Annotated in this window: 56 protein-coding genes and 1 tRNA gene (2 of these 57 only partly in view); 28 read left to right on the forward strand and 29 right to left on the reverse strand. The window is 66.0% G+C overall.

What is annotated here, in order from left to right; translation table 11 throughout:
• On the forward strand, positions 1–465 hold the 3' portion of the coding sequence (locus K7711_RS05885) for a Fic family protein (RefSeq protein WP_222965500.1). The gene continues 717 nt to the left of window position 1, outside the view; the window shows 465 of its 1,182 coding nt (coding positions 718–1,182); its start codon lies beyond the left edge, outside the window; its stop codon occupies positions 463–465.
• Positions 466–527: 62 nt separating this feature from the next.
• Here the strand turns inward: K7711_RS05885 and tgt are convergent, their stop codons facing one another.
• The 5 genes from tgt to K7711_RS05910 all read right to left on the reverse strand — a co-directional run bounded on the left by tgt (position 528) and on the right by K7711_RS05910 (position 6,987).
• The gene (gene tgt, locus K7711_RS05890) at positions 528–1,778 is read right to left on the reverse strand and encodes a tRNA guanosine(34) transglycosylase Tgt (RefSeq protein ID WP_222965502.1); all 1,251 of its coding nucleotides are present in this window, start codon (positions 1,776–1,778) and stop codon (positions 528–530) included.
• 116 nt (positions 1,779–1,894) lie between these two features.
• On the reverse strand, positions 1,895–3,835 hold the full coding sequence (locus K7711_RS05895) for an ABC transporter ATP-binding protein (protein ID WP_222965504.1): 1,941 nt from the start codon (positions 3,833–3,835) through the stop codon (positions 1,895–1,897).
• Entirely contained in the window at positions 3,832–5,568 is a 1,737-nt protein-coding gene (locus K7711_RS05900) for an ABC transporter ATP-binding protein (protein WP_222965507.1), read from the reverse strand. Before K7711_RS05900 ends, K7711_RS05895 begins: the two co-directional genes overlap by 4 nt.
• Positions 5,569–5,856: 288 nt before the next feature.
• Complete coding sequence (locus tag K7711_RS05905) at positions 5,857–6,399, reverse strand: RrF2 family transcriptional regulator (protein WP_222965509.1); 543 nt, start codon at positions 6,397–6,399, stop codon at positions 5,857–5,859.
• Positions 6,400–6,402: 3 nt separating this feature from the next.
• On the reverse strand, positions 6,403–6,987 hold the full coding sequence (locus K7711_RS05910; protein ID WP_222965511.1) for a TetR/AcrR family transcriptional regulator: 585 nt from the start codon (positions 6,985–6,987) through the stop codon (positions 6,403–6,405).
• A gap of 200 nt (positions 6,988–7,187) precedes the next feature.
• Here K7711_RS05910 and K7711_RS05915 point away from each other — a divergent pair, with 200 nt between their 5' ends.
• On the forward strand, positions 7,188–9,572 hold the full coding sequence (locus tag K7711_RS05915) for an MMPL family transporter (protein WP_222965513.1): 2,385 nt from the start codon (positions 7,188–7,190) through the stop codon (positions 9,570–9,572).
• A gap of 69 nt (positions 9,573–9,641) precedes the next feature.
• Here the strand turns inward: K7711_RS05915 and K7711_RS05920 are convergent, their stop codons facing one another.
• The gene (locus K7711_RS05920) at positions 9,642–10,577 is read right to left on the reverse strand and encodes an LLM class F420-dependent oxidoreductase (protein ID WP_222965515.1); all 936 of its coding nucleotides are present in this window, start codon (positions 10,575–10,577) and stop codon (positions 9,642–9,644) included.
• A 119-nt stretch (positions 10,578–10,696) separates the two neighbouring features.
• On the opposite strand from K7711_RS05920, the gene K7711_RS05925 reads away from it, so the two are divergent.
• Both K7711_RS05925 and rox read left to right on the forward strand, forming a co-directional pair.
• Positions 10,697–11,098 carry a VOC family protein gene (locus K7711_RS05925; protein ID WP_222965517.1) on the forward strand — a complete coding sequence of 134 codons (402 nt, stop codon included), beginning with the start codon at positions 10,697–10,699 and terminating at the stop codon, positions 11,096–11,098.
• A gap of 183 nt (positions 11,099–11,281) precedes the next feature.
• Positions 11,282–12,706 carry a rifampin monooxygenase gene (gene rox, locus K7711_RS05930; RefSeq protein ID WP_222965519.1) on the forward strand — a complete coding sequence of 475 codons (1,425 nt, stop codon included), beginning with the start codon at positions 11,282–11,284 and terminating at the stop codon, positions 12,704–12,706.
• 221 nt (positions 12,707–12,927) lie between these two features.
• Here rox and K7711_RS05935 read toward each other — a convergent pair whose 3' ends face one another.
• Both K7711_RS05935 and K7711_RS05940 read right to left on the reverse strand, forming a co-directional pair.
• On the reverse strand, positions 12,928–13,347 hold the full coding sequence (locus K7711_RS05935; protein WP_222965520.1) for a Rid family hydrolase: 420 nt from the start codon (positions 13,345–13,347) through the stop codon (positions 12,928–12,930).
• A 20-nt stretch (positions 13,348–13,367) separates the two neighbouring features.
• Positions 13,368–14,051 carry an HD domain-containing protein gene (locus tag K7711_RS05940; RefSeq protein WP_235746577.1) on the reverse strand — a complete coding sequence of 228 codons (684 nt, stop codon included), beginning with the start codon at positions 14,049–14,051 and terminating at the stop codon, positions 13,368–13,370.
• A 51-nt stretch (positions 14,052–14,102) separates the two neighbouring features.
• Here K7711_RS05940 and K7711_RS05945 point away from each other — a divergent pair, with 51 nt between their 5' ends.
• Positions 14,103–15,035 carry a GlxA family transcriptional regulator gene (locus tag K7711_RS05945; protein WP_222965523.1) on the forward strand — a complete coding sequence of 311 codons (933 nt, stop codon included), beginning with the start codon at positions 14,103–14,105 and terminating at the stop codon, positions 15,033–15,035.
• Positions 15,036–15,207: 172 nt separating this feature from the next.
• Here the strand turns inward: K7711_RS05945 and K7711_RS05950 are convergent, their stop codons facing one another.
• Positions 15,208–16,131, reverse strand: coding sequence for an RNA polymerase sigma-70 factor (locus K7711_RS05950; protein WP_222965525.1), 924 nt, complete (start codon positions 16,129–16,131; stop codon positions 15,208–15,210).
• Between the two features lie 163 nt (positions 16,132–16,294).
• On the opposite strand from K7711_RS05950, the gene K7711_RS05955 reads away from it, so the two are divergent.
• From K7711_RS05955 to K7711_RS05970, 4 genes are all read left to right on the forward strand, one after another.
• Positions 16,295–16,780: a carboxymuconolactone decarboxylase family protein gene (locus K7711_RS05955; RefSeq protein WP_222965526.1), complete on the forward strand. Its 486-nt coding sequence runs from the start codon at positions 16,295–16,297 to the stop codon at positions 16,778–16,780.
• 82 nt (positions 16,781–16,862) lie between these two features.
• A complete protein-coding gene (locus tag K7711_RS05960) occupies positions 16,863–17,498 on the forward strand; it encodes a LysE family translocator (RefSeq protein WP_222965529.1) in 636 nt (211 codons plus the stop codon).
• 183 nt (positions 17,499–17,681) lie between these two features.
• The gene (locus K7711_RS05965; protein ID WP_222965531.1) at positions 17,682–18,098 is read left to right on the forward strand and encodes a hypothetical protein; all 417 of its coding nucleotides are present in this window, start codon (positions 17,682–17,684) and stop codon (positions 18,096–18,098) included.
• 48 nt (positions 18,099–18,146) lie between these two features.
• Positions 18,147–19,349: a cytochrome P450 gene (locus K7711_RS05970; RefSeq protein ID WP_222965533.1), complete on the forward strand. Its 1,203-nt coding sequence runs from the start codon at positions 18,147–18,149 to the stop codon at positions 19,347–19,349.
• A gap of 24 nt (positions 19,350–19,373) precedes the next feature.
• Here the strand turns inward: K7711_RS05970 and K7711_RS05975 are convergent, their stop codons facing one another.
• Positions 19,374–19,598: a hypothetical protein gene (locus tag K7711_RS05975; RefSeq protein WP_235746578.1), complete on the reverse strand. Its 225-nt coding sequence runs from the start codon at positions 19,596–19,598 to the stop codon at positions 19,374–19,376.
• Between K7711_RS05975 and K7711_RS05980 the strand changes: the two genes are divergently transcribed.
• Both K7711_RS05980 and K7711_RS05985 read left to right on the forward strand, forming a co-directional pair.
• The gene (locus K7711_RS05980; protein WP_235746579.1) at positions 19,588–19,956 is read left to right on the forward strand and encodes a hypothetical protein; all 369 of its coding nucleotides are present in this window, start codon (positions 19,588–19,590) and stop codon (positions 19,954–19,956) included. The two genes, K7711_RS05975 and K7711_RS05980, sit on opposite strands and share 11 nt — an antisense overlap.
• 26 nt (positions 19,957–19,982) lie before the next feature.
• Complete coding sequence (locus K7711_RS05985; protein ID WP_222965537.1) at positions 19,983–20,183, forward strand: DUF6374 family protein; 201 nt, start codon at positions 19,983–19,985, stop codon at positions 20,181–20,183.
• A gap of 50 nt (positions 20,184–20,233) precedes the next feature.
• On the opposite strand, the gene K7711_RS05990 is transcribed toward K7711_RS05985, so the two are convergent.
• From K7711_RS05990 to K7711_RS06000, 3 genes are all read right to left on the reverse strand, one after another.
• Positions 20,234–20,324: transfer RNA gene (locus tag K7711_RS05990), tRNA-Ser, on the reverse strand.
• A 78-nt stretch (positions 20,325–20,402) separates the two neighbouring features.
• Positions 20,403–20,855, reverse strand: a complete 453-nt coding sequence (locus tag K7711_RS05995) for a nucleoside deaminase (RefSeq protein WP_040829780.1) — start codon at positions 20,853–20,855, stop codon at positions 20,403–20,405.
• Positions 20,856–20,872: 17 nt separating this feature from the next.
• Positions 20,873–21,412: a tRNA adenosine deaminase-associated protein gene (locus K7711_RS06000; RefSeq protein ID WP_040829762.1), complete on the reverse strand. Its 540-nt coding sequence runs from the start codon at positions 21,410–21,412 to the stop codon at positions 20,873–20,875.
• Between the two features lie 58 nt (positions 21,413–21,470).
• Here K7711_RS06000 and K7711_RS06005 point away from each other — a divergent pair, with 58 nt between their 5' ends.
• The gene (locus K7711_RS06005; protein ID WP_308014486.1) at positions 21,471–22,421 is read left to right on the forward strand and encodes a prephenate dehydrogenase; all 951 of its coding nucleotides are present in this window, start codon (positions 21,471–21,473) and stop codon (positions 22,419–22,421) included.
• A 23-nt stretch (positions 22,422–22,444) separates the two neighbouring features.
• Here K7711_RS06005 and K7711_RS06010 read toward each other — a convergent pair whose 3' ends face one another.
• The 6 genes from K7711_RS06010 to K7711_RS06035 all read right to left on the reverse strand — a co-directional run bounded on the left by K7711_RS06010 (position 22,445) and on the right by K7711_RS06035 (position 30,065).
• Positions 22,445–23,083 (reverse strand): putative glycolipid-binding domain-containing protein, encoded by a 639-nt coding sequence (locus K7711_RS06010; protein ID WP_222965541.1) that lies wholly within the window; start codon positions 23,081–23,083, stop codon positions 22,445–22,447.
• A 108-nt stretch (positions 23,084–23,191) separates the two neighbouring features.
• Positions 23,192–25,162, reverse strand: coding sequence for an ABC transporter ATP-binding protein (locus K7711_RS06015; protein WP_222965543.1), 1,971 nt, complete (start codon positions 25,160–25,162; stop codon positions 23,192–23,194).
• 183 nt (positions 25,163–25,345) lie between these two features.
• A complete protein-coding gene (locus K7711_RS06020; protein ID WP_235746580.1) occupies positions 25,346–27,193 on the reverse strand; it encodes an ABC transporter ATP-binding protein in 1,848 nt (615 codons plus the stop codon).
• A gap of 271 nt (positions 27,194–27,464) precedes the next feature.
• Entirely contained in the window at positions 27,465–28,418 is a 954-nt protein-coding gene (locus K7711_RS06025; RefSeq protein ID WP_308014487.1) for a DUF998 domain-containing protein, read from the reverse strand.
• 69 nt (positions 28,419–28,487) lie between these two features.
• Complete coding sequence (locus tag K7711_RS06030) at positions 28,488–28,904, reverse strand: very short patch repair endonuclease (protein WP_222965547.1); 417 nt, start codon at positions 28,902–28,904, stop codon at positions 28,488–28,490.
• A gap of 18 nt (positions 28,905–28,922) precedes the next feature.
• A complete protein-coding gene (locus K7711_RS06035) occupies positions 28,923–30,065 on the reverse strand; it encodes a DNA cytosine methyltransferase (protein ID WP_222966742.1) in 1,143 nt (380 codons plus the stop codon).
• A 1,010-nt stretch (positions 30,066–31,075) separates the two neighbouring features.
• Here K7711_RS06035 and K7711_RS06040 point away from each other — a divergent pair.
• The 4 genes from K7711_RS06040 (at position 31,076) to K7711_RS06055 (ending at position 36,715) form a co-directional block, all read left to right on the forward strand.
• A complete protein-coding gene (locus K7711_RS06040; RefSeq protein ID WP_222965549.1) occupies positions 31,076–32,992 on the forward strand; it encodes an alkyl/aryl-sulfatase in 1,917 nt (638 codons plus the stop codon).
• A 9-nt stretch (positions 32,993–33,001) separates the two neighbouring features.
• On the forward strand, positions 33,002–34,756 hold the full coding sequence (locus K7711_RS06045) for a SulP family inorganic anion transporter (RefSeq protein WP_308014488.1): 1,755 nt from the start codon (positions 33,002–33,004) through the stop codon (positions 34,754–34,756).
• A 12-nt stretch (positions 34,757–34,768) separates the two neighbouring features.
• The gene (locus tag K7711_RS06050) at positions 34,769–35,446 is read left to right on the forward strand and encodes a GAP family protein (protein ID WP_222965551.1); all 678 of its coding nucleotides are present in this window, start codon (positions 34,769–34,771) and stop codon (positions 35,444–35,446) included.
• A 429-nt stretch (positions 35,447–35,875) separates the two neighbouring features.
• Entirely contained in the window at positions 35,876–36,715 is an 840-nt protein-coding gene (locus tag K7711_RS06055) for a hypothetical protein (RefSeq protein WP_222965553.1), read from the forward strand.
• Here the strand turns inward: K7711_RS06055 and K7711_RS06060 are convergent.
• The gene (locus K7711_RS06060; protein ID WP_222965555.1) at positions 36,712–37,863 is read right to left on the reverse strand and encodes a tetratricopeptide repeat protein; all 1,152 of its coding nucleotides are present in this window, start codon (positions 37,861–37,863) and stop codon (positions 36,712–36,714) included. The genes K7711_RS06055 and K7711_RS06060 overlap by 4 nt on opposite strands.
• Positions 37,864–38,148: 285 nt before the next feature.
• Between K7711_RS06060 and K7711_RS06065 the strand changes: the two genes are divergently transcribed.
• On the forward strand, positions 38,149–38,370 hold the full coding sequence (locus tag K7711_RS06065) for a hypothetical protein (RefSeq protein ID WP_222965557.1): 222 nt from the start codon (positions 38,149–38,151) through the stop codon (positions 38,368–38,370).
• Between the two features lie 70 nt (positions 38,371–38,440).
• Here the strand turns inward: K7711_RS06065 and yczR are convergent, their stop codons facing one another.
• Positions 38,441–39,832, reverse strand: a complete 1,392-nt coding sequence (gene yczR, locus K7711_RS06070; RefSeq protein WP_222965559.1) for a MocR-like transcription factor YczR — start codon at positions 39,830–39,832, stop codon at positions 38,441–38,443.
• Between the two features lie 61 nt (positions 39,833–39,893).
• Between yczR and yczE the strand changes: the two genes are divergently transcribed.
• On the forward strand, positions 39,894–40,793 hold the full coding sequence (gene yczE / locus K7711_RS06075) for a membrane protein YczE (protein WP_222965561.1): 900 nt from the start codon (positions 39,894–39,896) through the stop codon (positions 40,791–40,793).
• Between the two features lie 252 nt (positions 40,794–41,045).
• A complete protein-coding gene (locus K7711_RS06080) occupies positions 41,046–42,413 on the forward strand; it encodes a glucose-6-phosphate dehydrogenase (RefSeq protein ID WP_222965563.1) in 1,368 nt (455 codons plus the stop codon).
• A gap of 19 nt (positions 42,414–42,432) precedes the next feature.
• On the opposite strand, the gene K7711_RS06085 is transcribed toward K7711_RS06080, so the two are convergent.
• A complete protein-coding gene (locus tag K7711_RS06085; RefSeq protein ID WP_222965565.1) occupies positions 42,433–43,245 on the reverse strand; it encodes a class I SAM-dependent methyltransferase in 813 nt (270 codons plus the stop codon).
• Between the two features lie 36 nt (positions 43,246–43,281).
• A complete protein-coding gene (locus tag K7711_RS06090) occupies positions 43,282–44,847 on the reverse strand; it encodes an MFS transporter (protein WP_222965567.1) in 1,566 nt (521 codons plus the stop codon).
• Positions 44,848–44,927: 80 nt separating this feature from the next.
• On the opposite strand from K7711_RS06090, the gene K7711_RS06095 reads away from it, so the two are divergent.
• The 7 genes from K7711_RS06095 (at position 44,928) to K7711_RS06125 (ending at position 49,772) form a co-directional block, all read left to right on the forward strand.
• Complete coding sequence (locus K7711_RS06095) at positions 44,928–45,590, forward strand: winged helix-turn-helix transcriptional regulator (protein WP_222965569.1); 663 nt, start codon at positions 44,928–44,930, stop codon at positions 45,588–45,590.
• An 87-nt stretch (positions 45,591–45,677) separates the two neighbouring features.
• Positions 45,678–46,199: a hypothetical protein gene (locus K7711_RS06100; protein ID WP_222965571.1), complete on the forward strand. Its 522-nt coding sequence runs from the start codon at positions 45,678–45,680 to the stop codon at positions 46,197–46,199.
• Positions 46,186–46,521, forward strand: coding sequence for a winged helix-turn-helix domain-containing protein (locus K7711_RS06105; RefSeq protein WP_222965573.1), 336 nt, complete (start codon positions 46,186–46,188; stop codon positions 46,519–46,521). Before K7711_RS06100 ends, K7711_RS06105 begins: the two co-directional genes overlap by 14 nt.
• Before the next feature lie 778 nt (positions 46,522–47,299).
• Positions 47,300–47,563, forward strand: a complete 264-nt coding sequence (locus K7711_RS06110) for a transglycosylase family protein (RefSeq protein WP_222966746.1) — start codon at positions 47,300–47,302, stop codon at positions 47,561–47,563.
• 153 nt (positions 47,564–47,716) lie between these two features.
• Positions 47,717–48,622, forward strand: a complete 906-nt coding sequence (locus K7711_RS06115; RefSeq protein ID WP_222965575.1) for an alpha/beta fold hydrolase — start codon at positions 47,717–47,719, stop codon at positions 48,620–48,622.
• A gap of 59 nt (positions 48,623–48,681) precedes the next feature.
• Complete coding sequence (locus tag K7711_RS06120) at positions 48,682–49,260, forward strand: DUF308 domain-containing protein (RefSeq protein ID WP_222965577.1); 579 nt, start codon at positions 48,682–48,684, stop codon at positions 49,258–49,260.
• Positions 49,260–49,772 carry a DUF6130 family protein gene (locus K7711_RS06125; RefSeq protein WP_222965580.1) on the forward strand — a complete coding sequence of 171 codons (513 nt, stop codon included), beginning with the start codon at positions 49,260–49,262 and terminating at the stop codon, positions 49,770–49,772. Before K7711_RS06120 ends, K7711_RS06125 begins: the two co-directional genes overlap by 1 nt.
• Before the next feature lie 15 nt (positions 49,773–49,787).
• Here K7711_RS06125 and K7711_RS06130 read toward each other — a convergent pair whose 3' ends face one another.
• Positions 49,788–50,216 (reverse strand): winged helix-turn-helix transcriptional regulator, encoded by a 429-nt coding sequence (locus tag K7711_RS06130; protein WP_222965582.1) that lies wholly within the window; start codon positions 50,214–50,216, stop codon positions 49,788–49,790.
• 137 nt (positions 50,217–50,353) lie between these two features.
• On the opposite strand from K7711_RS06130, the gene K7711_RS06135 reads away from it, so the two are divergent.
• Positions 50,354–51,220: an aldo/keto reductase family oxidoreductase gene (locus K7711_RS06135; protein ID WP_222965584.1), complete on the forward strand. Its 867-nt coding sequence runs from the start codon at positions 50,354–50,356 to the stop codon at positions 51,218–51,220.
• A gap of 522 nt (positions 51,221–51,742) precedes the next feature.
• Here the strand turns inward: K7711_RS06135 and K7711_RS06140 are convergent.
• Entirely contained in the window at positions 51,743–52,426 is a 684-nt protein-coding gene (locus K7711_RS06140) for a hypothetical protein (protein WP_222965586.1), read from the reverse strand.
• Positions 52,427–53,080: 654 nt separating this feature from the next.
• Here K7711_RS06140 and K7711_RS06145 point away from each other — a divergent pair.
• Positions 53,081–53,794, forward strand: coding sequence for a hypothetical protein (locus tag K7711_RS06145; RefSeq protein ID WP_222965588.1), 714 nt, complete (start codon positions 53,081–53,083; stop codon positions 53,792–53,794).
• Between the two features lie 430 nt (positions 53,795–54,224).
• Here K7711_RS06145 and K7711_RS06150 read toward each other — a convergent pair whose 3' ends face one another.
• From K7711_RS06150 to K7711_RS06165, 4 genes are all read right to left on the reverse strand, one after another.
• Complete coding sequence (locus K7711_RS06150; RefSeq protein ID WP_222965590.1) at positions 54,225–54,851, reverse strand: Rv1289 family protein; 627 nt, start codon at positions 54,849–54,851, stop codon at positions 54,225–54,227.
• Between the two features lie 936 nt (positions 54,852–55,787).
• Positions 55,788–56,135, reverse strand: a complete 348-nt coding sequence (locus K7711_RS06155) for a hypothetical protein (protein WP_222965592.1) — start codon at positions 56,133–56,135, stop codon at positions 55,788–55,790.
• 228 nt (positions 56,136–56,363) lie between these two features.
• The gene (locus K7711_RS06160; RefSeq protein WP_222965594.1) at positions 56,364–56,867 is read right to left on the reverse strand and encodes a hypothetical protein; all 504 of its coding nucleotides are present in this window, start codon (positions 56,865–56,867) and stop codon (positions 56,364–56,366) included.
• 18 nt (positions 56,868–56,885) lie between these two features.
• A protein-coding gene (locus tag K7711_RS06165; RefSeq protein ID WP_222965596.1) for a hypothetical protein crosses the window boundary here: on the reverse strand, positions 56,886–57,246 show its 3' portion. It continues 83 nt past the right edge of the window; 361 of the gene's 444 nt are visible here — the last part of the coding sequence; the start codon falls outside the window, past its right edge; the stop codon is at positions 56,886–56,888.

Consider the following 57,246-nt stretch of genomic DNA (forward strand, 5'->3'; position numbering starts at 1 on the left):
CTCATCGTGCTGCAGTTGCACCTGTCGGGCGTGCTGTCGGAACCGACGCTCACGGTTTCCCCCTGGTTCGAAGCCCGCCGCGCCGAGTACTACGACCGCCTGCTAGCGGTCAGCACGAAGGGCGATTGGGATGGATGGATCAGATTCTTCACAACGGGTGTGGGCGCGGCGGCGAATTCCACCGCGAGGCAACTCACGGATCTGATGCGGATGCAGCACGAACTGAAGACCAGGGTGCGCAAGGCCGGTTTGCGCGCGGAAAACGCCGTGCGACTGGTTGATTACGCACTCGCCCAACCGATCTTCACCATTCGCAACGTGAGTCAACACCTCGACGTGACCCCAGCCCGCGCCAGGACCCTGGTCGCCCAACTGGTCGCCGCCGATGTCCTTCGCCAGTACGATGACAGCTCCTACGGCCGACGCTTCACCGCACCCGACGTACTCGCCATCCTGCTGCGATGAGCTGAGATGCGCTCACCTGGAAACACCGACCCGACTTCGAAGATGCTGGACGAGTCGACGACTCACATCGTGGGCGTCGTGATACGGCCCTGCCAGCGGCCGAGGGCCTCGGCTTTGAATTCGTCGTAGTAGCCGCCCTCGATACTGGCGCGGATATCGTCGACCAGGCGAATTGTGAAGCGTTCGTTGTGGATTGTGCAGAGGGTGGCGGCGAGCATTTCCTTCGCCTTGAACAGGTGGTGGATGTAGGCGCGGGTGTAGTGGGCGCAGGTGTAGCAATCGCAGGTTTCGTCGATGGGGGTGAAATCTCGGCGGAAACGGCTGGTGTTGATGTTGAAGCGGCCCTCGGGGACATAGATGGCGGCGTTGCGGGCTACGCGGGAGGGGTTCACGCAGTCGAAGGTATCCGCGCCGTTCTCGATGGCGACGAAGAAATCCTCCGGTTCGCTGATGCCTAGCAGATGACGTGGTTTGTCCTCGGGCAGTTCGTCACAGCACCAGCCGACGATCGTGCCGAGATTGTGTTTCTCCAGCGCGCCGCCGATCCCGTAGCCATCGAATCCCGTTCCGGCACTTCCCCGCAACGCCTCCAGATCGCGACATGCCTTGCGGCGCAGGTCCTCGTACTGCGCGCCCTGGATCACCGCGAACAACGCCTGATACGGCCGGTGGGTGCGTTCGGCGGTGAGACGCTCGTGCTCATCGATGCAGCGCTGCGCCCATTCGTGCGTGCGCGCCAGCGACTTCTCCTGGTAGCCACGGGTATTGAACAATGTGGTGAGCTCGTCGAAGGCGAACATTATGTCCGCACCCAGTCGGTGTTGAATACCCATCGACACCTCCGGGGTGAAACGATGTTTCGACCCGTCCAGATGCGATCGGAAAGTGACCCCGTCGTCGTCCACGACCGCGAGACGTTCTTTCCCCTTCGCGATCACATCGTCGCTCTGCACGCCGACGGCTTCCATCGCGAGCACCTTCTTGAAGCCGACCCCCAGCGACATCACCTGAAATCCGCCGCTGTCGGTGAACGTGGGCCCCGGCCAGTTCATGAACCGGCTCAATCCACCCGCCTCGTCCACGATGTCCGACCCCGGCTGCAGATACAGGTGATAGGCATTGGCGAGCAGCGCCTGCGCCCCGATCTCCCGCATCGTCTCCGGCAACACCGCCTTCACGGTCGCCTTCGTCCCCACAGGAATGAACGCCGGAGTGGAAATATCCCCGTGCGGCGTCCGCAATACCCCCGACCGCCCGTGCCGCCCCTCCAGACGTGCATTGATGGAGAACGAGAAATCAGCGGGATCGGCCACCCCGCAATACTGCCAGGCAGGCAGAACACATTCGCCGCCCGGTGCGCATCGAGGTGCGCCGCTGTTCGATGACGCGGAGCGGCTGTGGCCGTCACGGCTCGGACACCGGCGGAGCACTACACCGCGTCGAGCGAATCCTCGAGATCCTGATCGGTTGCGGCGCCGGCGAACTGGGCGCTGTAGAGCTTGTGATAGTGCCCGCGGGCGGCGAGCAGTTGGGTGTGGGTGCCCTGTTCCACGATGCGGCCGGACTCCATGACGATGATCAGGTCGGCATCGCGAATCGTCGAAAGACGGTGGGCGATAACGAAACTGGTGCGATCTCGACGCAGCGCCGCCATCGCCTGCTGGACGAGCAGTTCGGTGCGGGTGTCGACCGAGCTGGTGGCCTCGTCCAGGATCAGGATCGACGGTTTGGCCAGGAAGGCGCGGGCGATGGTGATGAGCTGCTTCTCCCCGGCGCTGACGCCCGAACCCTCATCATCGATCACCGTGTCGTAGCCGTTGGGCAGTGAGTGCACGAACCGGTCGACGAAGGCGTCGCGGGCGGCCTCCAGCATCTCCTGCTCACTCGCCGCGGGATTGCCGTAGGCGATGTTCTCCCGGATCGTGCCGCCGAACAGCCAGGTGTCCTGCAACACCATGCCGATCCTGGACCGCAGATGATCGCGGGTCAGGCGGGTGATGTCGACGCCGTCGATGGTGATGACGCCCTCGTCCACCTCGTAGAACCGCTCCAGCAGATTCACCAGTGTGGTCTTGCCCGCACCGGTCGGGCCGACGATGGCCACCACATGTCCGGGCTCGGCGACCAGCGACAGGTCTTCGATGATCGGCTTTTCGGCCTCGTACCGGAACGAGACGTCCTCGAACGCCACCCGCCCGCGCTCCACCGGGCGCGAATCCTCCTGCGCCGGATCGGGGATCTGCTCGGGCGCGTCGAGGATCTCGAAGATCCGCTCGGCCGAGGCCACCCCGGACTGCAGCAGATTGATCATCGAACCGATCTGCGTGAGCGGCTGACTGAAACCGCGCGAGTACTGGATGAACGCCTGCACCTCCCCCAGGGACAGACTGCCCGAGGCCACCCGCAACCCGCCGACCACGGCGATCAGCACATAGTTGAGGTTCCCGACGAACATCATCACCGGCATGATCAGCCCGGAGATGAACTGCGCCCGGAAACTCGCCTCGTAGAGTTTGCCGTTGCGCTGGTCGAAATCCCGGCCGACCTCGTTCATCCGGCCGAACGCCGTGACCACCTCGTGCCCGGTGTACGCCTCCTCGACCTGGGCGTTGACCAGACCGGTGTACTTCCACTGATCGATGAAATGCGGTTTGGACCGTTTGGCGATCTGCGCGGTCACCACCACCGCGACCGGCACGGTGAGCAGCGCGATCAACGCCAGCAGCGGCGAGATCCAGAACATCATGATCAGGATGCCGATCACCGTCAGCACCGAGGTCACCATCTGGCTCAGCGTCTGCTGCAGGCTCTGCGACATGTTGTCCACGTCGTTGGTGACGCGACTGAGCAGGTCACCGCGCGGATTGTTGTCGAAGTAGCTCAGCGGCAACCGGTGGATCTTGTCCTCGACATCGGCGCGCAGCCGTTTGATCACGCGGTTGATCACGGTGGTGAGCAGATATCCCTGCAACCACCCGAACACTCCGGCGCAGATGTACAGCGCCAGTACCACCAGCAGCACCCGGCCGACCGCGCCGAAATCCACCCCGACGCCGGGGACGACGTCCATTCCGGCCAGCATGTCGGCCATGCGGCTCTGGCCGTGCTCGCGCAGCCCGGCGATCGCCTGATCCTTGGTCTGGCCCGCGTGGAACTGCTTGCCGATCACCCCGTCGAAGATCAGGTTGGTGGCCCGGCCGAGGATCTGCGGGCCGAGCGTGTTGAGCACGACCGCGATCACGGCCAGCACCAGGATCACCGTGACCAGCACACGATCCGGCGCGAGCCGCCGCAGCAGCCGCTTCAGCGAGGGGCCGAAGGATTTCGCCTTGGTTCCGGGAGCGCCCGGTCCGGGCATACCGGGTCTCATCGCGCGGCCTCCTCCGGGCTGTACTGCGATTCCACGATCTCGCGGTACTCACCGCACTCGCGCAGCAGTTCGTCGTGGGTTCCCTGCCCGACCACCGCGCCGTCCTCCAGCACGATGATCCGATCGGCGTCGCGGACCGTGGAAATCCGTTGCGCCACAGTGATCACCGCCGCGTCGGCGGTCTCCGGACGCAACGCCTCGCGCACCCGGGCGTCGGTGGCGACGTCGAGTGCGGAGAAGCAGTCGTCGAACAGGTAGATCCGGGGTCTGCGCACCAGCGCGCGGGCGATCGCGAGCCGCTGTCGCTGACCACCCGATACCGTGGTGCCGCCCTGCGCCATCGGCGTCTGCAGTTCCTGCGGCATGGCTCGCACGAAATCCGCGGCCTGGGCGATCTCCAGGGCGTGCCACAGTTCCTCGTCGGTGGCCTCGGGTTTTCCGTAGCGCAGATTGTCCGCGACCGTGCCGGTGAACAGATACGCCTTCTGCGGTACCAGGCCGATCTGCGCGCGCAGCACCTCCAGGTCGACCTGGCGCACATCGACGCCGCCGACGCGGATCTCCCCGCCGGTCACGTCGATCAGGCGCGGCACGAGATTGATCAGCGTGGTCTTGCCCGCACCGGTCGAACCGACGATCGCGGTGGTCTCGCCCGGCTCGACGCGGAACCGCACATCGCGCACCACCGGTTTCTCCGCACCGGGGAAGGTGAATTCGGCCGCGGCGAATTCCACCGATCCGGGATCGCGGGTGAACGCCTGCGGCTGTCGCGGCGGGACCACCGAGGATTCGGTCTCCAGCACCGTGGAGATGCGTTCGGCCGAGACCGCCGCGCGCGGGGCCATCATCGCCAGGAACGAGGCCATCATCACGGCCATCAGAATCTGCATGATGTAGGCCAGCATCGCGGTCAACGATCCGACCTGCATGGTTCCGTCGTCGATGGCGTGCCCGCCGAACCACAGCACCGCCACCGTGGTCACGTTGCTGATCAGCATGACCGCGGGGAACATCAGCGCGCTCAGGCGCCCGACGTACAGCGACGCCTTGGTCAGATCGGTGTTGGCCAGGTCGAACCGCGCGGTCTCGTGCCGTTCGCGCACGAAGGCCCGGACCACCCGGATACCCGTGATCTGTTCGCGCAGAACACGATTCACCCCGTCGATGCGGGACTGCACGGCCCGGAAGCCGGGCACCATCCGGGAGATGATCACCGCCATGGTCAACGCCAGCACCGGCACCGCGACCAGCAGGATCCAGGACAACCCGAGCGCCTGCTTCAACGCCATGACGATGCCGCCGATGCACATGATCGGCGCCATCACCAGGATGGTCACACTCATCACGACCAGCAGCTGCACCTGCTGCACATCGTTCGTGTTGCGGGTGATCAGCGAGGGCGCGCCGAACATCCCGACCTCCCGCGCGGAGAAAGCGCCCACCCGGTGCAGCAGCGCCGCGCGCATATCGCGCCCGGCCCCCATCGCGGCCTGTGCGCCGAGATACACCGAGGTCGCCGAGGCGAGGATCTGCACGCCCGAGACGAGCAGCATCCACAGCCCGGTGCGCCAGATGTAGCCGATATCGCCCTTGGTGACACCGTTATCGATGATGTCGGCGTTCAGCGTCGGTAGATAGAGCATCGCGATCACCGCGACGAGCTGCAGTACGACGACACCCGCCAGCTGGGCACGATACGGTGCGGCGAAGGTGCGAAGCAGTCGGATCAACATGGTGCCTGAAGGCTACCGTCAACCGATGACACGCTCGCCGGGATTCCGCCCTGGGCGGACAGCGTGTGGCGCACCTGCGTCACCGGCCGGTTCGGAAACACCGCACAACACCCGACGCACCGGATCCGGCCTGTTCCCACGCCGGATCGCGCACCCCGTTCTCCCACATCGGATTCGGTCTCCGAACCGGATCAGCTCTCCGCGCGCCGCCGATCGTGGTACCGGAAGCACCCCGGCCCGAGTTCCGAATCCGCCCCGCACCACCGGGTATTCGGTCCGGCGCCGGCTTCACATCGGGTTCGACCGCGCGTCGGATTCGCGCTCTGCAGTTGCGCCTGCGGGCCCCTCGAGGGCGGGGCGCCGGGCCCACGCACCCGGATCGGCGGTCAGCGCGTCGACGAATTCCGGCAGCTGCCCCGTGGCGATCTGCGCGATGGACACCTCTTCCAGTACCGCACGGATGTTGACCCGCAACGCGATCCACACCTGTTGCAGCGGTTCGGCCACACCGGAGTACCGGACGTCCTCGGGACGTCGCCCGCGTACCGAGGCCAGCGGCCCCTCGACCGCGCGGATGACGTCGGCGATGCTGATCCGCTCGGCCGGGCGCGCGAGCCGATAACCGCCCTCGGGTCCGCGCCGACTGGTCAGCAGGCCCGCCCGGCGCAGCTGCGCGGCGGTCGCCTCGAGGATCTTCGGCGGTATCTCCTGCGCCGCGGCGATGGTTTCCGCCTTCACCGAATCATGTTGTGCGTCAACGGAATCGGACTGCGTTCGGGCGATCTCCAGGAGTATCCGAACGGCGTTGTCGACCCGCGGCGAGATGTGCACGGCCTACTCCCCGGTGAGGGCGCCGAGCGCCGCGTTCAGCAGGACCCGTTCGATCAGTTCGTCGCCCGCGCCGGGTGCGAGTTCGCGCGACCAGAACACCGAGGTGAGCATCTCCAGCGCGGCACTGGCCCGCAGCATCGCCGCGTCGTCCGCGCCGGGACCGGCCAGCCAGGTACACAGCCGCCGGTTGTTATCGATGATGTCCGGGTAGAGGTCGCTGATCGCGTTGAGGATCGTGACGCTGTCCCGCACACACATCGCCCCCGCGGTGCGATTGCGCAACAGCACCCCCAACTGGGCCGAGAGCACCTCGCGAACGGTCGACGAATTGTGCTCGAGCCCCTCGGCGACATCGACGTTGGCCCGCAGTTCGTCGAATATCGGCCGGATGACCGCAAGGAGTAGATCGAGCTTCGAAGCGTAGTGATAGTAGAGCGACGCCTTTGTGATTCCTACCGCATCTGCGACCTCGCGCAGGCTCGTCTGATCGAATCCCTTGGCGGAGAACAGGCGGATCGCAGCGTCCCGAATCGCATCCTTGGTGCTTCTACCTGCGGCGACCGATCCGGCAGAACTGCGCGTTGCCATTGTGCGATCCTCTCATCCCCCTACGCGGCGCGGGCGAACGTGGCCAAGTCGAGGTTGTTGCTCCGTTTACGGCTCGGTAGTCTACCTACCGCACGGTAGGCAGGAAAAACTCGTGGAGGCGGTACGCACGGCGGCCGCACAAAGGCTGCCTGCACATCTCGCCCAGCACACGACCCAGCGATCGCTAGGAGAAACCGCTCGTGTCCGTATACCTCTACCGGTGGGGCAAGTTCGCCTATCGCCGGAAATGGATCGTGTTACCGGTCTGGCTACTGATCTTCCTGATCATCGGCGGGCTCGGTCTCGGGCTGAAGAAGCCGGTGAAGGATGATTTCAACATCCCGAACCTGCCGTCCCAGCGGGCGACGGACATCCTCGACAAACAGTTCCCCGGCATGTCGGCGCAGTTCAGCTTCGACGCGGTGACCGGCACCTATGTGATCGGCGCACCGGCCGGACAGAAGCTCACCGATCCCGCGAACCGTGCCGCGGTCACCGAACTGGTGCAGAAGCTGGGCGATCTGAACATCGTCGCGCACACCACGACGCCGATGAATCCGACCGGCGCCGTGATGAATCCGATCGACGCCGCGGACAAGATGGGCTGCCTCACCGGCGATCGCGCCGACGCGGCGTTCGTCGCGCGCTGCGGCCTGGCCCCGCTGAACGTCCTGGGCAAGGGCGACGGTTCCACCGCACCCGCGGATACCGTTGCGTACCTGCAGGTTCCGTTCAATATCAAGAAGTTCTCCGATATCACCGCCGCCGACCGCAAGGCCGCCTACGACGTGGCCGACGTCGCCCGCAGCGCCGGGCTGACCGTCGAGATGGACGGCACCATCGCGCAGAACAACGCCATCGACACCGGCGCCTCGGAGATGGTCGGCTACGTCGTGGCCTTCATCGTGATGATGATCGCGTTCGGCGCGCTGCTGGCCGCCTTCGTGCCCATCCTGACCGGCATCGTCGGCGTGGGCGCGGCCTCGGCGCTGATCATGGCCGGCACCTCGATCGCGAACATCCCCAGTTTCACCACGATTCTGGCCTCGATGATCGGTATCGCGCTGTCCATCGACTACGCGCTGTTCATCGTCTCGCGCTACAAACACGAACTGGCGATACAGGATTCGCCCGAGGAGGCGGCCGGTACCGCGATCGGCACGGCCGGTTCCGCGGTGGTGTTCGCGGGCCTGACGGTCATCATCGCGCTGTGCGGCCTGAGCATCGTCGGGGTCAGCTTCCTGACCTGGATGGGTCTGGGCGGCGCGCTCGCGGCGGCCTTCGCGATCATGGTCGCGCTCACGCTGCTGCCCGCGCTGATGGGCGCGTTCGGCAAATACCTGTTCAAGCCGAAGCTGCCGCTGGTCGCCAAACACGACCCCGAGGACGGTTCCTCGGTCACCAACGGCATGCGGTTCGGCCGCCTGATCGGCCGGATGCCCGCGGTGACGCTGGTGCTGAGCATCGTCGTGCTGGGTCTGTTCGCACTGCCCGCCACCAAGCTGAGCCTGGGCCTGCCCGGCGAGGACAGCCAGCCCACCACCAGCACCGTGCGCAAGGCATACGACCTGCGCACCGAGGGATTCGGCGTGGGCAGCAACGGAATTCTGACCATCGTCGCGGATCTGAGCGGGGTCGCACCCGAGCAGCGCCAGGCCGCGCTGACCGCGCTGCACGACAAGCTGGCGGGCTACCCGGGGATGGATTTCGTCACCCCGGCGGCCACCAACGTCGTCGATCAGGCCACCCAGGCTCCGGACTACGCGCATTCGACGGGTGCGCGGTTGTCGGCGGTGCCCAAGACCGGGCCGAACGACAAGGCCACCCAGGATCTGGTCAAGAACGCGCGCGGCGCGGAGAACCAGTTCAAGTCCCAGTACGGGATGGAATACGGCATCACGGGTAGCACCGCGATCTACGCCGATGTGTCCAGTGCGCTGCTCGGCAAGATCGTGCCCTATATGGCGATCGTGGCCGCGGCGGCGTTCATCCTGCTGATGCTGGTGTTCCGCTCGATTCTGGTGCCGCTGACCGCGGCCCTGGGCTTCCTGTTGTCGATGGCCGCGACCTTCGGTGCGACCGTGCTGATCTTCCAGGAGGGCAAGCTCGGGCTGGTCAAGGAGACCCATCCGCTGGTCAGCTTCCTGCCGATCATCCTGATCGGCCTGGTATTCGGCCTGGCCATGGACTACCAGGTGTTCCTGGTCTCGCGAATGCGTGAGGAGTACACCCACGGCAAGTCGCCGAAGGAGGCCGTGGTGGCGGGCTACCACCACGGCGCCCGGGTGGTGACCTCGGCCGCGGTGATCATGATCTCGGTGTTCGGCGGATTCGTCATGATGCCCGACGTGACGGCGAAGTCGATGGGCTTCGCGCTGGCCGCGGGCGTGCTGTTCGACGCCTTCCTGGTGCGCATGGTGCTGATTCCGTCGCTGCTGGTGCTGCTGGGCCGTTCGGCCTGGTGGCTGCCCAAGTGGCTGGATCGGATCCTGCCCGATATCGACGTGGAGGGCACGAAACTGCGTGCGCTGCAGGAGCGGGAGCGCGAGGCGGCGCGGGAGCGCGAGCCCGTACCGGTCGGCTGATCACGCGAGAGAACGCCGCGGCCCCGCACTCACGAATCGAGTGCGGGGCCGCGGCATTTCGTCGAGGACTCAGTCCAGCTGCGGCGCGACCTCGGAGGCGAAGAATTCGATGTGCTCGAGGTCCGTGAGGTCCAGCACCTGCAGGTACAGCCGGGTGATGCCGGTCTCCTCGCGGTAGCGGCCGATCTTGTCGACGATCTCCGCCGGCGACCCGGCCAGGCCGTTCTGCCGCAATTCCTCCGGTTCGCGGCCGATTGCCGCTGCGCGACGGGCGATTTCGGCGTCGTCGCGACCCGTGCACAGCACCTGCGCGACCGAGCGGATGATCTCACCGGGATCGCGGCCGATCGCCCGAGCCGCCGCGTCCACGCGCTCGCTCTGCGCCTTGGCCGTGGCGACGTCGGCGAACGGCAGGTTGAACTCCTGCGCGAAACGGGCTACCAGCTCCGGGGTGCGTTTCTTGCCGGTGCCGCCGATGATCACCGGCGGACGCGGACGCTGCGTCGTCTTCGGCAGGGCCGGGGCGTTCTCCAACCGGTAGTGCTTACCGGCGTAGTCGAAACTCTCGCCCTCGGGGGTCTCCCACAGGCCGGTGATGATCTCGAGCTGTTCGGCGTAGCGGTCGAATCGCTCCTTCACCTCGTACAACTCGATGCCGTAGGCGGTGTGCTCGGCGGCGAACCAGCCTGCGCCCAAGCCGAATTCGACTCGCCCGCCGGACATCTGGTCCACCTGCGCCACCGAGATGGCCAGCACCGAGGGATGCCGGAAGGTGGCGGCGGTGACGAGTGTGCCCAGGCGGATCCGGGAGGTCTCGCGGGCCAGGCCCGCCAGGGTGATCCACGCGTCGGTGGGGCCGGGCAGCCCGGACACCTCACCCATCTTCAGAAAGTGATCGGACCGGAAGAACGCGTCGTATCCGGCGTCCTCGGTGGTCTTGGCGACCCGCAGGAGATCGTCGTAGGTTGCGCCTTGCTGGGGTTCGGTAAAGGTCCGTAGGTCCACGAGCTTCTACCGTACGCCCACGATCCCCCGAATCCTGCGGACAGAACCTGTCCGGTTTCAACCCTAGCCTGGCAGAAGCCGGGGGATCCGCCTCCGACACCGACCGGAAGGGCATTGCCGTGAACCTCGTCTCGATCCGCCTCATCACCGATGACGTCCGCCGACTGGCCGAATTCTACGAACTGGTGACCGGTGTCGAAGCCGCTTGGGCCACACCAGATTTCGCGGAGATCGTGACTCCCGCCGGAACACTCGCACTCGGAAGCACTCGAACCGTGGCACTTTTCGGGCCCGGCAGCGCGCGCCCGGCCGACAATCACACCGCGATCATCGAATTCCTGGTCCCGGACGTGGACGCCGAATATCGCCGATTGCACACTGCGGTAGCGGATTTCGTGAACGAACCGACGACGATGCCGTGGGGGAATCGGGCGCTGCTGCTGCGCGATCCGGACGGCAATCTGGTCAATCTCTTCACCCCGGTCACCGAGGCGGCCATCGCGAAATTCGCGGCTCGCTGAACTCCCCTCCCCTTTCAAGATATATCGCACCCCGGGGCTTGCGGCAAGGCCCGGGGGGTGCCGCAGAATAGGCGCCCGAAGCCAGAACCTGCGGAAATCCGGAATCAGCGCGGCGCATTGCCGCGCCCGACGACGGGGCCCCGCGGCGACTGGGCGGGTGAGAATTGGGCGAATGGGTGGTTCATGTTCGATGTGATCATTGCCGGGTGCGGACCGACCGGCGCGATGCTGGCCGCCGAACTGCGGCTGCACGAGGTGCGGGTACTCGTCGTGGAGTCCGAACCCGAGCCCGTGCCGTTCGTGCGCGCACTCGGACTGCATATTCGCAGTATCGAACTGATGGCGATGCGCGGACTGCTGGATCGTTTTCTCGAACGCGGAAAACAGCATCCGACCGGTGGTTTCTTCGCCGCCATCACCAGGCCCGCGCCCGAGGGACTGGATTCCGCGCACGCCTATGTGCTCGGCATTCCGCAGCCGATCATCGATCAACTGCTCACCGAACGAGCGATCGAACTGGGCGCGCAGGTCCGGCGCGGTTGTACCGTGACCGGTTTCGAGCAGGACGACGAAGGGGTGACCATCGAACTGGCCGACGGTGAGCGGCTGCGTTCGAGGTATCTGATCGGCTGCGACGGCGGGCGCAGTACGGTGCGCAAACTGCTCGGCGTCGGTTTTCCCGGCGAACCCGCGCGGACCGAGACGCTGCTGGGCGAGATGGAAGTGGGAGTGCCGCAGGAGGAGGTCGCCGCCAAGGTGAGCGAAATCCGGGAGACCGTCAAGCGATTCGGCCTCGGCACCCGCGACGGGCAGATCTATCGCGTCGTGGTCCCCGATCTGGAGGTCAGCGAGCGCAAGAAACCGCCCACCCTGGAGGATTTCACACAGCGGCTGCGCGCCATCGCCGGAACCGATTTCGGCGTGCACTCCCCGCGCTTCCTGTCCCGCTTCGGTGATGCCACCCGGCTGGCCGAGCATTACCGGGTCGGCCGGGTGCTGTTGGCCGGTGACGCTGCGCACATCCACCCGCCCACCGGCGGTCAGGGCCTGAACCTGGGCGTCCAGGACGCGTTCAACCTCGGCTGGAAACTGGCCGCGCAGATCGGCGGCCGGGCTCCCGAAACCTTGCTGGACACCTACGAGGCCGAACGTCGGCCGGTCGCCGCGGAGGTGCTGAACAACACCCGCGCCCAGATGGAACTGCTGTCCACCGAACCGGGCCCGCAGGCGGTGCGCAAACTGCTCACCGAACTGATGGAGTTCGACGAGGTGAACCGCTACCTCATCGAGAAGATCACCGCGATCGGCATCCGCTACGACTTCGGCGAGGGCCCCGATCTGTTGGGCCGCCGCCTGCGCGATATCGACCTGAAACAGGGTCGTCTCTACGACCGGATGCACCTGGGCCGCGGACTACTCCTGGACCGCACCGAGCACCTGTCCGTCGACGGCTGGTCCGACCGGGTCGACCTGATCGCGGATCCCACTGCGGCACTGGATGTTCCGGCCGCGCTACTGCGGCCCGACGGCCACATCGCCTGGATCGGCGAAAACCAGCAGGACCTGAACGACCACCTGTCCCGCTGGTTCGGCAAGCCCGCCGACTGAATCCCGAAGCCCGCGCCGATCGGCGGCAAATCGTTTCCGGCACAGAGTTTTCCGCATCCGGAACGACATCTTCCCGCTCGCGCCGACGTTGTTCTGGCACGGCACCCCGAGCAGCTCGAGCGGATCCTGCCGATGTCGCCGCCGACCAGTCGGCGCGGATGACTTCGAGCCGACTGGACGGCGATTCGGCGGTGGCCGACCGAACGCACCCGACCCGAAGCTCAGACGTTCTCGGGATACGTTGCGGTTGCCTGGATTTCGATCAGAATCTCCGGGCTGGCCAGGCCGTCCACGCCGATGATGGACCAGGCCGGGTAGGGCGAGTCGATGAAACGTTGCTTGGCGGTGAGGAATTCGGGCAGATTGTGGCGAATATCGACGTGGTAGCTGGTGACGTCGACCAGGGCGGTGAGGTCGAGGTTCTCCTGGCGGAGGATCGCCTCGATACGGCGCAGCGCGAGTTCGGTCTGCTCCTCGACGGTTTCACCGGCGGTTCCGTCGGCGCGGCGGCCGATCTGGCCGGAGATGAACAGCAGCCCGTGGGCGCGAACCGCGGCGGAATGCCCGAAGCGCGCGAAGGCATCGATGGTCTTACCGAAAGCTGCTGTGCCCTCCGGGATTTCGACGGTCTGAATGGTCATGGTGATACTTCCCTTCTTCGTCAGTCGCCCCATCGGGACGTTCGGCAGGAATGCTCCATCCTGGTGCGGCCGAAGATTTCGCGTTCGCGCAGGAATTCGCCCGGAATCGCGTATCGCGGTGCGTTTTTCGGATTCTTCGCGGCCTGCGCGACGATCGCGTCGGTGAGCGAGCGGACCATGTCCAGTCGCGGATAGGCGGTGTGCACGATCTCGGCCTGCTCCTCGGTGAGATCCGCGAGCGGGTCCGCGCCCAGCGGACCGCCGAAATCCACGGCGACACCCTCGCGCACGAGCACGCACAGCACTCCGCGACGTTCCGCGATACCCGGCGAGGTGTGCAGGGCGATGGCCTGCCAGACCTGATCGGCCTCGGCCTCGCCGATCCCGCGTTCGCGCAGGAATGCCGCGGCCCGGTCCGCGCCTTCGACCTCGAACCGCTGGATGTGCGGGCCGTCCGGGGCGACGCCGAGGTCGTGCATCGTGCACGCGGCGAACAGCAGGTCGTCGTCGTAGTCGCGGCCCGCGGCCAGGGCCCGGCGTGCGGCAGCCAGCCGGGCGAACAGATAGGTGCGGATGCTGTGGTTGAACACCGAGGTCGATTCCGCCGCGCGGATGAGGTGCACGACGGCATCGGCGAGCGGGGTGCGCGGTAGTGCGATCAGGTCGCGGGCCGGGTCGGTCATGATCTCCAGCCTGCCGTTCATCGCCCCTACCTGGTGAGTGGCGAATTTGCCCCGTTTCGTTAGGATATTGCCATGGCTGTGCATCGAGTCGCGGTGCTGGCGTTGGACGGGGTCACGCCGCTGGACCTGTCGATTCCGGCGCAGATCTTCAGCGCCAGGTCGGAGACGCCCTACGAGATGACGCTGTGCGCTCTCACGCCGACGGTGCGCACGAGCGTGGGTTTCACCGTGGCCGCCGCGGGAGGTCCCGCGCAGGTGCGCGCCGCCGACACCGTGATCGTGCCGGGCTGCGAACCACCCGGCCGCCCGCCCGAGGCCGCGATCGAGGTGTTGGCGCAGGTCCGTGATCAGGGCAAACGCATGGTATCGATCTGCACCGGGGCGTTCGCGCTGGCCGCCGCGGGCATCCTGGACGGGCTGCGCGCCACCACCCACTGGCAGTACATCGACGATTTCGAACAGGACTTCCCGGCAGTGCGGGTCGAGCGCGACGTGCTGTACGTCGACGAGGGCGAAGTGCTCAGTTCCGCCGGTGTGTGCTGCGGTATCGACCTGTGCCTGCACATCGTGCGTCGCGATCTCGGCGCGGTGACGGCCAATCGGATCGCTCGCGGCGTGGTGGCCGCACCGCATCGTGAAGGCGGTCAGGCCCAGTACGTCCCCGCACCCGTTCCGGTGGCCGGTGAGACGTCGCTGTCCGATACTCGCGGCTGGGCCTTGCAACGTCTCGGCGAACCGCTCACCCTGCGGCTGCTCGCCCGGCACGCGGGTGTCTCACGACGCACCCTCATGCGCCGTTTCGCCGAGGAGACCGGTACGACCCCGCTGCAATGGCTGCTCAACGCCCGCCTCGGCCGAGCCCGCGAACTCCTGGAGACCACCGATCACCCGATCGATCACATCGCCCGCGACTGCGGCCTGGGCACCGCCGCCAATCTGCGCCTGCACTTCCGCCGCGCCCTCGGCACCACCCCCACCGCCTACCGCCGCACCTTCACACGCTAGCCGAAGACGCGCTGCCACAATATATTTCGCCTCGCAAGAAGTGATCAACCCCTGGGAATTTCCGAGGCGAACACCGGTCGGGCTTCGACCCGTCACTCTGGATCCGGCTCGTCACGAGACCGACCACACTCGCCTCCGCGCATCCCGAATCGAAGGTGCGCCAGGTCCGATCTCAGCGATGCAGGGCGGTTTCGTGCTGTAGGCGCGCGAGCTTGCCGGGGTTGCGCACGGAATAGAGGCCGGTGATGAGGCCGTCGTCCAGGCGCAGCGCCAGGACGGTGTCGATCCGGCCATCGATGCGCAGCAGGAGTGCCGGGTGGCCGTTGACGTGGGCCGGTTCGGATGCTCGGGCGGCCAGATTGCCCAGTCCGGCGGCAAGCACGGCGGTGACCGCTTCAGCTCCGAGGATGGGAGACAGCGCGGCTCGGGCGACACCGCCGCCGTCACCGAGGAATACGACGTCGGGAGCGAGGATGTCGAGCAGGTGTTGCAGGTCGCCGGTGTCGACCGCGCGCTGGAAGGCCGCGAGCGCGGCCCGGGTGTCCGCGGCGGATACGTTTCCGCGCGGGCGGCGGGCCGCGACGTGCGAGCGGGCCCGGTAGGCGAGCTGGCGGACCGCGGTCGGGGTCTTGTCCACGGCCTCGGCGATCTCCTCGTAGTCCAGATCGAACACCTCGCGCAGCACGAAGACCGCCCGCTCGATCGGCAGCAGCGTTTCCAGGACCAGCAGCATCGCCATCGAGACGTGTTCGGCCAGTTCGACATCCTCGGCGACATCGGGTGTGGTGAGCAGGGGTTCGGGCAGCCAGGGGCCGACGTAGGACTCCTTGCGGCGGCCGAGCGTGCGCAGCCGGTCCAGGGCCCGGCGGGTGGTGATCCGGATCAGATATGCGCGCTGGTCCCGGACGGTGTCGAGGTCGACGCCGGTCCACCGCAGCCAGGTCTCCTGTAGGACGTCTTCGGCGTCGGCGGCCGAGCCGAGCAGTTCGTAGGCGACGGTGAACAGCAGATTGCGATGTGCGACAAAGGTTTCGGTGGCCATGCCCGGGCGGCGGCCGCTGGGATCGGGCGATGTGGTGCGCGTCGTGTCTGCCATGGCTGCTGCTTTCTCTGGACGGTCTCCCCCATCCGACGCCGGTCACCACCGCGCCGTAACAGGAAATCGGCGTGGTCCACCTCACACCGCGACGCCGTTATGCCGTCCGGCCGGTCGCCGTCTTGTGGTCGTCCAATCCGACACCGCAAGTGAGGAACATCCGATGGAACCCCGTTTCGACCTGAATGCCAACCCGCTCGGCGCCGAGATCGGCAAGCGCTTCGCCAACACCAGCGCGTCGATCATGCGGTCGCCGCTGCCGAAATCCCTGATCGAACTGGTCGAACTGCGCGCCAGTCAGATCAACGGCTGCGGCTACTGCGTCGACGCCCACGCCAAGGAGCTGGCCGCCGGCGGTGAGCCCGCCGTGCGAATCAACCTGGTCGCCGCCTGGCGCGAGGCCACGGTGTTCACCGAGGCCGAGCAGGCCGCGCTGGCCCTGGCCGAGGAGGGCACCCGGATGGCCGATGCCGACCACGGTGTCAGCGACGACACCTGGGCCCTGGTGCGCGAGCACTTCGACGACGACCAGATCGCCGCACTGGTCTACCTGGTCGCCATGATCAACGCCGCCAACCGGCTGTTGGTGATCACCCGGACCAAGGGCGGCTCCTATCAACCGGGAACCTTCGCCGCCGCGGCGAACTGACCCCGCGCGGCTCCCGCCGACACCGTTCGGCCGCACCGGATTCCGCCGCGGAGTCCGGTCGGCCGCGGCTACGCTCCTGAAGATGGTTCCGCTGTCGCATATCGCCGCCTTCGCGGTCGCCGCCTCGATCCTGATCATCATTCCCGGCCCCAATGTGCTGTTCGCCATCGGCCGGGCGCTGAGTCTGGGCCTGCGGTCCGCGGTTCTGTCGGTCGCCGGTGGTGTGAGCGGATCGTTCGTGCCGCTGGTCGCGGTGTCGTTCGGTCTGGGCGCGGTGCTGATGGCCTCGGCGATGATCTTCCTGATCGTGAAGGTCGTCGGGGCCGCGTATCTGATCTACCTGGGTGTCACGACGATCCGGCAGCGCAAGAAGCTCGCCGCGGCACTGCAATCGAAGGTCCCGAGCGCCGACGGCCGCCGGGTGTTCCGGCAGGGATTCGTCGTCGGGGCCACCAATCCCAAGACGATCGTGTTCTTCGCCGCCGTCCTCCCGCAGTTCGCGGAACCGAGCCGAGGGGCACTGCCCGCGCAGCTGCTGACTCTGGGCGCGATATTTCTTGCGATCCAAGCGCTTTCGGACGGCACCTGGGCACTGCTGGCGGCAACGGCGCGCTCCTGGTTCGCCCGTTCGCCCCGTCGCCTCGAAACCATCGGCAGCACAGGCGGATTGATGATCATCGGGGTCGGCGCCGGGATGGCATTGACCGGCACGAACTAGTTCGGGTCTCCAGCTCTACGGTGGTCGACGAACCCGGTTTCCGAGTCCGCGCCGTCGAGTGGTGTTGCGCTTCTGCGGCTTTCCTCCGATGTATAGGCGTCCAGACAGTACGGGCTGCTCACCGCCACCACGGTGCGAGGCCCATACCTGTTCGCAATGGCAGGTTTTCGTGAGGAGCAACAGATGATGAAGTCCAAGTTCGGCCGCGCCGGGGCACTGTTCAGCGGAGTTGCGTTGACAGCTGCGGCAGTTGCGATGTCGACGGGCACGGCTTCGGCGAACGGGAACGGCGGATGCGGCGGCCCGGGGTTCTCCCACGTGTGCATCAGCGAGGATGGCGACACCCTCAACTACACCGGGTACACCGATTTCGCCAACGGCGCGACGGGTACCGTTCACCTGTGGCTGTGGGACTACACCGAAAAGCCCGGTGGTGTACGGGTTTTCATGACCGACTTCCCCGCGGCAACCGGTCCGCACTACTACCGGCCGGGCGGTCTGGCCAATCCGACTCCGGGCCACGATTACAAGGCCGAGATGCGCGTGCAGTGGGGCAACGTGAAGACCGACACCTACCTGAGCCCCGATAAGTTCGCCTGATCCGAAAAGACCTTCGCCGCAACGCTACCCGGAAGACCAGGAGTTTCCATGCCGACGATTCCGTCCAGCGACGTCGACCTCTACACCGAGCAGGCGCGCATCGACCCGTATCCGATCTACGCGCAGCTGCGGGAGCTCGGTCCGGTGGTGTACCTGTCCCAATACGACCTCTACGCGCTGCCGCGCTACGACGAGGTGCGTGCGGCGTCGACCGACTGGCGGACGTTCTCCTCCGCGCGCGGGGTTTTCGTGGATCCGGCGGTGAACGCCCAGCTCGAAGGGATCACCCTGTGCAGCGATCCGCCCGAGCACACGGCGCTGCGCTCGGTGCTGGGCCGCCCGCTGCGCCAGGACCGGATGCGCGAGGTCACGCCGCGGATCGAGGCGGAAGCCGACCGCGTCGTCGGTGAGCTGGTCGAGCGGGGCCGGTTCGAGGTCGTCACCGACCTGGCCGAACACCTGCCGATGACCGTAGTCTCCGATCTGGTCGGACTGCCCGAGCATGCGCGCGCCAAGATGCTGGACTGGGCCGCGGCGATCTGGGACACCCAGGGACCGGCCGACGATCGTGCCGCCGCGGCGACGCCGATCGTCGGGGAATTCCTCGATTTCGCCGTCAACGACGCGGTCCCCGGCAAGATCGACCCCGACGGCTGGGCCGCGCACCTGTACCAGGCCGCCGACCGCGGCGAGATCCCGCGCGAGAAGTGCCCGGTGGTGATGCTCGACTACATCACCCCGAGCCTGGACACGACCATTCTCGCGATCACCAACGCGATCGCGCTGTTCGCCGAGCACCCGGACCAGTGGGATCTGCTGCGGGCGGACCGATCACTGATCCCGCACGCGATCAACGAATCGCTGCGGCTGGAATCCCCTGTGCCCCAGTTCAGCCGGGTACTCACCGACGACCACGAGATCGGCGGCGTCGCGCTGCCCGCCGGCGCACGAGTCGCACTGCTGTACGCGTCGGCCAACCGCGACGAACGGCACTACCCCGATCCGACCCGCTTCGACATCACCAGACGCCCCGCCGACCACCTCGCCTTCGGCCGCGGTGAGCACGTCTGCGTCGGCATGCACCTGGCCCGCCTCGAAATGGGCGTCCTGCTGGAACGATTGGCCGACCGAGTGACCCGCTTCCACATCCGCGACTCCCGCCCCCTGATCAACAACGGTCTGCGCGGGCTGGACCGCCTCGAAGTCGACATCGAATCGGTGCGCGAGCACGGCCGGGAGCTGGTGCGATAAAACATACGACCTCGTCGCGGCGACCTACGCCACACTCCGCGGGTCGGCTCGCAGCTCGAGGTCGGACATGTCGAGTACGAAGCGATAGCGGACATCGTTGCGCGCCAGGCGATCCAGCGCCTGGTTGACCTGTGCGGAGGGGAGGAGTTCGATATCGGCGGTGATGTCGTGGCGGGCGCAGAAGTCCAGCAGCGCCGCGGTCGCGGGGCGGCCGCCGCTGCCTGCCGAACTCAGTTTCTTGCGTCCCACGAGCAACTGGGCCGTGCGGCTGTACGACGAATATCTGCGTCGCCCCGATCTCATCCGGCTGGCCACCTGGGCGCGCCTCGAACGCCGCCCCGCCGGACATCTGGTCGAGGAGACCGACCGCATGGACCACGACAAGCTGCGCGCGATCGCCGAGGCCCAGGCCGCGGGGCTGATCCGCTCCGGCGACCCGTTCGACCTGATGGCCGTGGTCATCGCGATGTCGATGGCCTGGTCCCCGGTCAGCAACGTCTACTCCGCCACCGCCGACGAATCCGCCGAACTACACGACCGCCGCCGCGCCCTGCTGCACGAATCCGTCACCCGCGCCATGACACCCGAGAAGAAACACTCGAACTAATGTTCGAATACCGGTAGAGTGTGCCCATGCCACTCGACCGCCACATCCAGTTCGCGCAGCTGTGGTTGGAGCAGGTCCGCGACCACCTGGCCGACGCCGCCGCCACCAGCACACCCGTCCCGCCCGAACAACTGAACATCATGTCCGGCAAGGTCGCCGCCGGGCTACAGATCCTCGCCGAGGCCGCCGGTGAGGCCGCGCGAACCGGTCCCGCGTCCGCGGCCTAGCGCTGCACAAAGAAAAAGCCCCCCACCTGGTAATTCAGGTGAGAGGCTCTTGGCGGTGGCGGAGGGATTTGAACCCTCGGAGGGGGGTTACCCCTCACACGCTTTCGAGGCGTGCTCCTTAGGCCGCTCGGACACGCCACCGCAGGTGACTTTACCGGAACACCCCGCCGATCCCGAAATCGACAGGTTCACCCCGCTCGGAGCGCCGCCCGCCGGTCGTCAACGCTGCTGTCGGAAGAACTCGTCGAGCATTGCGGCGCAATCGGATTCGAGGACTCCGCCACGGACCTCGGGGCGGTGGTTGAGGCGGCGGTCACGCACGACGTCCCACAGCGAGCCGACCGCGCCGGTCTTCGGCTCCCAGGCGCCGAAGACCAGACGCCGGACGCGAGCCAGTACGAGTGCGCCCGCACACATGGTGCAGGGCTCCAGGGTGACCGCCAGGGTCGCGCCCTCGAGTCGCCAGCTGTCGCCGACAACCGCGGCGGCGGCACGCAACGCCAGCACCTCGGCGTGGGCGGTGGGGTCGCCCAGCGCCTCGCGGGCGTTGGCGGCGCGCGCCAGCTCCCGGCCGGACGCGTCGAACACCACCGCGCCGACGGGGACGTCACGCGGATCGGCATCGCGCGCCGCGGACAGGGCCGCGCGGATCAACTCCTCGTCGGCGCGCACATCCCGGGACGGCACCCTCAGCGCGGCAGCTTGTCCAGAACCGCGGACAGCTCGTTGGCGAAACCGAGCCGCTGGGCGATCATGCCGAGCTGCTCGTCCGGGTACAGATCGCTCTCGGCGAGGATCACGCTGAGCACCGGTTCGGGCAGGCCCAGATCCGACAACACGCCGAGATCGCCCTCCTCCCAAGGCTCTACGTCGTCGAGATCATCCGGATCGATATCGGGAATCTCGACGTTCAGGGCCTCGAGCACATCGGCGGCGATGTCGTAGTCGATCGCCGCGGTGGCATCGGAAATGAGTAGACGAGAACCGGTGGGTGCGGGCCGCAGCACGATGAAGAACTCATCGTCTATATCCAGCAATCCGAATACCGCGCCGGTGCTGCGCAGCTCGCGCAACTCGTCCTCGGCCTCGGCCAGGGAATGCAGTGCCGCGGAACTGAGCGGACTGCACCGCCAGGTGCTTTCTTCGCGGACAACCGCTACTGCGAACCCTTCCACGTCGTCGTAATCGTCCGACGTCGCCCTGTTCGTGCTCGAGCGCTGTGCTGCCATGGCCGCAACGGTAGTCCGCTTCGGCTCAAATGTTGAAGTCGTATGCGAATCTGGTTCGGTGACCCTCGAGCCGAAATCCGCGATATGTGTGCTGGGAACGGGTTTGATCGGCGGTTCCGTGCTTCGCGCGGCCGTCGCGACCGGATACGAGGCGTGGGCGTACAACCGCTCCCACACCGGCGTGCGAGCCGCGCGGGCCGACGGATTCGACGTCTCCGACGATATCGAGACCGTATTGCGCCGCGCCGCGGCCGATGACGCGTTGCTCGTGATCGGCGTGCCCATGCCCGCCCTGGATTCGATCCTGTCCGATGTGCGGCTTTTCGCCCCCCGCTGCGCACTGACCGATGTGGTGAGCGTGAAAGCGCCCGTCGCCGAAGCGGTTCACCGGTACGAACTCGGCGCACGGTACGTCGGCGGGCATCCGATGGCAGGGACCTCCGAATCCGGCTGGGCCGCATCGACTCCCGACCTGTTCCGAGACGCGGCATGGGCGGTCGGCGTGGATCCGGGCACGCATGCGCAGACCTGGTCGCGGGTAGCGCAATTGGCGCTGGACTGCGGTGCGGACGTCGTGCCGGTGCTCGCCGAAGAACACGATCGCGCGGTCGCGCGCATCTCGCACCTACCGCACGTGCTGGCCGAGGCGCTGGCCGTGGCCGGTGCGGGCGGCGGCGATCTGGCGCTGGGTCTGGCCGCGGGTTCGTTCCGCGACGGCACCCGTGTGGCGGGCACCGCGGCCGATCTGGTCCGCGCCATCTGCGAACCGAACGCCACGGCCCTGCTGGACGCCCTGGACGACACCCTGCGCCTGCTCACCGCCGCCCGCACCAGCCTCGCCGCCGAGGGCACCCTCGGTGAACTGATCGACGCCGGATACAGCGAACGCATCCGTTACCAGGACCTGGAACGCTGGGAGATCACCGATATCCGCCCCGGCGATCAGGATTGGCTCGGCCGCCTGCACGAGGCGGGTCAGCGCGGCGGAGTGATCCGCAGCCTGGACTGAAGTGCCTCAGGTCTCGGCCGGGCTCAGATCCGTTCGGCCAGGCCCGGATAGTCGAGCACGAATCCGTCCGGATCGACGGTGAGGGTGGCGCTGGACACCGGGGACAGCACGTGGATGCCGTCCGAACCGGCGGAGTAGGTCAGGCTCGCTTCCTGGACCAGCAGCTCCGGCAGGCGGACGTAGACGACCGGAACCTCGACGTCGCCGATGGAGCGGGCCAGGGCGTGGCGGCGGATCGGGAGGGTGTTGAAGAACGGGCTGAGCACCACGTCGACGTCCATCGCCCCGGCGAAGGTGGAGCGCACATGGGTGCCGCCGGTGTCGATGAGCCAGTAGTTCTCCTGGTCACGAGCGATCGAGGCGTGCTGTTCGCCCGCGGCGACGGTGCTGCGCAGCGACAGGCGTTTGGTCGCGCCGTTCTCGTCGGTGATCAGGTCGTAGGACGCGCTGAAGGCCGGATGATCGGCGCATTCGCCGCCGGTGATCCGACCCGAGGCGCGAATCCGATTGCCGGTCACCACGACCCGCACCGACTCCATCCGGCTGCCGTTGTGCGCGCGCCAGGTCAGAATCGCGGGCCATCGCGATACGGTCGGCTGCGCATCCGCGCCGGCGCCGCTCGCCGGGGCGGCCTGCGAATTGCCCTGGGCTGGATTGCTCACCCCTATACCGTAGGCGACTGCGGACGCCTTACCACCCCGGCAGGCGATGCGGGGACCGGATATCGCACTGTCGGGGCGGTGTGGGGGCGGTATGCGGGCAGTCCGGACTCAGACCAGGGATTCGCGCCAGGCGGTGTGCAGGGTGGCGAAATGGCCGGTTCCGGCCATCAGGTCCGCGGGCGTGCCGTCCTCGATGACGCGGCCGGAATCCAGGACCAGGACCCGGTCGGCGATCGCGACGGTGGACAGCCGGTGGGCGATGATGACCGCGGTCCGGTCGCGCAGCACGGTCTCCAGAGCGTGCTGCACCTGACGCTCGCCGGGGATGTCCAGGCTGGAGGTGGCCTCGTCCAGGACGATCACCGCCGGATCGGCGAGGAACACCCGGGCGAAGGCGACCAGCTGACGTTGCCCGGCCGACAGCCGTCCACCGCGTTTGCGCACGTCGGTGGCGAACCCCTCGGGCAGCGACATCGCGAAGTCGTGGAACCCGACCGCGCGGGCGGCCGCGTGCACCTCCGCATCGGTGGCCTCGGGTTTGCCCAGCCGGATGTTGTCGGCGACCGAACCGGAGAACAGATAGGACTCCTGGGTCACCATGGTCACCACCCGGCGCAGCCGCACATCGGAGATCTCGCGCAGATCGACGCCGTCGAGCAGCACACTGCCCCGGGACGGGTCGTAGAACCGCGCGACGAGTTTGGCCAGCGTCGACTTCCCGGCCCCGGTCGCGCCGACCAGCGCCACGATCTGCCCGGCCGGAACGGTCAGCGAGAACGTCGGCAGCACGGGGATCGGTTGCCCCTGGCTTTCCTCGGCCTGGGTTCTGCGCGCCGGATATTCGAAACCGACGTTCTCGAAACGCAATTCACCACGCGGGCGGTCCAGTGCTCGCGGTTGCGCGGGTTCGGGCACGCTCGGCTGTTCCTCGAGCACGCCGGAAACGCGCTCCAGCGCGGCCGCCGCGGACTGATAGGAATTGAACACCTGCGCGAGTTCGTCCACCGGGCCGTAGAACTGCCGCAGATACAGCAGGAATGCCGCGAGAACGCCGATCTGGGTGTGGCCGTGGATAACTCGCCACGCACCGAATACCAGGATCAGCACGGTGGTGACGTTCTGGATCAGCCGCGCCCAGCCGATATAGGTCGCCATTCCGCGCAACGCACTGGTATTCGCCGCACCGTAGATCGAATCCTCCTGCTCCAGCAGGGTCTCGTTGCGCTCCTCGCGCCGAAATGCCTGCACCGCACGGATTCCCGCCATCACCTCCACGAAATGCACCACGACCTTGGCGATCGCGCCCCGCGTGCGCCGATAGCCCGCGCGCTGATGCCGCTGCGCCCACCGCGTGACGTACACCAGCGGAACGAATCCGGCCAGCACCACCAGCGCCAGCGGAACATCCAGCCAGACCAGTACGACCGCGATGGTCAGCACCGACAGCACCGCACTGAGCGCATCGTCGATCGCCCGGTCGAGCAGATCCTCCAGCGATTCCAGATCGCTGGTCAGCCGCGCGACGATCTTGCCGGAGGTGTAGTTCTCGTGGAACGCGATCGAGAGCCGCTGCACATGCTCGAACACCCGCATCCGCAGATCGAACAGCACGTTCTGGCTCAGCCGCCCGGATATCCGCACGAAGGCGAAGGTCGTGATCCCGCCCAGCAGCGCACAGCCGGTCACCCCGGCCACCGCCAGCAGCAGCGGAATCCAGTTCCCGCCCAGTGCGTTACGCACTCCAGAATCGAGTCCGCGCGCGACGAACAACGGCACCGCCACCATCGTCGCGTTGTCCACGATCACCAGCAGCACCGCGGCCACGGCCCACACCCGATACGGCCGAACCAGCGACCACAGCAGCCGCCGTGACCGAGCCGCCAGCGCGAGATTCACCTCCTCGGTGGCCTCGGCCTCCTCGGCTGCGACACCGCGCCAACCGTACTCCTCGGTACGCTCGGAACCTGTTGTGGCAGTGCCGGAATCGGAGCCGACCTGCGTGGCCCGATCCGAACCCGCAGCGGCGGAGGAAGAATCGCCATCCGTTCCCGACGCTCCATTCCTGGAATCCGAAGCCATTGTGGCAGTCGATGAGTCCTGCGCGGGCACGCCATGGTCGGCCGAACCGGTCGCGGCGGTGAGCGCATCCGGGATCGACTCCGTCGTCAGTGCCTGCCCGGGTCTATTCGGTTGTGAATGTTGTTGGTTATCACAATCTTCCGACATCTTTACTTCCTGTCGAGCAAGTTGCGGAGTTCGGGATCATCGGGCGGGAGCCGGGGTTGCGTCCTCGGTGATCTCGCCGCCCATCAGTTCGCGATAGCGGGGGCAGGTGTCCAGGAGTTCCTCGTGCGGACCGTCGGCGATGATCTCGCCGCCGTCCAGCACCGCGACCCGGTCGGCCCAGGCGGCCGTGGAGGGCCGGTGCGCCACCAGCAGGACCGTGGCGCCGGACAGAGCCGCGCGCAGGCGGTCCTGGACCTGTTTCTCGGTGGTGACGTCCAGCGCCGAGAGCGGATCGTCCAGCACGACGACGTGGCCGCCCGGATGCCGCTGCCGGGCCAGTACCGCGCGGGCCAGCGCCAACCGCTGACGCTGCCCACCGGACAGGCTCAACCCCTGCTCCCCGATGCGGGTGCGCAGACCCCACGGCAGCGCGTCCACGAAACCGTCCGCACAGGCGACCTCGAGCGCGGCACGGACCTGCGAGTCGGTGGCCTCGGGATAGCCGAGGGTGATGTTCTCCCGCACGCTTGCCGAGAACAGCACCGGATCCTCGAACGCGACCGACACCATCGACCGCAGATCCGCCAGACGGAGCGCACGGACATCGATGTCGTCGATCCGCACCGCCCCCTCGGACACGTCGAACAGGCGCGGAACCAGCCCCAGCAGCGCGGATTTGCCGCTGCCGGTGGCGCCGACCACCGCCACCGTCTCGCCCGGACGTAGCCGCAGCGAAATCCGGTGCAGCAGATCGCGTTCGGCATCGGGAAAGCGGAATCGAAGGTTGTCGAAACACAATTCACCCAGCAGTTCGGTGGGCCGGGCCGCCGGTTCGGCCGGATCGGCGATCTCGACCGGGGTGTCGATCACCTCCCAGTACCGCTCGGCCGCCGTGCGAGCATGCTCCAATTCCGCCAGCAGGAAGCCGAATCCCATGATCGGCCACTGCAGATAGGTCGTGAGCGTGATGCCCGCGATCAGCGCGCCCAGCGACATCGCGTGCTCGGCGAGCAGATATCCGCCGATGGCCAGCGCCGCCGCGATTCCCAACGCGGACAGCACGTTCAATGCCGTCCACAATGTCGCGGCCAGCCGCACCTTCGCCAGCTCGAGTGTGCGCAGTTCGCGGGACTGCCGCCGGAACCGCGCACCGAACCACGGTCCGCGCCCGAATGCCTTGAGCACCCGGATACCCTGCGCCGACTCCTCCACGATGGTCGCCAGATCACCGGATTTGTCCTGCGCCCGCCGCGAGGCGAGGCCGTAGCCGCGCTCGAACCGCAACGCCAGGATCACCAGTGGCACCTCGATCACCAGTTCCACCAGCCCGATCTGCCAGCTGAACACGAACAGCAGACCGATGCCGATCCACAGCGTCGCCCCCAGGGACAGCAGCGAGGGCGCCACGGCGGCGAAAAACCTTCGCAGCGTGGACATATCGGTGATCGCTCGGGAGGTCAGCTGTCCCGACTCCATGCCGTCGTGCACGCCCACCGACAGAATCTGCAAGCGGGCGAACAGGTTCGCGCGCAGATCCACTTCGAGGCGGCTGGCCGGACCCGAGACCATCCAGCGCCGTATCCAGGCCGTCACGGTGCTCACCGCGGCGAGAATCGCGACCAGCAGCAACGGATCCCGGATCGCGCCGAATTCGCGATGCGCGACCGGACCGTCCACGATCCGCCCGGTCAGCACCGGAAGCAGGATGTCGCACAGCATGCCCACCGCGGACAGTGCGGCCGCGACGAACATCGCCCGCCGGTACCAGCGGATCTGCGGCCACAGCCGACGCAGCGAACCCTTGCTCGGATCAGTTTGTGCGACAACCAATTTCGTCGCATCGACATCCCGGCGAGCCGAGTTCTCCGATATGGAAACGGACAAGGCTCCCCCCTTCCTCATCGGCAGATTGCTCGCGCGCGCAGCGAAGGCGTGGTCGCACGCTCCGGGCACGACCTTTCAGGCTGCCAGCAATGCACGCGCGGGCCAACCGATTTTCCGGCCGCCCGACCGGACCGGACACCGCACCCTGCCCGGCGGATTCTCAGGAATTACCAATAAACCCCACGGATCACATACAGGCTGGGCTGGCACCGTGGACTCATGACCACAGTTGCTGAACTCCTGGCCGTGACCGCCATACTGGCCGTCTTCCTCACGATGGCCGCGTCCGGATTCCTGGCCTCCTCGGCTCCCCGTTCGCTGGTCGCGGTGCGGGTGCGCCGGCGCTGACCGTGCGTTCGGCCACGAAGATCTGCACGGCCAGCGCGACCAGCCACAGCGACATGGCCCCCACCTGGATGCGCTGGGCGATGCCGAGGGCGTAGTTCCCCGGCAGATTGTCCGCGACCAGCATCCAGATCGTCACCCCCGATCCGAGAATCAGAATCCACAGCCCGCTGTGCCGCAGAATCGGCCAGCGCCGGTACCGGAACGCCGCCGCGCTGAACGCGATCATCGCGACGAAGATCGACGTCACCGCGAGCGTGCTGGTCAACGCGTGGATCTGATGCAGTTGCGGGAACATGCCGTCGTCCTCGGGCGGGCACGGATCCGGTGTACAGGTGCGCAGCGGCCACTGCGCGTCGGCGATCGTCGACGCCCCGAAACAGGCCAGCGCCACCCACCCGATCGTGGACAACCGCCGCCGCGCGAACGCCACCAGCCCCGCGATCCCCGCAGCCAGCGCCAACGACCCGGTGATCGTGTCCCCCGCGGTGAACACCCACGCATCGACCTTCCCCCGCGCATCCAGCTCACTCAGAAAAGACCGCACCGGATTCGCACCCAGCGGCAACACGAACTCCAGCACCCACGACGAATAGCAAACCCCCGCAACAGCAATCGCCACCGCGATCGCCCACCGCACTCCCCGGCTCCGCCACCACCGCGAAGGATCCGCCGACCCGCCGGTCGCATCCGAGGTCATGGCCTTCGGCCGCTCGAAACAACCGCCCGCGACAACCGTGCCAGATCCGTCCACAGATCCTGTGACATCCGGCGCGAGGGATGCGCACTCGGTGCCGGAATTCGCCCGGCCCGTGCAGTTGCCCGGCCCGGAGAAGACGCTTGCCTGCTCGATGTCATCGCCCTCGATTCCTCGATCCAAGGCACACATACTGGACGGCCGCTACCGGAGTCTCCCCTCGATCATCCCTGATGAACGGGGCAAAAGCCGCTATTGGGAAGTCAGCGCGGCCTGGACTCGGTCGGCGGCACGGATCGGATCCTCGTGTTCCCAGATGCGGACCACCGTCCAACCGGCCGCGGCGAGGCGGGCGTCGGTATCGCGGTCCCGGGCGACGTTTCCGGCCAGTTTCTCGGCCCACCACCGGGCGTTGTTCTTCGGGAAGGTGGCGTGTTCGGGGCAGCGGTGCCAGAAGCAGCCGTCGACGTACACCGCGACGTGAAAGCGCGGAAAGACCAGATCCGCGCGACGGCGCATCCCCGGCAGCGGCGCGCGATCCACGAAGTAGCGGCGGCCGCGCCGGTGCAACTCCTTGCGCAACGCGATCTCCGGCTTGGTGCCGACCCGCCGCTGCCGCGACATCCGGGCGCTGGTCGCCGCGTCGGTCGCGGGTCGCTCCGAACTCATGCGCACACCCCTCGCACGCTAAGCGGCCTCCTGCGGGTATCCGCCCATCCGCAGCAGATGATTCTGCACATCGGCCAGGAAGCCCGGCGGAAAACGCAGCGTCCCGCGTCCGGCCCGGCGCAGGAAGCCCGCGGTGGCGCGCGCGGACAGCAGTTGGGCGTCCTCGAGGAACCAGCGCAGATCCTCGTACGGTTCGTGGATCGGCCACGTCGAGAGCGGCACCCGGTACGCCGTCCCGTTCCGGCCCCAGGCCGCGGTCGGCCAGCGCTGCCCGGACAGCACGCCGTCCTCGGGCATCGCGACACCCGACGGGTCGGCCAGCCGACCGCCCACCCACGTCGCCATCCGCACACTCACCGCATTGCCGACCAGTTTCCAGCGGTGTCCCGGCCGAATCCCCGGCACGGTCAGCGCGGGAGCGGTCCAGTCGCGCGAAAATCCCTGCAGTCGTTCGGCATCGACGATCCCGGGCGTCACGATCTCGCCCGAGGGCAGGCGGACCGCCGGTGGGCTGGCGATCCCCAGTCCCGATCCGCCCTTGAGCGTCGGCACGGCATTGACCGCCCAGCCCAGCCCGCGCACTCCCTCGGTCCAGTAGAAACCGCACGGATCCAGGGCCGGATCGCCGATCTCGTGCGGCCCGGCATCGGCCCCGAACAGCACCGGCCGCGGATCCTCGGTGCGCGAGGCCAGCATCAGCACCCGCAACCGCCGCTGCGGCAGCCCGAACGCCCGCGCATCCACCACCCGGTACGCCCACATGTAGCCGAGTTCCTCGAGGGCGGCGGTGATGTGCCGCATCGCCTGCCCGCGCCCGAGTTGCAGCATGAACGGCACGTTCTCGATCAACAGCCAGCGCGGACCGCGCCGTCGCCGCACCAGCCGGAACACCTCGTCCACCAGACCCGAACGTGCACCGGTGATTCCGGCCGTTCGCCCCGCCTGCGACAGATCCTGACAGGGAAAACCCGCCGCGACCAGCTCTGTTCCGGCCGGCAGCGCACGCAACCGGGTAACGTCCTGGTGCACTTCGACGTCCGCGAAATGCGCCGAAAGCACGGCCCGCGCACCGGAATCGATCTCACAGAGCAATTCGGTGTTCCACCCGTGCGCACCGAGGCCGAGCTCGAGTCCGCCGATCCCGGCGAACAGCCCCACCATCCTCGCGCCAGCCACACCTGCCCTTTCGCCGTGAACCCCGACCGGCATCGAGGCGCCTGGATGAGCAGATTACTCGAGTCCCGTGAGGCGACCTGCGAGCAACTCGTCTTCGCGCCACGGAGACGGAGAACGGGCGGCAACTCCCACGACTGAAGCAGGCCCGGATAGACAACGTTCCAGAGGAACCAAATCTATTGCAGCGCAACGGATCTACCGAAAATCACGATGTATGGTGGTGACACCTCCGGCCGAGGGGCGGTGGACATGGTCCACACACCGCGCCCAGGAAGGAGGTGATGCGAATGGCGAAACATCGCCGGGCAAAGAGCAACGCCCCGATCGACTACGACATGGTGTTGGTAGCAACTGCCGTGATCGCCGGGGCGCTCACACTGGTCCGCTGGATGTGGACTAAGTAAACCCATCAGGTGGGGCGTCGTCGACAGCGGCGCTCCACCGCCCAGCATCACTCTGGTGACCGCCTCAGTGTAATGCAACGGCACACCGCGAGACAGTGAACTGCCCGAGGGCATTTCGGCTCGACCCCGACCGCCGGTGCCGACATCGCGATCCTCCGAGTCCGCTGGCCGCATCCGACGTCGGCGGAACAGCAACCCGACGCCATCCGGATTCCGTCGAGGATGTGCGATGTTCTCGATTCGATTTCCGGAGCAGCCGATTTCTACAATATTGCCGAATGGAATTCTCGACGGGGTAATAGATAGCACCTGGAGAAGATCGGCGCGCTCAGCGAGCTGATCCTAGGACAACTCGAGCCACAAAAGTCAATAGCCATAAGATAGCCGCACAATCGTTACTGGAAGGCGTTCCGCCCGGTAAAGAATGGCCTGCAACCCTTACGTGAACTGATCCCATTTGGTAACATCCAGACCAGCTTCGGTCAATTATCGTGCAGCACAGTCGCATTCACCAGATGACACTCACGCAAACCCGGCCGTCGATCCGTGCCCCGAGTGCGGTTCGAGCATTTCCGGAACGACAGGAGCAACATGACCAACGCGGTTGAACTATCGTCGGCCGATCCCACCGGTCATACCGAAGACCGACTGAAACGAGCGGCGCAATCCCTGCCGCTGTCCGACACCACCGATTTCGACGACGCCGACCGCGGCTTCATCGCCGAGCTGAAGCCGGGCGTGGTCACCAACGGCGACGGGAAAGTGGTGTGGGACAACGATTCCTATTCCTACATCCAGGGAACCTGCCCCAACTCGGTACATCCCGGACTGTGGCGTCAAGCCCAGCTGATGATCAAGCAGGGCCTCTACGAGGTCGTACCGGGCATCTATCAGATCCGGGGCCTGGACCTGTCGAACATGACGCTGATCGAAGGCGACCTCGGCGTGATCGTGATCGATCCGCTGATCTCGACCGAGACGGCCGCCGCCGGCCTGGAGCTGTACCGGCAACAGCGTGGCAATCGTCCGGTCACCGGCGTCGTCTACACCCATTCGCACGTCGACCATTTCGGCGGCGTCATGGGCGTCACGACGACCGAGGACGTCGAGGCGGGGCGCGTCCCGATCCTGGCGCCCGCCGGATTCGTCGAGCACGCGGTCGCGGAGAACGTGTTCGCGGGTATCGCGATGGGTCGCCGCGCGGCCTACATGTACGGCGCGGCGCTGCCCCGCAGCGCGCAGGGGCAGGTCAGCGCCGGTCTGGGCATGACCACCTCCACCGGCACCGTCACCCTGATCCCGCCGACGAAGGACATCACCGAGACGCGGCAGGAGGAGGTGCTCGACGGGGTGCGGATCATCTTCCAGATGACACCGGGCACCGAGGCGCCCTCGGAGATGAACTTCTACTTCCCCGATCACCGCGCGCTGTGCATGGCCGAGAACGCGACGCACACCCTGCACAACATCCTCACCCTGCGCGGCGCGCTGGTCCGCGACGCACACGTCTGGTCGCAGTATCTGACCGAGACGATCACGCTGTTCGGCGACAAGACCGATGTCGCCTTCGCCTCGCACCACTGGCCGACCTGGGGAACCGAACAGGTCACCTCGTGGCTGTCACTGCAGCGCGACACCTACGGCTATCTGCACGATCAGACCCTGCGCCTGCTCAACCAGGGCTACACCGGCATCGAGATCGCCGAGATGATCCAGATGCCGCCCGCACTGGAGAAGACCTGGCACACGCACGGCTACTACGGCTCGGTGAGCCATGACGTCAAGGCGATCTACCAGCGGTACATGGGCTGGTTCGACGGCAATCCGGCACATCTGTGGGAGCATCCGCCGGTCGAATCGGCCGTGCGGCACGTCGCGGCGATGGGCGGTGCGGACTCGGCCCTGCGCACCGCTCGCGAGGCGTACGACGCGGGTGACTACCGCTGGGTGGTCCAGCTGGTGAACTACGTGATCTTCGCCGATCCGGCCAATGCCGATGCGAAAGCCTTGCAGGCCAACGCATTCGAGCAGCTCGGCTACGGCTCCGAGAACGGCACGTGGCGCAACTTCTACCTGATGGCGGCCTACGAGCTCCGGCACGGCAACGTCGGCACTCCGACCGGCACCGCGTCGAATTCGGTCATCGGCGCATTGTCCGTCGATCAGGTCCTCGATGCCGCGGCGTTTCTCGTGAACGGTCCCGCGGCGTGGGATCTGCATCTGGTGGACGACTGGGTGATCACCGACGAAAACACCACCTACCGAATGGAATTGAACAACGGCGTGCTCGTGCACTACGTACTCCCGGCCGACTTCACCGGTCCGGAACCCGACGCGACGTTCACCTTGACCCGCGCGACGCTCATCGGTGTCCTGGCCGGTGGGCAGGATCTGGCCGCGGCCATCCGATCGGGTGAGGTCGGGGTGTCCGGTGATCCGACGAAGCTGGCACAGCTGACCTCCGCGCTGGACAAGCCGAATCCGGACTTCGACATCGTCACCCCGTAGGCGGATTCCGTGCCCGACCCAGGCGCGACGCCGCCTCCCGCGCCGTCCGGATCGCTCCCGCCCGCCGCACCGCGGGCGGGGGCCCTGCGGCGGCTGTCCGCCACATTGGGTAAGCCCTCGCCGCGCGATGTGACCGCGGGGATGGCGACCGGGCTGTTCAGCATTCCCGAGGGGATGGCGTACGCGTCGATCGGCGGATTCAACCCGGTCGCGGGCCTGTACGCGGGCATCGTGCCGCCGATCCTGGGTTCGCTGGCCGCGCCGACCGTCCTGATGGTCACCACTCTGACCAGCGCGATCGCTCTGACCAGTCAGGCGGTGCTGACCGATGCGGGCCTGGATCCGCACGCCGCGGGCAATGTGGCCGCGCTGACCGTGCTGGTCGGCGTGATCATGGCATTGATGGCCGTGCTGCGCCTGGGCGTGGTGATGAGTTTCGTATCCAACGCGGTGATGACCGGGTTCTCCACCGGTATCGCGCTGTCCATCATCACCGGCGTGTTCAAGGACGCCACCGCCTACAAGCCTCCCGGCCACAACAAATTGCTGCAGGTGTGGAACTGGGTCGTGGGCATCGGGCACTGGCAGTTGTCCGCGACGCTGGTGGCGGTGGCGACGATCGCGGTGTGGGCCGCGGCTCGGCTGGTGCGGCCGCTGGCGGAGTTGGCCCTACTGGTGTCGATGGTGGTGGTGAGCATCGCCGTGGCGGTGTTCCGGATCGATGTGGAGACCGTCGGGGACATCGCGCGCATTCCCGCTGTCCTGCCGCCGATTTCGGTGCCGACCTGGAGTGCGATGCCGCATCTGTTCGGTGGTGCGCTCGCGGTGGCGATGGTGGCGCTGGCACAGGCCGCCGGCGTATCGCCGTCGATGCCCAATCCCGACGGGAGTCGATCGAACGTCAACTGCGACTTCGGCGCTCAGGGACTGGCCAACCTCGGCGGCGGATTCTTCTCCGCGTTGCCCTCGGGCGGTTCGCTGTCCCGGACCGGGGTCGCGGCCGGGGTTGGCGCCCGAACCCGCTGGGCCGGAGTGATTTCCGGGGTGTTCCTCGCGATCGTCGTGCTGGTGTGCGGATCACTGGCCGAACACATTCCGATGCCGGTGATCGGCGGGCTGATCATGGTCGTCGGGGCGGAGCTGATCGTCGGCAAGGCCGGCGACATCATGTTGGTGCTGCGGACATCCCGGCTGTCGGCGTTGGCGATGGTGGTGACCTTCGCGGCGACCACGCAACTGCCGTTGCAGCAGGCGATCGTACTCGGCGCGATCCTGTCGTTGCTGCTGTACTGCGTGCAGATCTCCCGGCAGGCCGAATTGGTCGCTCTCGTACGCGATTCCGACGAACGCTGGCGCACCGGAGAGGTTCCGGCGATCCTGCCGCCGGGGCAGGTGACCGTCGTGGAGTACGGCGGTGCAAGCTTTTTCGCGGAATTGTCGCGGCTGGAAGGGAAGTTGCCGGAGGTCTCGCAGGCACGTGGTGCGGTGCTCGTACTCGTGATGCGCGTCGTACCGGAGGTTCCGTCCTCGGCGCTGATCAAGCAATTCCACCGGTACGCAACGCGATTGGAGAAGGCCGGTGGGCGGTTGATCCTCGCCGGGGTACGTCCCGGGTTGGCCCATGTGCTCGATCGGACCGGTCTGAGCGCCCAGCTCGGCGAGGGTGGCGTGGTTCCGGCCGACGAGCACGTCTTCGGGGCGGTCGACCGGGCCGTCACCGACGCACAGGAATGGATTCGCACCCGCCGCGACAGCGAACAGTGAAGGGGCGCAGCGATGCTCGGGACTTCGATCGGCCAGATTCTCAGTCACGGTGTCGGTGTCGCGATCAGTCCGCTCGCACTCGTCGCGATCATCCTGCTGCTGGCCACACCCCGAGCCCGCGCCAACGCCGTCACCTTCGCGATCACCTGGATCGTCGCCCTCGCCGCGATCGTCGCGCTCCTGATCGCGATCAGCGGCCTGGTCGGAGCCAACCACCACGATCACCCCGCGACCTGGGTCGGCTGGGCCAAACTGGTGATCGGCCTGGCCGCCCTGGCGATCGCCGCTCAGCAGACCCGCCGCGCACTACACCCCGCCCCCGACAGCGCGCCACCCGCCTGGGCTCAGAACCGCGAGCACACGACGATCAAAATCATCACGCTCGCAACGACTTTGGCGGTGGTCAACCCCAAGAACCTCACCCAGCTGGCCGCCGCGGCCGTCACCATCAGCTCGGTGACGCCCGGCCACGGAGCGCGACTCATCGCGGGCGTCGTCTTCCTCCTGATCGCCTCCCTGTGCGTCACCATCCCGCTGGCCATCCACCTGTTCGCCGGGGAACGCGCCAACACGGTCCTGACCAGCTGGAAGGACTGGGCCACCCGCCACAACTCCACCATCATGGCGGTCCTGCTCACCATCCTGGGCACCAAATCCGTCGGCGACGCCATCGCCACCCTCACCAGCTGAACCGCATCGAAACGGTTCCATTGTCTCGACGTTCCAAGTGACACGTAATCAGTTGTGTCCCAACGGATCTCGCTGATAGATGACGTAAGGTGGTGATACCTCCGGCCGAGGGGCGGTGGACATGGTCCACACACCGCGCCCAGGAAGGAGGTGGTGGGGAATGGCGAAACATCGCCGGGCAAAGAGCAACGCCCCGGTCGATTACGGCACCATGCTGACAAGCTACGCCGTAATCGCCGGAGCGTTCGTTCTGGTCCGCTGGTTCATCCGGCGGGCTAGCTAAGCTCACCAGGAGAGGCGTCGTTAGGAGCGGCGTCCCCTCCGCCCAGCATCACTCTCGTGACCACCTCAGTGTACTGCAACAGCACACCCCGAGACAGATCGACCGAACCACTCGCGGATCCCGTTGCCTCCCGGGAGAATCGACCCATGGCCGAGTTTGTTCTGACATCGGAGCGTCGAACCGAACTAGCCGCGCTGCTGGCTGACGAGCAGCGTCTGAACAGCGAGTATCCGAAGGTCGCGGAGTACCTCGACGCAGCACCGATCCTCCCGGGCACCGGCGACGAAAGAGCCGATGCCGCATTCGATCTGCGCCTGCTGCACTATCTGACCGGCGACCGTTCGATCAGCACCAACCCGTATTGGGACATCGTCGCGCCGTCCGTTTCCGAACACGACGGACGCCGGGTGGTGAACGGTGGCCGCCCCACCGGAAGCGCCCGCCTCGGCTTCGCCCAGACCATCCTGCAATCCGCCTACGCCTACGCGATCCCCTCGCCCGAGACCATCGACTGGATGGCCCGGTTCTGCGCGGGCCGCACGGTGGTGGAACTGGGCGCAGGCCGCGGCTACTGGGCTTCCCGGTTGCGCGACGCGGGCCTGACGGTCGAAGCCTACGATTCCCATCCGCCGGACCGTGCCGAGAACGTCTCGTTCACCAGAGCCGCAGGCCAGCCGGATGTCTGGTTCCCGGTAGCCCCCTCGGACAACGCACCCGCCCACAGCCCCGACGACGTCCTGTTCCTGTGCTGGCCCCCGGGCTGGGACAACCCCATGGCCTCGGACGCACTCGCGGCCTTCGAATCCACCGGCGGCAGACACCTCGTCTACATCGGCGAACCGCAGGGCGGAAAAACCGCCGACACCCTCTTCTTCGACGCGCTGACCTCCGGCTGGACCTTGAAATCCGAAGACCCCCACTACGTTTCCTGGTGGAACCTCACCGACACCGCCCAAACCTGGGTCAGGCGACAACCCTCCGGCTAGAACCAGGTTCTCGGCCGGACCTGATTGGCCAGATCCACCAACCGGATGCGATGGCCGGCATCGGTGGTCGCACGGGCCAGCTCACGCAAGCCTGCCTCGACGCCTTCGCGCAGCCCCTGCACGGTGTTGGGAGTGCCGAATATCGATGTCTCCGGATTGCGCAGGCGCCCACCGGATTCGAGCCACACCAAGGCGGTCCACAGCAGGATCAGCCGAGTCGGCAGATAGCGTCGCGCATCGGACAGGCTCGCCAGCCTGCCCGCGGCCACCCGCAGATCGGTCTCGGTGAGCTCGGCAGCGGGACCGCCGACGTGCAGGAGGCATCCGGTGAGCCCGGCGGTATCCCGGTGCACCGATCCGGCGGGCAGTTCGTCCAGCACCGCCACCGCCGCGCGCACATCCCTCTCGGCGGTCAGCATCCGCGCGAGTCCGAAGGCAGCGCTTGCTGTTTCGTGATTCGAGTGCCATGCCTGCCGGTAGTGGCCGATCGCCGCGCGCCGCCAGTCGGCGGCGTCGGCGCGCGTCCCGTGCGAGAGCAGCAGCAACTCGGCGGTCACCGCCATGGCCAGGTTCGGCGTCGACTCGTCCGGCAACATCACCCGGACAATGTCGAATTGCCGGTACGCGCGCCGGTAATCCGCCTGCACCAGCGCCGCGATGCCGGTGAACCAGGCGATGCGCCAATCGCCGACGCAGGTGGTCCGCAAGGCATCCAACATCCCCTCGGCCATGTTGTCGTGGCCCAACTCGAGCAACGCCCGGATGGCCTGCAGTGACACCTCGATCTCGAAGCGGCCGGCCGCATCATGTGGGCGAACAGTGATGCGCCGCAACAGTTCCAAGGTATGACGAGGCTGGGCGTGCGGCAGGTTGGCCAGCAGCGCACAGCTGGGGTCCCGGCCGGACACCCGCGGCGCGGGCAGCGTCGCGACGATGTGACGTACGTCCAGGCGCGTCTCACGCGGCTTACCGTCCACCATGCCGTCGAGCTGCGCCACCGCCATGTCGATACCGAATTCGCCACGGGGGCAGTCGAATTCACCCGAAGATTCAGGCTGGGCGACTCCCTGGGCAACGATCTTACCGAGTAGGCCGACAAACCCGGGTTCCGCGATCGCGGGCTCCACCGAGGTGTGAACGGTGACCATGACGGTCCTCCTACACTGCAAACCGTGCCGCTATTTTGTGTAATATAACGCTGATTAGCGGCATATAACAAGAGGTGTCGACATCGCCCGGACTCCAGTTCGACTGTCGGCGCCTGTGGGTTTACGCAGCTCGATTCCTCTTGAAAGCGCCCTGCTCATCAGCACTCCTGTGCCTCAGCTGAGAATTTCCTGAGAACGCCGCGCGCGCCCTTCGAGTCCCCCTCGACCGCGCAATCGCTTCGCTAGGCTCGCGATGCAATCAACCGAATAGCGAAAGGCGGCACCATGACCCGGAAGGTCCTGCTGGCGATGATGGCCGGCGTTCTGATCGCCGCACCAGCGACGGCATCCGCAGATGTGACAGCCGACGCTGTCACCAACCGGCCCATTGCCGCCGAGCCCTTCAACACCGGTTCGGCAGTAACCGACACCATCGTCAACGGCCTCGTCCTGCTCATCTTCGGCCCGGACGACCCGCAGCGCTGTAAGTTCCCCTACTGCTTCTGAGCGGACACCGGCGGTGGACGCGAACGGCCTCGGATCATCCGGGGCCGTTCATGTTGCCACCAAGCGCTTTTCACGCCACAGTCGACGGTTCGTGTTTCCCGCGTTCCCCGCGCACGACAGCTCGTCGCGCTGCGGCCAACTGTGCCACCGCCGAGGCAAGTTCATCCATGGGCAGCGAATAAGGCAGGCGCACATGACGTTCGAATGCACCGCCGATGCCGAACCGCGGTCCGGCGGCGAGGGTGAGGCCGTAGTCCGGCGCGATCGCGGCCAGACGTGAGCTGATCGGCTCGTCGAGAACGACCCAGAACGACAGCCCACCGAGCGGAATCGACACGTTCCACTCCGGAAAGTGCTGGGCCAGTGCGGCATACAGCCCATCGCGCTGCTCCCGAAGTCGAACGATCCGGCCGGGCAGGTGCGTATCGAGGCCGTCGAGCAGGATGCTCGCGGCGAGTTGTTCCAGGATCGGAGTGCCCAGGTCGGTACCGGGACGCATCCGGGACAGGCGGGTCAGGATCGATGATCCGGCGCGAATCCATCCGATCCGCAGCCCACCCCAGATGTTCTTGGACGTCGAGCCGATGCTGATCGCGTCCGGATGATCGGCCGCGAATGCGACCGGGCGGGGCAGATCGATGGCCAGATCGGCCATCGTCTCATCGATCACCACCGGACAGCCCGGATCCAGGCGACGCCGCACGTGCGCGGGCATACACTGCCCGGTCGGATTGTGGAAGTCGGGAATGAGGTACGCCAGCGCCGCACTCCGGCCTGCGACGCGCAGTTGTTCGACGTTCCAGCCGTCGGGTTCGAGCGCGACCGGAACGAGGCGGGCGCGGGCGTCGGTGAAGGCCCGGATCGCGTGCGGATACGTCGGATGATCGATCACGACGCGGTCGCCGGGGCGGACCAGGGTGCGCGCGATCAGGGCGAGCGCGTGCTGGGCCCCGTTGGTGATCATGATCTGGTTCGGCCGCGTCGGCAACCCGCGTCCGGCGTACCACCGCGCGACGGATTCCCGCAGCTCGATCACGCCGTCGCGCTCGTACCCGCGACGATCGAAATAGCGAGGCAGTTTTTCCAATGCGGTGTTGAACGCGCGGTGCAGTATCGGGCCGGGTGCGGCCGGCGCCGCGAACGACAGATCGATCGTCGGCGAGCAGGACGTGGCCTGCCGGTGCGGCGCCGGATCGTCGGGGAGCCGGACGACGGCCCGGGACCGCGCCCGGGTGTCGATGAATTGCGCGTCGGCCAGCGACCGATAGGCGGTGCCGACGGTCGTGCGGCTCACCCGCAGCGCGAGCGCCAGATCCCGCTCGCTCGGCAACGCCGCATCCAGCACCAGACGTCCATCCAACACCAATAGCCGCAGCCGGTCCGAGAGGCGCTGATGCGCCGGACCCGGCCCGACCTGCCAGACTCCCAACATCTGCGCGACCACCGCTGCGCTGATCTTCATCGAACCAGCATCGCAAATCTGGCTATGGAATTGAATACCAGATTTCCCCGAGGATGAGCCGGTGACTCCACCGCATCTCCCGGCCGCCGATCGATTCGTCCTCCGTCGCATGAACGCGGCCGAACAACTGCGCGCCGGACGCAAGCTGCGCAGGATCCCGCAACTTCTGGTCGGCCTCATCGGTTACGGCGCCTCGGTGATGCTGCTGGTCACCTCCGGTCTGGGAGCCGCCAGCTGGAGCGTGCTCACCGAAGGAATCTCCGGATCCACCGGAATCTCGTTCGGAACCGCAACCAACCTCATCGCCGTGGTCGTACTCGTCGCCTGGATCCCGATGCGCGAACTCCCCGGCCTGGGCACGCTGCTCAACGTCGTCCTCATCGGCATCGCCGCCGACGCGACGGCGCGAATCGTCCCACCCCCACCCGACATCGAGATCCGAGCGCTCTACCTGGTGGCCGGAATCGTCGGCCTGGCCTTCTTCGATGCCCTCTACCTCGGCGCACAGTTCGGCGCCGGACCACGCGACGGCCTGATGACCGGCCTGGTCCGACTCACCCGCAAACCGATCCCGGTGATCCGCACCGCCATCGAGGTCACCGTGGCCACCACCGGCTGGCTCCTGGGCGGCACCATCGGCATCGGCACCGTACTCATCGCGGTCACCATGGGCCCGCTCGTCGGCTACTTCCTGCCGCGGGTTGCCGTCGAAATCCCCGACAGGACAACGGAATACCCCGATCGACGGCCCATACCACGCCGATCGCCGCGCATCCGGCTCCGGCGATCCGCCAACCGGGCGCCCCGTCACTCCGCCGAACAAGCCCCGGGCCCCACCGAAGCCGTGAGCAACGAAAAGCCCACCGTCCGGAAGCCCTTCGACGAGCAGGAACGCGAGGGCGCCACCGGCGATACCGAGCAACGATTACCCTTCCGAGCATCCGGAACATCAGATCGCTGACTATTTGCCGCAATGACGTCAGCTGATAATCTGGCCGAGCAGGACGTCGCTCGAGGTCCCGACGATGCGATACGCGACGACGTACGAATTCCATGTCGGCGGTTCCCATCCAGCGTTCCGGGTTCGAACACCGAGATCATGCAGAGACCGAACAGATTCGGCTGAATCCTGTTGCCGGACAGTCCTACTCTCGGAAGGGTCCGCATGCACGATCCCGACGACGTGAACCTCGCCCGAACGAGGACAGATGCCGTGATCACACGACTGGTCGTCTTCGGCGGCACCGGGGACCTCGCCGGTCGCTATCTGCTACCGGCTGTCAGCGCACTGTTCGCTGCCGGACATCTGGACAGTCGCTTCGAAATGGTGTGCGCCGACCGAAAAGGCCGTAGCGAGGCCGAGTTTCAGCAGTGGGTCACGGCTCAACTCGATCGTCACGCCGCGGATACACCGGTCGCGGCCAGGAAATCGGCCGCTGCCGCGACGCGATATCGACGGGCGGATATTCAGAGTTCGAGGGATGTAGCTGAACTATTGCCCGATGGCCAGCCGGTCGCGATCTACCTCGCACTGCCCCCGGCGTTGTTTCCCACAGCGGTCACGACCCTGCACGATGCCGGTCTGCCCGCGGGGAGCCGGATCGTGCTCGAGAAACCGTTCGGTGAGGATCTGGCCGGTGCGGAGAAACTGAATCGGCTGCTCGCGGAGCTCGTACCGGAACGTGCCGTCTTCCGCGTGGACCATTTCCTTGCCATGACCACAGTGCAGAACCTGCTCGGCAGCAGGCTGGCCAATCGCGTACTCGAATCCGTGTGGAACAGTGCGCATATCGCCGAGGTGGAGATCATCTGGGACGAAACGCTCACGCTCGAGGGCAGAGCCGGATATTACGACCATGTCGGCGCCCTGAAGGACATGGTGCAGAACCACCTGCTGCAACTGCTGTGCCTGATCGCCATGGAACCGCCGATCACGTTGTCCGAGCGCGATCTTCGCGACCGCAAGGTCGACGTGCTGCGATCGATCCGGCCGCTGACCGATGCCGACATCCCGCACCGCACTCGCCGGGGGCGTTACCTGGCGGGCCTCATCGGCGACCGCGACGTCCAGTCCTATGTCGATGAACAGGGCGTCGCCCCAGAGCGCGGGGCCGAGACGTTCGCCGAGGTCGAGCTGATGATCGACAGCTGGCGCTGGTCGGGCACGAATTTCGTGCTGCGCAGCGGCAAAGCGCTCGGCGCCGATCGCAAGGAGGTCGCCGTTCACTTCCGCGCGGTGCCGCACATGCCGTTCGGACATCAGGGCGTCGCAGCGCCCGATGTGCTGCGATTCGGGCTCGATCCGGAATGCCTGTCCCTCGAACTCACTGCCATCGGCCCCACCGTCAACACCCTGGAACCGCTCACTCTGACCGCGCGCATGGACCCACCGGAACTTCCGGCGTACGGCAGGCTCCTGCTCGACGTCCTGCACGGCGACCCGTCGCTGGCCATCCGCGCCGACGAGGCCGAACAAGCCTGGCGGGTCGTCACCCCGATCCTGTCCGCCTGGTCCCGCAACTTGGCACCGCTCGCCGAGTACCCGGCGGGATCCGCGGGACCACCCCGCTCGAACCGCTGAGCGAATCCGGCGCCCTCGTCTACATTGCCTCGGCCACTGCCCGGATGGCTTGCAGTCGTCCGTCGGCGAGCGCCGCGGTGAGGTTTTCGGCGCGTGTGCGGAAATCGGGCACGAAGGCGTGGAGTCCCAGCGGGCTCGGGGGTAGCGCCTGCACCATGCGCATGGTGGCGACGGCCTGCTCGGTGAGATCCGCCCAATACTCGATGCCGAATCCCGCCGCCTCGATCATCCCGCGCAGCGAGTCCCGGGTGGCCAGGTGGCTCTGGTCGGCGGCATCCGCCCAAGGGAGCGGGTAATCGGGTTCGCCGACCACACCGGCGGAGACGATGTCCCACAGCGCGAGCCGTCCCCCGCCCTCTACGACCCGGCGCATTTCCCGGTAGAGACCGTTCTTGTCGGCGATGTTCATCTGGACGTGCTGACTGAACACGACCTGGAAAGTGGCGTCCGCGAACGGAAGTGCGGTCACGTCCGCTCGACGGACTTCGATCCGGTCGTCGAGACCGACGAGGCGGTTGAGCCAGCGGGCGGTGCCGCAGTAGTCCTCGACCATATCGACGCCGGTGACCCTGCACCGGAATCGATCGGCCAGGTATCGAGCGGTGCCGCCGATGCCGGTCCCCGCGTCGAGAACCGCGCTGTCCGGAGCGATCGCGATCAGATCGGCCAGCTGGCCGGTGGCTATGCGTCCGCTGGTGTGATAGTCCTCGAGCATCGCCAGGTCCGCAATGTGCAACTGGCCGAGGTCCTTTCCGGCGGCTACCAGGGCTCGCTCGATATCGGTCCGCGATGTGCCCGTCGAATACTGGGACGGGATCCGGCTGTGGTTCATCTCTGACTCGCTTCGATGGAGGGACGGGGGTCGGACTCATTGCGCGACGGTCTCGGACCGGGCCGAACGATGGTGTGTCTGTGGCCGTTGCGGCGGTTGCGCGGGTAGGAACGCGACGGCGAGCAGCGCCCCGACGGCCGCGACCACGCCCGCCACGACGCACCCGATGCTCAGGCCGTGGTCGAAGGCGTCGGTCGCGGCACGGCGAACGGCGTCCGCGGCGGGACCTCGACCGTCGGCGGCGAGCCGGGCGGCCACGCCATAGGCCATCCCGACGGACTGGTGCGTGAGGTCGGTCAGCGCCCGCGGCAGTGCTTTCGGCAGACCGGTGTCGAGGCGGGACCCGTACAGCGAGGCGTAGACGCTGCCGATCACCGCTACGCCCAGGGTCCCGCCGAGCAGCCGGGTGGAGTCGTTGATCGCGGAGCCGACCCCGGCCTGATGGGCGGGCACCGCCCCCATGATCGACTCGGTCGCGGGTGCGATGGTCAGGCCCATGCCCAGGCCGTAGACGACCATCTGGATGGCGATGACCCCGTAGGGAAATGTGGGTGTCAAGCCGGTCGCGACCCAGAAGTAGAAGCCCGCCTGCAGGACGAGTCCGGCCGTGACGACGGCCTTGGTGCCGATCGTGATGGCCAGCCGCGTGCCGACAGCCGACCCGACGGCAACCGAGACCGCCACGGGCAGCAGGTGCACGCCGGTGGACAGCGGGCCATAGGTCCGGATGAATTGGAAGTACTGGGTCATCAGGAAGATGAACCCGAACAACGTGAAGAATCCGACCGTCACCGATGCGCTGGCGGCGCTGAAGCGCAGATTAGCGAACAGCCGCACATCGAGCATCGGCTGGTCGGCCCGGCGCTCGGCAAGGACGAATGCGATCGCCAGAAGCGCCGCGCCGGCGTATCCGAGGAGCGACGCGGGCGCGGTCCAACCGCGGTTCGGCGCCTCGATGACGGTATAGACGAGCACCGCCATGAAACCGCCGGACAGCACGAGGCCCGGGAAGTCCAGCCGATGCGCGGTCACGGACTTCGATCGGGGTACGAATGCCGCGGCCGTCGCGATGACGGTCAGCGATACCGGTCCGAGCGCGTAGAAGATGCTCGACCAGCTGAAATGCTCCAGGAGATAGCCGCCCACGATCGGCCCGAGCGCGATGGCCATGCCGCCGGTCGCGCCCCACAATCCGATCGCCAGCGCGCGTTCCTTCCGACCGGTGAACACTCCGGTCAGCAGCGACAGCGTGGCCGGGAACGTCATCGCCGCACCCAGCCCCATCACGGCACGGGTAGCGATCAGCTCACCCGGGGAGTTCGCGTAGCCGCCGACGAAACTCGCGGCCCCGAACACCAGCAGACCAGCCAGCAGCATGCCCTTACGACCGAAGCGATCGGACAGGCTGCCCGAGGTGAGCAGCAGCGCGGCGAATACGAGGTTGTAGGCGTCGACCACCCACTGCAGTTGCGCGGTGTCGGCACCCAGTTCACGGGTGAGCGTCGGCAGCGCCACGTTCACCAGCGTGGTGTCGAGGTTGATGAGGAACGAGGCGGCCAGAAGTGCGGTCAGGATCAGTGGTTTGGATCGCGGAGGAGTCATAGTTGAATGCTAGGACTAGTAAGTAGAGTTTTTCAACTACTAAAACCAGATCTTCTACTTATATTTGATAGAGTGGTTCCATGCGAAGCTATGGCCAGTACTGCTCGATCGCTCGCGCCCTCGACGTCGTGGGAGACCGGTGGACGCTGCTGATCGTGCGCGAACTGCTGATACAGGGCCCGTGCCGGTTCACCGACCTGAAGAACGGGCTGCCCGGAATCGCCGCGAACCTGCTGTCCACCCGCCTGCGCGAATTGGAGCAGGCCGAGTTGATCGAACGCGACGAAGCACCCCCGCCCATCGCGACCACCCTCTACCGGCTCACCGAGGCGGGCCACGCATTGGAGCCCGCTCTCAAAGCAGTCGGACTCTGGGGCATGCGCTACATGAGCACGGTGGACCGGCAGGACACCTTCCTGCCCCAGTGGCTGGCCTACGCGCCCGCATGGTTCACCGTCGACGCCGACCCCGAGGCGCCGCCGGCGGTGGTTCAGCTCGACGTCGGCGACGCGCACGCGGTCATGGAGATCAGCGGCGGACGAGTCGAAACCCGCGTCGGACGAGCAGACTCCCCCGACCTCGTGCTCAACGGGCCGGCCAACGCCGTACTCGGCCTGCTCATGGGCGTGATCGACCTCGATGTCGCCACACAGATCGGTCTCACCGCAACCGGCCGCCGCGATGTGCTCGGCCGCCTCCGCCCCATCGCCGAGATACAAGAGCCCACTGCGCACGCCTCCTGAGGAAACTACTTGCCTGATAGGAAAGCGAGATGCTACTTTCCTATCAGGCAAGTAGTTCGACGTAAGAAAGTCTTGGAGGAGACAGCCATGGCGAACAACCCGACCCCCAGCGAAGCCGCCCGTGCGTTGCGCGACGTCACCGAGCGCACGAACCAAGCGGTGGACTCCACTCAGCGCGCCCGCTGGGTCGACATCGTCCTCGGCGTGGCGATCTTCGTGATGCTCGCGGCGCCGGACTTCCTCGGCAAGCACGCGGCGGCGGTATCGACCCTGATCATCGTGGTGATCACCGTCGGCTACAGCTGGCTGGGCCGCACCCGGCGCGGCGCGGCCGTCTTCGGCCAGCCCGCTCGGGTACGCCGACAAGCGATCTCGCGCCGATTCAGCATCCCCGCGGTGACGCTGCTGCTCGGAGTCATGGCGCTCGGGATCGCGCTCCCGCTGCTGGGTCTGCATCCGCTGGCGGGCGTGCCCTACTGGCGCACGATCCTGGGCGCCGTCCTGGGACTCACCTTGATCGTCTTCGGCCGTAGGCTGCAGAACACCCTGAATGCCCTGGCCCACAACGGTCACCGCCCCGAAAGCGACACCCTCGATGGACACCACTGACCTGGACCCGCTGCTGCTGGACCCGACGCGTCTGTCCATCGTGTCACTGCTGGCAGCCACCCACTGGGCCGAGTTCGGCTGGGTACGCGACGCGGTGACGATGTCCGATTCGGCGCTGTCCAAACAGATCACCAATCTGACCAAGCACGGATACGTCGAGGTCGAGAAGGGTTACGTGGGCAAGCGTCCCCGGACGTGGCTGAACCTCACCGACTCCGGGCGACGCGCGTTGCAAGGCCACATCGAAGCGCTGCAACGCATCGCCGCCCAATCCCAGCAAACCGGCGAGACGTACGCGCCGAGCAGTCCGAAACCCGACTGACCCAGCCGGTTCGCCCCGGGCGGAACCGAACACGCGGTAACCAACCGAGTCCGCCTGCTGGAGCAAAAGGGTTGGGTCACAAGAGATTTCGCACCCAACGACCGCCGCTCCATCCTGTTCGGCCGCACCCCCGAAGGCCGGAAACGCACGCTGGAGGTATTCGCAATGAAAACCGACACCGAATACCAACTCGTGTCCCCGCCACCCAGCGCCGGATCAGCGAAAAGTGCTGCTGACCTCGGAATACTGACGCCTATCCGCTCATCACGGCCACATCATTCACGGCCTTACATCCACGCAAAACGGTCGGGCGTGTCAATTTCGGTCGCCATTTCCGCAGGTGAGGAATGTATTCGCATAAAGTGATTTCGATTCGATAAACTCTCCCGCACTTATACGGTCTTCCACGTATCGTCTCTTGCGGAGAAAGAGTGCCGAGCGTTATCCACTCTTCACACGTACCCACAGGCTTTGCCCGGACGAAACCGAAGTTGCCCAGGTAGACCAGCGCTTCACCGTCTGATGGTTACGTGATTGCGACAAGAGTGGCCCGGCGGCAGTGGACCGTATAACGGTCCCTGCAAGCCGGCGAATCCTACGCACACCTGATATTTCCACACCACGGTTCGCAAAATCACCGACGATACCCGCGCGAACGACCGCGGGTATTCCGAAGGTCGAGTCGGCTGATCATGGAAGGAGATTCTCCGTGCACAACTCGCGTGTCTTCGACATCCGCTTCCTCAGTGCCGCCGCAGCGATTACCGCGGCCTCCGTGATGATGATCGCTCCCGCTGCGCAGGCCAATTCCGGCGGCCACGACTGGGACGCGGTCGCCAGATGCGAAAGCGGCGGAAACTGGAGTGCCGACACCGGCAACGGCTACTTCGGCGGCCTCCAGATCACCAGCAGCACATGGGGAGCCGCCGGCGGCTCAGGTTCGCCCGCACACGCCAGCCGCGCCGAACAGATCCGCGTCGCCGAAACCGTTCTCGCCAACCAGGGCCGCGGCGCGTGGCCGGTATGCGGGGCATACCTCTGACCAACAGCGCGAAGTCCCGGCGGACCAATCTCACTCGGCACCCCGCCGGGACTCTGCCGACGATCCCGTCACGGCCGTGCCTCGACGGGATTACGTCAATCCAGCGTCATCCGACAGATTCGGGGCCGTGCCCGCGGCGGTGAAGGTATCCGCATGGCTCCGGTTCCGCTTCATCCCCCGTCCACACTCGCCCCGGGCGCGCACACCTTCGACTCCGACGGAATCACCCAGCGATATCACGTGTACGGTCGCGGGCCCGTCTGCCTCGCCCACCCCGGCGGCCCCGGAATCCACTGGGAATACCTTCGTGTCCCCGAGCTCGAGGAACACCTGACCATGGTGTACATCGAAGCGCTCGGGACGGGCGAATCCGGGCGCCTGCCGACGCATCCGCACGGCTACACCCGGGAGCGCTACAGCCGTGCGCTGCAAGCGCTGACCGATCACCTGGGCGTACCCGAGGTGTATCTGCTCGGCCATTCGCACGGAGCATTCGTGGCCGCTTATCACGCATTGCACCGACCGGCCGGACTGGCGGGCGTCATCCTGTACGAGGGTGCGCCGGTCACCGGTCCCGAACACGGCGACGAGGCCGGGCGGCGAGTTCAGGAATTCGCCGCCGCGCACGCGGACCGGCCCGAACTGGCCGAGGTGCTCGCGGCATTCGCTGCCATGCAGGATATTTCGAGCGACGAACAGACCATCGCGGTCGCGCGCGGCATACTGCCGTCCTATTTCGCCGACTACTGGGGAAATGAACAGCAGTGGGCCCCAGTCCGGGAAAGTCTGCGAGCCACCTATATCTCCGGGCTGGACGCGAACCTGTCTCCGGACATCATCGACGACCGCGCCGATCTGCCGAATTCGACCGTGCCGGCGCTGGTCGTGGTGGGCTCCTTCGACGTCATCTGCGGGCCGCGCTGGGGACGGGAACTGCACGAATTGATTCCCGAATCGCGACTGGTCGTCCTGGAACACAGCGGGCATCTGGGGCATCTGGAAGAACCCGAACGCTTCGCCGAAGCGATCCGGGAATTCGTCCGCACACCGAAAGAATGATCGGCCTTCCCGCCAACGCCGCCCGGGACCCCCGATCAACGATCGAATCGATAGGTTTCATGAATAACACTGCAGTACTTCCTGTTTCGGGATCCGAGCGTTCGTCCGTGATCCGGTTGTCGCTGGTGCGCGGCATCCTGGCGCTGGCATGGGCGCTCGTGTTCGCCGCGGTCCACCACCCCCTCAACACCGTCGCGGTCGTCCTCCTGGTCGTCTACCCGCTCATCGACGCGGTCTCCTGCGCCATCGACTACCGCACGGTCCCGGAAGGCTCGGAACGTCGCGTGACCGCACTCAACGGCATCCTGAGCACACTGACCGCCATCGCCGTCGGTATTGCTGGTGTCGTCGGCGGCGAGGGCGCGGTACTAGGCGTATTCGGCGCCTGGGCAATACTTTCCGGCGCGGCCCAACTGGCCGTCGGCATCCACCGTCGCGGCCCCGTCCTTGGTAAACAATGGCCCACCCTGATCTCCGGCGGCCTGTCCTTCCTGGTCGGCGCCGTCTATATCGCCAAGGCCACCGGCCAGTCCCCAACCCTGGACGTGCTGTCCGTCTACGCCACCGGCGGCGGCGTCTTCTTCGTCGCCCAAGCCGTGTTGCTGATCTGGAAGTCGTTCCAGAAGAGGCAGAGCTGATGTTCAGCCGCCACCTCCCGATCCGCGTACTCGGCGCCATCGCGGCGACCGCCCTGCTGACCGCACCGGCCGCCTGCTCGTCGAGCACTCCCACGCCCGCACCGGTCGCCCCGACAACCGCCGTGACGGCATCGGGCGCACCGAGCTGGTCACCGGCACCGGTCGTGCCACTCACCGCGCAACCCGCCCCCTCCCTGATCGTCGACCAACCATTGCCCGACCAGCTCGCGATGGGCTTGGTGGTCATCCGTTACCACGCGGAGAACCTGCGGATCGTCGCCGCGTACGGCCCTGGCGCACTGAGTGTTTCGCCGCGCATCGGACACATCCACGTCACCGTCGACGACGCGCCGTGGCATTGGGCGGACGCCAGCGGTGAACCCCTGATCATCCAATCCCTACCGGCCGGACCCCACAAAGTGTGGATCGGCCTGGCCGACCCCACCCACCGGGTACTGGACAGCAAAACCGTGAACTTCGTCGTGCCCGCCCACCCGGACCATCAACACTGACCGGCACGTCTCGGGTCAGGCGGTGCGGGCGTCGTATGCCGCGCGATTGTCGAGCACATCATCCATGTGCATCTCGGCCCAGCCCTTCACACCGCGGATCATCCGGTGCAATGAGAGTCCGAGTTCGGTCAACTCGTAGGAGACCGTGACGGGCACGGTCGGCGTCACGGTGCGGGTGAGCAGCCCGTCCCGCTCCAGCGAACGCAGCGTCTGGGTGAGCATCTTCTGGCTGACTCCGGCCAGCCGGCGAGCCAGCTCCGAATAGCGCATCGACCGCGGCTCCCCGGCACTGTCGGCGTCACCGCTGCCGAGCGCGCACAGGATCAGCGTGACCCATTTGTCGGAGATCCGGTCGAGCAGCTTGCGGCTCGGACATGCCGCCAGAAACGCGTCGTACTCCGCCTTGGACTGTGCCCGTTTCTGGGCTGCCGTCATCGTCGCCATCGACCGCTCCTGCAACCAGTGGATGCGTTACGCACTTCGAAGTGCCTACTTCCTGTCAGAGAGTTACATCTCCATAGTGAAGCAAGGTGCAGTTGTGCACCACCATCCAGCTCGATAGGAGAGGCAGAGTTACGAAGATGCTGTCCGACACACTTCCCGGCGACACATGGCCCCTGGGCGAACTGACTGTCAGCCGATTCGGCTACGGCGCAATGCAACTCGCCGGCCCCGGTGTCATGGGGCCGCCGCCCGATCGCGATGGCGCACTCGCCGTCCTGCGCGCGGTCGTGGACCTGGGCATCACCCACATCGACACCAGCAATGCCTACGGACCGCACGTGACCAATCAGCTGATCCGGGAGGCGCTGCACCCCTACCCCGACGCGTTGCACATCGTGACCAAGGTCGGCGCGACCCGTGACCAACAGGGTGGCTGGCCCCCGGCCCGCCGGCCCGATGATCTGCGACGTGCCGTCCACGACAACCTCGAGTCCCTCGGCGTCGAGCGGCTCGATCTGGTCAATCTCCGGGTGGGCGACGCCCAGGGACCCCAACCCGAGGCACTCGCCGAGCCGTTCGAGACGCTCGTCGAACTCCAGCAGCAGGGCCTGATCCGGCACCTCGGCGTGAGCAACGTGACGGTCGAACAGGTCGCCGAGGCGCAGGCGATCGCGCCGATCGTGTGCGTGCAGAACATGTACAACCTCGCCCACCGCCACGACGACGCCCTGATCGACCGACTCGCCGAGCAAGGTGTCGCCTACGTGCCCTTCTTCCCCCTCGGCGGCTTCACCCCACTGCAGTCGTCGGCTCTTTCGGCCGTGGCCGAACGGCTGGACGCCACACCGATGTCGGTCGCGCTGGCCTGGCTGCTGCAGCGCTCGCCGAACATCCTGCTGATTCCCGGCACATCGTCGCTGGCGCACCTACGCGAGAATGTCACCGGCGCAGGTCTCTCGCTCTCCGACGAAGACCTCGGCCAACTGGGTCGCATCGGCCGCTGATCCGACCGAGAAAACGAATGGTCGGCTGGGATCCGAGCGGACCGAGATACGGAAAATGCCCTTCCGCATTCAGCGGAAGGGCCTCTCACCAGCGCGCCCGAAGGGATTCGAACCCCTAACCTTCTGATTGGTTCGGGCATACGCGACTATCCGTGGAAGTCCAGTAGTATTGTTCTCCGGCAACGGCTTTCGTTCGTTTGACCAATGGACCGTCCGCTGCAATCCGGGCCCGTATGCCTGCGTTTGTACAGGCAAAGTACTGGCGGGTCCAAGCTGGCCGACGTGCAGGGCCCAGCACCTCGACACTGCGCCGCACGACCGGGCGCCTGGGCGGCTCAAGAACCACTATTCCCAAGGCTGAACACCTGATTCGTAGTTACAGGGTGATGCCCTGAACAGCGGGAACAACGCGAATACTGCTTAGTTGGCAGTGTCGGCGAGGACGTCAAAGTCGTCAGCGTTGTCATGTCGTGTCGTAATGGATAATCGATTTCGAGGGCATCTCTCCCCCAGAGCGTCCACCTAGCCTTGCCAGATCGTGACATCGAACTCCGCAGGGGGTGATACTGCCATCGTATTGTTTGTCTTCGTGAACGTAATCGCAGCCACAACCCATTTGCTGACGTAGCAAATCACGTCACCTGCGGCAAGGGAACTGATGTCCTTGACGTACCGAGTGTTCTTTTTGCATGCGTCATAACTGGCCGAAGAGCTATCCAGTTCAGCCAACGTCGACCTGTCGTCAGCGAATAGAATTCCGGATCCGCTCCAGTCGACACCAGTTACGTTCTCCTTGGTAGGAAACGGACATTGGGTTCCCCTACTGATCGGCAGGCTGTACTGATCCGCGAGAACAATATGACAGTTCGCAACCAACACGGTGCCAGCCGCAACAGTGGGCGCACTGGCCGTCACGGACACGCTTGTCGCGGGTGCGCTGGCGGCTGTTGCTGGCCCGGCCGACACAGTCACAGACGGCGGACTGGCGGGCTGCGAAGTGCCTGGCACCGTTGCTCGGCCGATGAACACGCCAGCGACACCGGTGAGAGCCACGATCAGGCCAGAAATCGCGGTGATCCACGTCGGACCTATATCACGAATTCGAGACCGCTTCTCAGGTTCGACTGTTGGTGTGGATGGCTGCGACTGTTGTCGGCCAGGCTGAGTCTGACTTGCGCCCCCAGCGGGCGGATTCTGCTCGCTCACGCGGGAGAGTGTATGGCGGTGTCACCGCTATGAAAAGCATTGCGAGGCATTGCGGTCGAGGCTTGTCATGTCAAGCAGTAGCCCGATTGCTCGGGTGGCTTGCTGGGCGTAACGCCGTCACCGAGTAGGTGCAGCTGGCCGGAGTACGGCAACCTGCTCAGGTGCGGTGCCCCAGCCTTCGGGGCAGGCCCATCATCTACACGTACCACTGAGGACTTGGCAGATCGCCCGCTCGCGGAATTGGAAGCGGAACTTGCCGAGCGGTGGGCTGGCAGTTCGGATACGCCGGAGTGCGAATCGGTGAGGTGTGGGATTTGCAACCACGGTGGCGTGAACCACGACGGTTTTCAAGTTCGTCGTTCTCGACGTTTGCTGATGTTGGTGATCGTTTGTGTCGGTAGTGGCGCACGGTTGAACTGCGGACACGGTCGTTGAGACCGTTGGTCGGAATCGGTTCGGTCGTGCGCTACTGTGGACCAACTGCGGACTGGTTCGCTTCGGCCGGGAGGGTCCGCTCAAACTTCGGTGGAGTTGGCGCTGTCGGATGGTGATAAGGTGGGCCGCTCCTCAAGGCTCTAGGAAACGGATCGCGGCGTCCGGTGTGTGAGCGATAATCCTTGGACGGAATGGGGTTCGTCAACATATCATGCTTCAGTGGAGGTTGAAGAAGAGGTAGAGCGCCTCAAGAAAGCGTTCTTTATTGCAGCATTCTGCGGCGGTGTCGAAAAGGGTAGGATTCCGATCGAAGGCCGATCAATCGAAGATATTCTTCTAGATTTCTACGCTCTTGTACTGCTTCCAATTCACCTCAATGCCGAGGCTAAGTTAGAATTCTCTATTGATCACCGAAATTCCATTCTTGACAATGCGCGAATAGCCGTGGCGCAGCGTGAAAACGACATGGCCGCCATGCTGTTCGGGACGCTGTTTGAGCACCACATAAACCTTCTTCTTTCTGATTCCTTCGAGCGTAGAGAATACTCTGACAAGACCATTTCTACCCTAATCAGGAGCCTCGGCATCTCCGCCAAAGTCACAGCTTTATGGGAAATCGCACGGCTTAAGCCCTGGCCTGATGAACTACTTAGGAAGCTGAATCTTTTGATGGAGAGAAGGAATAGATTTGTCCATTACAAATGGAAGCCGGAGGCAAGATTCAACTCCGACACGGTTCCTGAGCGAGAATTGATAGAGCTGGAGGGAGTGGAAGACATTCTTTTGTTTCTCGAGGAAGTTGAGAACGATCACGTGTGGTGCGGTAGAAAAGAGGAGTTGCTCACGGCGTTCCGGGAACTATCAAGCGAAGACAAAAAAACAGCTGGCGAGAAGGGCGTTAGAGAGATTCTGTATCGAGAGCTGACCGCATAACTAGGGCTTACCTAAGTCGGCGGGTGTGCGGTGAGGCCCGGTTTAAGATGCTGGCGTTGTATTGACGATGCTGGTCCAACGCTGCCGACCAGACGACTCGGATTTCGAAGTGGTGCACGTAGCTGGCAATTTCTTGCGTGTACGAGGTCGGAATTAGACTTTGCTGATGCTGGTGCACACGCCGACGCTCTTGATCTTCACGGCGTTCCCTCTCGTACCTCGCAGCAGCCCGGCGGATTTCTTTCCTCGTGGCATCACGCAGTGCGTTTGGGCGCCCTCGAAGATGTCGAGGATCTTGCGGGCGGTCTGGCGTTAGCGGGGGAGATAGACCGAAAACATCATCTGACCTGGACAGCTCATGCTCAACACTTCTCGTTGATTCCGATCCGTCTCCAACCGTCCACGGCGACGGCCTGGCCAACCCGCCCGGCTAGAAGGGCGGGTTCGCAGTCCATTCCGCCCAATCCAACGTGACCAGGGGGCCGGGTTGGGTAGCCAGCTTCGCGCGAAAGTCGTCCTTCCGGCCCCACCAGTCATTGATATCGAAGCGGATCTTCGGATCGCCCCAATCCAAGTACTGGTCGTCCCTGACCCGCTGGTCGATATTCACGGGCTCGACGACTGCAACAGCGATCAGCGCGAAGATCGTGTTCCATGGAAGCCGGACCTTATCTTGTTCAACGTGAAGCTGACTCGCGATCCCGATGTGGTCGGCCCAAAGCGCAATATCCCCGGGGAGTTCGTCGCCATGGCCGTGAGCACATCGGTGCTGAACATAGATGAGGTCCGCAGTGTCTGGCCATACATTCCTCCCGAGTGTCGATTTGATCTTTACAGGCCATCGGGTGTCCGCAGTGTTCACACCTCTGATGACCATGGGGCCGAAGATGTCGTTGTTGTCGCGAATCAGCGCAGTGAATCGGTCACCGACTTGCCTTGTGGGATGTACCTTTCTTGCGGTGCCGTCAACGGCGTTGCAAGCATGGAGCATCGCGGCTTCAATTTCGCCGCGGCCGAAGTCGTCGATCGCTAGACGGATCGAGTCGCCTACCTTCATGAGCATGTAGGATACGGTCGTGCCGGTAAATCTCCCAATTGATTTCCCTGCGATCAGACAAACCGGACATTTCCTTTCTCACGACTGTCGCTGACGTGAATGACGTGCGGTCCCAATAGTCTTCGTACGGATAGGTCGTCTATCCGGCCCCGACTGCTCTTCCCCCATCATCCTCATACTTGCCGCTCTCAGCGGAAGACGGCCGGGTCAAGGGCGCTTTTTCCCTTGACGCGGTTGGCTGGAGCGAGACAATCAGGCAATGAGGAGGGTGGGGATTCCTGTGTACCCACGTCCTGATCAGGCGAATGTCCGGTTTCGAGCACGAAAGTGACGCGTTCGGGTGCCTCGCTACCGGGTCCGGGGAAGGATCCCGGTCCCGGTAGCAGGCTGTCCCGAGGGCTTTGGAGTCGGCGTCGTTGGCGACTCGCTCCCCAGCGTCGTTGCTGGGTGCCCCGGAAGGGGGCCGGAGCCCCCTGGGGGTTTAGGTACCGATGGGACCGGACGCACACGGGAATTCGGTGTCGGTCGACGGAACCACAGCCGGTGTACCGGGCTGGGTGCCGGCCGATTCGGGATCGGCTGCGGGAGGTCAGTCGGGTACGGCTCTCCTCGTGCCCAGCACTGGCCTTCGTTGTTGAAAGTGCTCGGACAGGATCAATCTGTGTTCTGCGTCGTCGCCCGCGCGGTGCCGACGTGCCGACGCGCCGCGTGCGGCTCTTTTTCGCGCGCGGAGCGCGCCTTGAGTTTATAAAGCGAAATTCAGCAGTTGTACGCACTGCACGCGCGGTGCCGATGAAAGTCGGAGACGGTGCCACAGCGCAAGGGGCGTGCACGGACGGCCGGGCCCTCAAGACTGAATCGTGAGGGGCGACCGTGGTGATTCTGACTTGCCGGACTCACCGCACCAGCGGTGACGACAGGTAGCAGCGAGTGTGATCAGTGCGTGCAGCCACCTTGGGTGTGCGCGGACCATGAGGCAATCTGCCACGACAACGCGCCGAGTCCGGCGCCGACCAGCGCGCCCGGGATCGCGCCGACGATGAAGATCGGCAGTCCAGCGAGGGCGCCGATCACTGCGCCGATGGCCGCGCGCACCTCCATCGTGTCCCCGTTCATCAGGCATAGCTCGACCTGTGTGCCGACCGGCGGGACCATGGCAGACGGCGTGGCCGCGGTGAGCACCATTACCGGCGCAGCGACCGGTGCCGTCGACGCGGTCTCGGCCGACGCCGTCGACGCGAATCCGGCCGTGAGGCCGACCGCCAGCAGGACACCGACCAACACAGAAATGAGCTTTCCGCCCATGATTCCCCTCGCAGAATGCAGAAGTACGGCGCGACCCGATAGCGGCCTCAGGCGGGCGACTCCCCCCGACTGGAGACGTCGCGCGCGGCACCATCCTGGCGGCGAAATGCCACCGGCACAATGGATTCGAGCGAACTCAGGACTAAAGTCCTCGACATAGCAAGCGCCCCGGCCATATTCGGCCGGGGCGACTTTTCGTGTGCGAGGTCAGGCGGCAGCCGAGATCGCACGACCGTCGCGGGTATGCACGATGACGGTCGGTTCGTCGGTGGCCCGGATCCGCGTGACCGCGAGTGCGAGCCCGTCGTCGCCGATCGGCTCCCGCTGCTCGCGCCCGTCGACGATGACGGCGATCTCGGTTGCATCCTCGGCGGCGATACCGGTGACCGCGAACCACACATCACCCGCCCAGTTGCCCTCGGCGTCAACTTGTCCCGAGCGTTTGCGGTTCATGCGTTGCAGCGGCAAATGGTCGGGCGTGACCGCTGCACGCGGGCACTCCGGTCGAGGGCTGCCGATGATGGTGCCCGGCGCGGTCCAGGTCCCCTCGAGGTTCTCGACCAGGACGACGAACCGAGCCTGCGCACTGTCCAGGACGACACCGGCGACATCATCGTGCGCGAGAACCGTCACGGTGGTGAAGTCGCCCGGGAAGTCGGCGAGCGCTTCGTGCGCGACCGGGATCGCCGGGTGAAGTTCGGTACGGCTCACGGAAGCCATCCTTTCTGGTCAGCAGTCGAGCAGCACAGGATCGCTGTTGCCGTCGTCTCGGTCGCCGGAGTAGTCGAATACCGCCGTGACAACGACCTCGGTGTGAAACTCCCACTGGACCGACGCGTCCGAGCATGATGCGTAGTAGATCTTCTCATCAGCTGCCCTGGTTCCGTGGTCGGTCCGCTCGGCGTGCATGTAACTCTGGCCGGTGTGGACGTTCTTGCGCCACAGCTTCACGGTGGTCGCGCGCAGGTCGGGATCGCGCGGGTAGCAGTGAACTCTGAATCCGAAGCTGATCGGAGCGGTCGAGCCTGGTCCGATCTTGTGCGGGCCGATCGGCTGGACCAGACATCCCGAGCCGCTGGCCGGGGTGACC

Source organism: Nocardia coffeae, from assembly GCF_019890715.1.
Classification (GTDB): Bacteria; Actinomycetota; Actinomycetes; order Mycobacteriales; family Mycobacteriaceae; genus Nocardia; species Nocardia jiangxiensis.

Coding starts and splice junctions, on each gene's coding strand:
- K7711_RS05945 (WP_222965523.1), top strand. CDS start 14,103: ATGGCTGTGCATCGAGTCGCGGTGCTGGCGTTGGACGGGGTCACGCCG.
- yczR (WP_222965559.1), bottom strand. CDS start 39,832: ATGAAGATCAGCGCAGCGGTGGTCGCGCAGATGTTGGGAGTCTGGCAG.
- K7711_RS05895 (WP_222965504.1), bottom strand. CDS start 3,835: ATGAGACCCGGTATGCCCGGACCGGGCGCTCCCGGAACCAAGGCGAAA.
- K7711_RS05900 (WP_222965507.1), bottom strand. CDS start 5,568: ATGTTGATCCGACTGCTTCGCACCTTCGCCGCACCGTATCGTGCCCAG.
- K7711_RS05960 (WP_222965529.1), top strand. CDS start 16,863: ATGGTTCCGCTGTCGCATATCGCCGCCTTCGCGGTCGCCGCCTCGATC.
- K7711_RS06120 (WP_222965577.1), top strand. CDS start 48,682: ATGAATAACACTGCAGTACTTCCTGTTTCGGGATCCGAGCGTTCGTCC.
- K7711_RS06150 (WP_222965590.1), bottom strand. CDS start 54,851: ATGAAGGTAGGCGACTCGATCCGTCTAGCGATCGACGACTTCGGCCGC.
- K7711_RS06095 (WP_222965569.1), top strand. CDS start 44,928: ATGCGAAGCTATGGCCAGTACTGCTCGATCGCTCGCGCCCTCGACGTC.
- K7711_RS06115 (WP_222965575.1), top strand. CDS start 47,717: ATGGCTCCGGTTCCGCTTCATCCCCCGTCCACACTCGCCCCGGGCGCG.
- K7711_RS06030 (WP_222965547.1), bottom strand. CDS start 28,904: ATGAGTTCGGAGCGACCCGCGACCGACGCGGCGACCAGCGCCCGGATG.
- K7711_RS05985 (WP_222965537.1), top strand. CDS start 19,983: ATGCCACTCGACCGCCACATCCAGTTCGCGCAGCTGTGGTTGGAGCAG.
- K7711_RS05955 (WP_222965526.1), top strand. CDS start 16,295: ATGGAACCCCGTTTCGACCTGAATGCCAACCCGCTCGGCGCCGAGATC.
- K7711_RS05965 (WP_222965531.1), top strand. CDS start 17,682: ATGATGAAGTCCAAGTTCGGCCGCGCCGGGGCACTGTTCAGCGGAGTT.
- K7711_RS06105 (WP_222965573.1), top strand. CDS start 46,186: ATGGACACCACTGACCTGGACCCGCTGCTGCTGGACCCGACGCGTCTG.
- K7711_RS06125 (WP_222965580.1), top strand. CDS start 49,260: ATGTTCAGCCGCCACCTCCCGATCCGCGTACTCGGCGCCATCGCGGCG.
- K7711_RS06085 (WP_222965565.1), bottom strand. CDS start 43,245: ATGAACCACAGCCGGATCCCGTCCCAGTATTCGACGGGCACATCGCGG.
- K7711_RS06050 (WP_222965551.1), top strand. CDS start 34,769: ATGCTCGGGACTTCGATCGGCCAGATTCTCAGTCACGGTGTCGGTGTC.
- K7711_RS06110 (WP_222966746.1), top strand. CDS start 47,300: ATGATGATCGCTCCCGCTGCGCAGGCCAATTCCGGCGGCCACGACTGG.
- K7711_RS05935 (WP_222965520.1), bottom strand. CDS start 13,347: ATGACCATTCAGACCGTCGAAATCCCGGAGGGCACAGCAGCTTTCGGT.
- K7711_RS06035 (WP_222966742.1), bottom strand. CDS start 30,065: ATGGTGGGGCTGTTCGCCGGGATCGGCGGACTCGAGCTCGGCCTCGGT.
- K7711_RS06055 (WP_222965553.1), top strand. CDS start 35,876: ATGGCCGAGTTTGTTCTGACATCGGAGCGTCGAACCGAACTAGCCGCG.
- K7711_RS05940 (WP_235746577.1), bottom strand. CDS start 14,051: ATGAACGGCAGGCTGGAGATCATGACCGACCCGGCCCGCGACCTGATC.
- K7711_RS06060 (WP_222965555.1), bottom strand. CDS start 37,863: ATGGTCACCGTTCACACCTCGGTGGAGCCCGCGATCGCGGAACCCGGG.
- K7711_RS06135 (WP_222965584.1), top strand. CDS start 50,354: ATGCTGTCCGACACACTTCCCGGCGACACATGGCCCCTGGGCGAACTG.
- rox (WP_222965519.1), top strand. CDS start 11,282: ATGTTCGATGTGATCATTGCCGGGTGCGGACCGACCGGCGCGATGCTG.
- K7711_RS06130 (WP_222965582.1), bottom strand. CDS start 50,216: ATGGCGACGATGACGGCAGCCCAGAAACGGGCACAGTCCAAGGCGGAG.
- K7711_RS06040 (WP_222965549.1), top strand. CDS start 31,076: ATGACCAACGCGGTTGAACTATCGTCGGCCGATCCCACCGGTCATACC.
- K7711_RS06100 (WP_222965571.1), top strand. CDS start 45,678: ATGGCGAACAACCCGACCCCCAGCGAAGCCGCCCGTGCGTTGCGCGAC.
- K7711_RS05910 (WP_222965511.1), bottom strand. CDS start 6,987: ATGGCAACGCGCAGTTCTGCCGGATCGGTCGCCGCAGGTAGAAGCACC.
- K7711_RS06090 (WP_222965567.1), bottom strand. CDS start 44,847: ATGACTCCTCCGCGATCCAAACCACTGATCCTGACCGCACTTCTGGCC.
- K7711_RS06065 (WP_222965557.1), top strand. CDS start 38,149: ATGACCCGGAAGGTCCTGCTGGCGATGATGGCCGGCGTTCTGATCGCC.
- K7711_RS05970 (WP_222965533.1), top strand. CDS start 18,147: ATGCCGACGATTCCGTCCAGCGACGTCGACCTCTACACCGAGCAGGCG.
- K7711_RS06015 (WP_222965543.1), bottom strand. CDS start 25,162: ATGGCTTCGGATTCCAGGAATGGAGCGTCGGGAACGGATGGCGATTCT.
- K7711_RS06000 (WP_040829762.1), bottom strand. CDS start 21,412: ATGGCAGCACAGCGCTCGAGCACGAACAGGGCGACGTCGGACGATTAC.
- K7711_RS05950 (WP_222965525.1), bottom strand. CDS start 16,131: ATGGCAGACACGACGCGCACCACATCGCCCGATCCCAGCGGCCGCCGC.